This is a genomic window from Pseudoalteromonas haloplanktis ATCC 14393 (genome assembly GCF_000238355.1).
Classification (GTDB): Bacteria; Pseudomonadota; Gammaproteobacteria; order Enterobacterales; family Alteromonadaceae; genus Pseudoalteromonas; species Pseudoalteromonas haloplanktis.
In genome coordinates this window covers 1-57,671 of the sequence record NZ_AHCA01000014.1, presented here as the reverse complement: position 1 = coordinate 57,671, position 57,671 = coordinate 1, and the positions used below count along the sequence as shown (strand labels likewise).

Sequence of the window (57,671 nt, the reverse complement as noted above, 5' to 3'; positions counted from 1 at the left end):
TGGTACTTGAGCCGTTAATTTTACCGGTGGTTTTATCGGCCTGCGCACTGGCGTCCCCTGCCAGTCGGTTGATTGGTGGACGCGACATCACTTTAGCCGCCGCAAAACGTAATTGCGTGTTATCCGTTAGCTGAAAGTTTAAATTAAGGGATGGCAGATAATCAGTATAAGTTGTGCCAAGTACATTAGGTAAATAGTTTTTATTTACGATACCAATACTGTCGGTAATGTTTTGGGCACCCAGTGCCAAATCACCATTAACGTTTTCTAAAATAGTGGCCGATTGGTCAGTATCAACACGGCGAATACCAATATTACCTAACACTGGCATATTGCCGATCTCAGCATTAATATTAAGCATGGCGTACGCTGAAAGCACTTCCTCATACACTGAGCCACTTTGTAACATGGTCCACGAATAGTTAGTGGTGTAACCTTGTGGGTCGACTACCCCATCTGCATTACCCCAAGTTTTAACTGGCTGTGGCGCCCCTTCTGGAAACCAAGCATTAAGCGCCTTATCTAAATCAATCGCCAAATATGATGGAAAATAACTAAAATCACCTTCCCAATCTACGACGTTTACCATGTCATTGGTTAAACGCAGTGGCGGCTCACTCACTGAAAAATCACCATCATTACCGTATTCAAACACTGAACGATTGTTACTGTATTCGCGATCAGAGTAACGAGCACCAAATTCAACTGAGCTAAACCAGCTGTTATCCAACTCGTATTTAAAATCAAGGCGATAAGCGCTTACTTCATCTTCATTCTGATAAGGGTAAATACCGTACTTACTCACCATTACCCGTTCGATATCGCTAAATGCAGCCGCTTGATTAAAGCCAACATCCGGTAAATTCAAACCATTGAGCTGATAGTTTATTGATACATTTTTATCTAACACTGGTTCTTGCGCTGTAGCATCTTCGGCAACCAACGCCCACAATAAACCATTGCGGAAATTACTTTTAGCCCGTGATAGCGACACATCAACATTAACGTTTAAACGTTCTGTCACTTGCCAATCGGCGTTAATGCCATAGCTGTCTACTTCGTCAAAGTCTTGGTTATCATCATTTACAATTTCAACGTGAGTGTAGCCTTTTGAAGTACGATTAACAGAGGCACCAACCACCGAATTTCCCTCTAGCTGAGCGTTTGTATAAGTGGCCGTTGGGCCGCCTAATTTCACTCGTAAGCCACGGGCAAATGATTCTGTATCAAAGCGTGATAAAAACACGTCCCCTTTTAATTTAAAATTATCCACCGGCACCCACTCAATTGCTGCCATATAACCGTTACGGGTTTCTTCACCGCCTAAATGCTGAAGCTCAAAGCCTTCGCTGATGTATTCGTTTTCTGGTTTTACCTCAGGGCCATTAGTATCATTAGCAACACCGTCGACATCTTTATGATCGTTATACGCAAGACCAATGAATTGCGTTGCTACACTAGGTTGAAATAAGCGAGCATAACCAAGTGCAACACCTAAAGTATCGTCAAGGTACTTGCCTTGGTAAGAAAAACTAATGCGGTCGCCAAATTCAGTGGCATCGTTCACCTCTGACGCGCGATCGTTGTACATACCTCTGGCGTTAACCACAAACTTATGCTGCTGATCATTATCTAGCGGACTGGCTGTTTGCAGTTCTACAGTCCCTGCCACACCGCCTTCAATAAGCGAGGCTTTCGGGGATTTATACACGGCTGCAGAGCTAATTAATTCTGATGGATACTGATCAAACTCAATACTACGACTGCCGCTGGTTGATACTTGTTCGCGACCATTTAAGGTGGAAAATACAAACCCACCAGACATACCACGAATGTTGATTTCCGCGGCTTGTCCGCCAGTTCGTACCGCTGATATCCCCGGTAATCGAGTCAATGCATCAGCCATAGAGACATCAGGCAATGCCCCTAAGTCATCTGCCGATAACTGCTCTGATACTGTATCAGTAAAACGTTTTTGATTAAGTGATTGAATTAAACTGCGACTAAACCCAGTCACTTCAATAACTTCAAGTTCCTCACCTAATTGCGGTTTTTCAGCATTATTTTGTGCATCATTTTCAACCGCGCCTAACGCACTACTCGCTGCAAACATTGCGAGCATTAGTGCACTCAGTTTGAATTTCCCCATGAGCTTCCTACCCTATTAACTTTATAGTTGTGTGTTGTATTTTTTAAAAAGGTGTGCCGTTTATTTTTAAATTGTGGATAAAATAAAACCAATAAAGTGTAACTAAAAAGTAAATTAAGTGTGATGAATACGTATGCATTAGCAAAGACAATAGCTTGCGGGGAAAGGAACTTAGTTACGAAGTGCTGCGATCGTGTAGATAACGTGAAATAAATCGATATGCGAGCAGAAAGCTCGCTTTATGCCACGATCTCGCGGGGAAATTACAAATTACTAGAAACAACTTTTAAGGTAAGCGGTAAAGATTAATAAAATTTAATAACCTACATCATAAGCACAGCTCTTATTGCTAGTCCTATAAAAACCACAGCCAACCTTAGCCCAGGTGACATCGCACCCACCATCCAAATGGCGACTAAACTTAGCGATAACGTCATTTACAATTCCGTATTTTCGATAAGTAACGCATAACCATTCGCTTCGCCGAAAAAACCTGTAATCGAACTTACCGTTATCACTTTCCAACCATCTTGGTTTAATTGATAAATTTTTTCGTTTAGTGCCTCGATGTTTACGCCACCGAAAAAGCGTGTTTTTTTAAATTCTATTATTTTTTGCATAGCTTTAGCCTTTACAGTTGATATTCAAAGTCATAAAAGTGAATGCCTTGTTCAATGCGGATTGCCATATCACCAGTTAATCCTTCTAGCTCACCGCTTGCTGAATCAGGCACAACTTGTAAGATTAGACTGTCTTTGCCTTTATTCATTTGCCCATAGTGCTGAAGCACAAAACTGCCTTTTTTGCCTGATAAACTCCCCGTTACTTGCTCAATGGCGACATAACCGGCACTACCTTGCGTGGCTGTCATTGCACTGAGCATTTCGCCCGTGCTGGTTGCATCAAGCTCACCGGTAAAGGTTTTATCAATTGACATACGCCCCAAATTTACGCCATCAACGCCTTTCGCATAACCTTCAATGGGGTTGAGTTTAACGTTAAATTCGCCCGTTACTTTTTGAGTCGCCATAGCTAGTCCCTTCGTTGTTATAGAGTTAGTTATTGAAATTATGATTTATGTAACCATATCTATACCTTATCCACCAAAAAGAATCCAGCATGAGCACCAGCAAACCCGAGCCAAAAGAAAAAGCTGCTTTTAGTAGTTTAATTCCAATTTTTCAGTTTATTAAACCTTACAAATGGGTGGTTTTTTCTGCACTTGCAGCGCTACTAGTAACCGCGGGAGTTAACTTATCACTCGGTCAAGGGGTTAAATTTGTCATCGATCACGGCTTTATTGCAGGCTCTCAAGAGCAGCTAAAACAAGCCGTGTTAGTGCTCATTGGGTTGATCAGCTTACTAGCCATTGGCACCTTTAGCCGTTTTTATTTAATGTCGTGGATTGGTGAACGTGTTAGTAATGATATTCGTAAAGCGGTGTTTGACCGCATTGTTACCCTTCATCCGAGTTATTTTGAAGAAAACCGCAGTGGCGAATTAATGTCACGACTCACCACTGATACCACCTTACTGCAATCTATTATTGGCTCGTCATTTTCTATGGCGCTGCGAAGCGCACTAATGTTGGTGGGTGGTTTAGCTATGCTATTAATCACTAACTTAAAACTCACTTTGGTGGTGGTTGCTTGTGTACCGTTGGTTTTAGTGCCGATGATGGTATTTGGCAAAAAAGTACGTAAGCTTGCCAGCTCCAGCCAAGATGCGATTGCCGATATAAGCACGTATGCTGGCGAAATTATTCAAAACATCAAAGTGGTACAAAGCTATAGTCATGAACAGCGTGAGCAGCACGCCTTTGCACTCGAGACCGAAAAAGCCTTTAAGGTTGCCAAAAGCCGCATTAAGCAACGCTCGTTTTTAATTGCCGCAGTGATATTTTTAACCTTTAGTGCCATAAGCGTGATGCTTTGGGTTGGCGGCAGCGATGTACTCGCAGGCACCATGACCGGTGGTGAGCTAGGCGCGTTTGTGTTTTACGCCATTATGGTGGCTATGTCAGTGGCAACCGTGGCCGAAGTATATGGTGAATTACAGCGTGCGGCTGGTGCCGCAGCACGACTGCTTGAGCTGTTAGCGGTAAAAAGTGAAATTGTAAACCCTGAAGCACCACTTGATGAACAGTTGCAGTTAAACAATAAATCAGCGGCCATTGAGCTCAATAACATTACTTTTAATTACCCATCACGTCCTGATGTAAGTGCACTGAGAAATGTAACGCTTAATATAAAACAAGGCCAAACAGTGGCGATTGTCGGCCCATCTGGTGCAGGTAAAACCACTCTTTTTGAACTATTACAACGCTTTTACGACCCCGCCCATGGCGACATTAAATTTCATGGCATAAATATTAAAGATCTGTCACTCAATACGCTGCGCAATAGCATGGGTATGGTGGCACAAAACCCAATTTTATTTAGCTCGGATGTCATGCACAACATTCGCTATGGCAACCCCGATGCCACTGACGAGCAAGTATATGCTGCCACTAAGCATGCTCATGCCGATGAGTTTATAGCGCAATTACCAAATGGCTATGAAAGCTTTTTAGGTGAGCAAGGTGTGCGTTTATCCGGCGGGCAAAAACAGCGCATTGTATTAGCAAGAGCCATACTAAAAGACCCTGAAATACTGCTATTAGATGAAGCAACTAGCGCCTTAGATGCACAAAGTGAACACCACGTACAAGCCGCGCTTGAACATTTAATGCTAGACAGAACAACCTTGATCATTGCTCACCGCTTAGCAACCGTAAAACATGCCGATGTAATTGTAGTGATGGAGCAAGGTGAAATTATTGCAACGGGGACTCACCAACAATTAATAGAGTCTAATCCGCTGTATAAACAATTATGTGAGCTGCAGTTTAATAGAGATTGAGGGGGCGGTCAGCGGTAAATAATCTCAATCACCAGCTAATAAACAAGTGATTGAGATAAATAAATGCAAATAACTAACCTTCGGTGTTTGGTACGATTTGAATTTCTACACGGCGGTTTTGTGCGCGGCCGTTAGCGCTGTCGTTACTGGCAATTGGCCGAGTTTCCCCGTAGCCGCGTGTACTAATACGCCCAGCTAGGATCTGTTGGTTCACTAAGTAGCTTTTTACGCTTTGTGCGCGCTGCTCAGATAACGTCATGTTGTAGCTGTCTTTACCTGTGCTATCAGTATGGCCTTCAATACTTAAAAATGTTTTTTCGTATTTATTCATAACTTTAGCAATAGCATCTAAGGTGTTATGAAAACCCGATGAAATATACGATTGATCAGTGGCAAAAGTAATATTAGATGGCATAACTAAGCGTAAGTTATCACCTTCACGCACAACCTCGACGCCAGAACCCGCAAGTTCATCACGAAAAGCCGCTTCTTGTTTGTCCATGTAGTCACCGACAGCGGCGCCAGCTAGTGCACCAATAGCAGCACCAATAAAGATACGTTTATCATCGTGGTCACCGGTTGCTTTACCTAGCACAGCGCCGGTTGCGGCACCAATACCCGCTCCCACACCTGTGTTGGTGGTTTCACACCCAGTCAGTAGTATACCTACGATTGCTGCTGTTAGTAATGGTTTAGTTAACGTCATGGTAACTCCTTACCTATAAATTCTCATTTGCCAGCAAGTATGCAAAGTTATCCATGAACAAACGATGAAGACTCAGTTAAAAGCCCATCGCCTTGTGAGCAACTGTTGAATTTTCGGTTAAGAACCGAGGTATTTCGTTATCTAAGCTAAATAGGTACATCAATTAAAAACCATAAAACTGTCACTAAAATTTGTCATAATGAAATATAAAAGTGGTAAAGGAAAATACATTCATTATGTTACTCGCTATATTTAAACAGTTTTTTTTACTCGGTTGTATGAGCTTTGGCGGGCCAGCGGCACACTTGGGCTACTTTAAACGCCATTTTGTTGATAACCTTAAGTGGTTAACTACCCAACGTTATGCGCAATTAATTAGTTTAAGCCAAGCACTACCGGGGCCAGGCTCAAGCCAAGTGGGATTTGCCATAGGAGTTGAACGCGGTGGATTACTCGGTGGTATTGCGGCATTTATTGGCTTTACACTGCCATCCTTGTTGATCATGATATTACTTGCGATTAGTACCCATCAGTTTGATGCCATTTACTTTGCGATTATTGCAGGATTAAAGCTGTTCGCTGTGGTTATTGTCGCCGATGCCACTCTCAGTATGGCGAAAAGCTTTTGCACTAATTGGATATTAAAAATATTGGCCGTAGCAAGTACCATATTGCTTATATTAATACCAAATCTAACCAGTCAAATAGCTGTTTTAGTAATAGCTGCCAGTGTTGGTGCTATTTGGCCAATGCTCAACTTAAATAATGATGAGAGTAAAACCACAACTAAAGCGGGAATTAACTGGTTTGCTTTACTGCTATTTGCCTTACTACTGGCTTTAAGCTTTATTCCCCTAAATGAAAGTATCGCGTTATTTGCGCCTTTTTATCAAGCGGGTGCAATGGTGTTTGGTGGTGGGCATGTCGTGTTACCCATTCTGCAAGCAGGTTTGCCTACCCTTAGTACGGAACAATTTCTAACAGCTTATGCCAGCGCTCAAGCAGTACCTGGGCCTATGTTCACTATTGCGAGTTATTTAGGTGCGCAATTTGAGGGGATTCAGCCTGTTGTAGGTGCATTAATTGCTACCATTTTAATTTTTTTACCTGGGTTGTTACTAATGTTTGCTTTGCAAAACAGTTGGCTACAATTAGCCAAACGCCCTCGTTTTGCAAGTAGTATTGCTGCTCTCAACGCTGCCGTGGTGGGATTTTTAGCAGCGGCGTTGTATTCACCAATCTGGACATCTGCGGTCCACTCTATTTGGCATAGTGTGATTGTTGCCGTTGCATTTGCATGGTTAAGACTTGCTAAGCCACCTATTTGGTGGCTGTTGATAGCCTTTATTAGTATGGGTCTTCTTCAGTATTATTTGCCACTTTAATTGTGGGCTTAATACCTGTTGGGTTAATGGAAGCAGGACTAAATTGTCCTGTAACACTTTGGTAAGGACGCAAATCAAAAATAGGCAATACAGCAAGCAGATGGTCCATGATCTCTGCTTGCAGATGCTCATAAGATATCCAACGTTTGTCTTCACTAAAACAGTAAAATTCAATAGGTAAGCCGTGATTAAGCGGCTGTAGCTCACGCACCATTAATGTCAGTGAGGTATTGATCTTACTGTGCTGTTTTAAATAACCTTCAGCATAACGACGGAACAAGCCGAGATTCGATACCGGATCTGGTAGCGTATTCATCTTGATATATTCTTTTAAAGCGATAGTTTGACCTATCGTTTTGGTCAATTCATCATCGGCTAAACGTATACTATTCATATCAATATTAAGGGAGCGCTTGATACGACGTCCGCCAGACTCTTGCATACCGCGCCAATTTTTAAATGATCCCGCTACCAACATATAAGTAGGGATCGTGGTGATTGTATTATCCCAGTTTCGTACTTTTACCGTATTTAAACCCAGATCAATCACTTCACCATCTGCGCCATAGTTATCTACCTGGATCCAATCTCCGTAGGTTACCAAGCGATTTGCGGCTATTTGAATGCTGGCAACAAATCCTAAAATAGTGTCTTTAAATACTAATAAAGTCACGGCGGCAATCGCGCCAAAGCCCGAAAGAATATAGGTGGGTGATTTTTCCAGTACGATACTCACAATTAGGATCGCACAAATCATAAAGGTGATCAGCTTTACGACTTGGATCAACCCTTGAATAGGCACTTCTCGGGCAAATTCAAGCTGGTTATAAATACCACCCGCAATACTTACAATACTACTGATAATAAAACCGACATGAATAATCAACAACGTTTGGCCGATCGTTTTAAACACTTCGGCTACAAACTCACTTACAGGGTAGACACTATCAAACGTGGCTAAAAATAAAACGCAACACAACATCCCTGCAAAACGACGGTTTAACTTTGTTAGCATGGGGGCTAACACACCAATGCGCTCTGGTGAAAGTTTTGTCACCACTTTTTGAATACCAGGCAGCATTAACCTACGAGTAAATAAATACACGACCAAGAGTGAGAAAACTCCAATTGCGGTAGCAGTAAGAGAGCTAAACAATGCCGTATCTGGCATACCTTCAAACCAAGGTGTCACCAATTGTTGTAGACGCGTCTGTGTAGTCACGGTAGTTTAATCTCCTTATTGTTGATTAGGACAGCTTCAGCGTTGCGCTGTGCATATGCCATAGCCAATTCGCTATCTTTAGCTAACCATAATTGGTTAATCGACGCTTGGAAGCGAGCTCTAAACTGACTATCTTGCTGGTAGTTACCAAGTAACTCAGAACTGACTGGCACTAAAGTAATATTTATTGTAACTTCACTTAAGCGCCCTCGCAGAAAGCTCGCACAAATATGATTGCTTTGTGCTTGGTACATCAAGGTTGTATTAAGAATGGCATCAAACTGCTCACCCAGCACCTCTAATGCAAATGCAACACCACCCGCTTTCGGCTTTAATAAATGTTTAAATGGGCTTTGCTGAGCTTGATGTTTTGCAGCAGTAAAACGCGTCCCTTCAACAAAATTAATGATGGTGGTTGGGTGGCTACGAAAGTTTCGGCAACTGTGCTTAGTGCGCTCAACATCAAGACCTTTGAGCTTTGGGTTTTTCGCCACTTGCGCCTTACTGATGCGCTTCATGAATGGCATACCCATCGCCCACGCACCAGAGCCAATCAGCGGCACATATTTTAGCTCATCTTTTAGAAAAAATTTCGGCGCTGGTAATACGTCAATTGCACTTAGCACCACAATATCGAGCCAGCTAAAATGATTCGATATCAATAAATACCAACCCAGCTTATTAACATCACCATTAATCACTGTTGTCACTTTGGCATTACTGAATTTTAAGCCAAGCCGATTCCCACTACACCAGCCTTGATAAGCGCTATGTAGTAAGTTACTTACCCAAGCCATGGGTAATACTAACTTTATTAGACCGAGTATTAACACAATGCAGCCCCACAGCAAGGTATTACTAAAAAGCAGTGTACCTACTGCTAGGCCATTTAGCCATTTAGGGATGATATTTTTTAGCATACATACTCGCTTGTACAGATCACTTAGCTTGTTGCTCAAGCTTAACTAACTGTTGCTCTTTTTCTTGCCATAGGCGGTTTAATTCAGACTGAAAGCCAACCCTAAATTCAGAGTCTCCCGTGTAATCACCTATTAACTCGGGGCTTACAGGCCGCACTTCTATGTGTACATTTATGTTCTTAACGCGACCACTTGCAAAGTCGACAAAGCTAGGAATGCCATCTGGGTAATGGATAGTCACATTAACTACCTTAGAGATCTGCTCGCCCATCGCTTGCATTACAAATGCTACTCCACCCGCTTTTGGTTTCAATAAATGTGGGAAAGGGCTGTTCTGACGAGCGTGTTTTTGTGCTGTAAAACGTGTACCTTCAACAAAGTTAACAATACTTACCGGCATTTCTTTAAATTTTTCACAAGCCTTACGTGTTGTTTCTAAGTCTTTGCCTCGCAGTTTAGGGTTCTTTTTTAATTGGCTTTTGCTTGTGCGCGTCATAAATGGGAAATCCAGTGCCCACCATGCCAAGCCTAAAAATGGCACATAAATAAGCTCTTTCTTTAAAAAGAAGTTTAAAAATGGAATGCGGCGATTAAGTACACGCTGCATCACTAAAATATCCACCCAACTTTGGTGGTTGGCAATAACTAAATACCAGTCTTTTAGCTTTATTTCTTCAAGCCCAGTGACATTTAGCTGATGAGGAGTAAAAATATTTTGATTAATCGAATTGCAAGACACCCAAATACTGGCACACTTTTTAGCCGACCAACTCATGGCTTTTTGCAATGGTTTAATCGGCAGTAATTTAATTAAGCCACAAATAAAAATAGGCACAAACCAAATTATCGTATTTAGGGTGTAGAAAAAGATGCTAAAAATACAACGGATCAAAGACATTACTACTTAATTCCTTTCATTAAAACTGTTAGGCAATTGATTAAGCCATACCCAATATTGCAATTAATCTTCAAAATAGGTATACCCTTCAAGACCTGCATTGAGCTCTGCTAAATATTGTTGCTTAATTGGCTCACTGATATCTAACTGCTGCACTGTGCTAGTAAAGTTGTCCGAAAAAATATCGCTATCATAATCAACAAACTTTAATACATCCTTAACACTATCACCCTTAATTGCATTCGTAAGCTGGTAACCTTGCTCGGTAAGCTCTACGTGTACAGAATCAGTATCACCAAACAAATTATGCAGATCACCTAATATCTCTTGGTACGCCCCGACCATAAACATAGCAATGTGATACTGCTGTCCAGGAACATATTGTGGGATAGGTAGGCTAGTTTCAATTCCCGCACCTTCCACATACTCACGAATTTGCCCATCAGAATCACAGGTAATATCTTGAATAATAGCGCGTTGTGTTAGTGGTTTGTCGAGATTTTCAATCGGCATCACCGGAAATAACTGCTGAATCCCCCAGACATCTGGCAGCGACTGAAATAAAGAAAAGTTCACAAACAGTTTATCAGCTAATTTTTCGTTTAGGTCATCAAGCACTTCACGGTGAGCACGGGCATTGCTTAAAGAAGCACGAACGCGATGCAAAATAGTAAAATAAAGCTGTTCTATCTTAGCCCATTCCAACATGCTTACTAGGCCGTGTACATATTGATCGTGTGCCTCGCTGAATAAGTGCATGGCATCATGGTAAATTTCCAGTGCCATACGTGGATTTAAACGCTGTAAACATTGCCACATATCATCAAGTACTAAGGCACTATTCGGCTCCGGGGCACTTGGGTTGCTGTGATTTGGTGCTTGTTCAACATCAATAACATCGGTGATCAATACCGCATGATGCGCAGTGAGTGCGCGGCCTGATTCAGTAATAATGGCAGGGTGTGGTAAATCATGCTGCTCACATACTTCAGCAAACGCATTAACCACATTACGCGCGTATTCTTCAACTGTATAATTCATTGAACAAGCACTGCGTGAACCCGAACCTTCGTAATCAACCCCTAAACCACCTCCCACATCCACGGTATTCAGTGGTACACCTAACTGGCTTAATTCAGCAAAGTGACGGGAACATTCACGTAAAGCGCGGTGAATATCACGAATATTGGCAATTTGTGAACCAATATGAAAATGCACCATTTGCATTAAATGCAGTTTGTCATGTTTTTTAAGGACTTCAACAGCCGCTAATACTTGCCCTGCTGTTAAACCAAACTTACCTTTTTCACCACCGGTATTTTGCCATTTACCTTTGCCCACTGAATTTAAACGGATACGAATACCAATGGCAGGCTCAATGCCTAAATCTTCAATTTCTGCGAGTAAGGTTGTTAATTCGGAGAGTTTTTCAACCACGATTTTAACTTTGTGCCCCATTGCTTGGCCAATACACGCTAAACGTAAAAACTCGCTATCTTTATAGCCATTACAAACGATAGTTATTGGCTGTTTAGCTACACCTAAAATAGCCATTAACTCAGGTTTTGAGCCTGCCTCTAAACCGACTAAACCACTAGGGTGGGCTAATAACTTACTGACCACTGAGCGCTGTTGGTTTACTTTTATTGGGTATACACAAGTATATTGCCCCTGATAGGTACGAGCATTACGTGCACTGCGAAAAGCACTGGTCAAAGTATCAACGCGGTTTTGTAAAATATCAGTAAAACGTACTAGTACAGGTAGCGTTAACCCTTGTTTTTTGAATTGCTCAGTCAACTCAGTTAATGAAATAGCGGCTTTAGTTTGATCGCCATCTGGGTAAGCGACTAACTCACCTTGGCTATTAATGTCAAAGTAACCATCGCTCCAATGTGCGACGTTATATGTAGAGCGTGCTGTGTCTAAACCCCAAGTCATGGCAAATTCTTCTCTAGTTAACAAGTTTCGCGGAATCGGTTATTTTAATACGTCATAACGCCCTAAGCTAACAAAAAATAACCTTTAAACCAAAGCTAAGATAAAATATTCGCTATACTGGTTAAAATTTCATTGAGCAAAACGCCAAGCACTGGCAAAATTGCCCCTTTTTCATACTCAACTCAAAAGTGTAACTAGCGACATGGCAAATTTAGAGCAAAGCAAATGGTTTACCGAAATCAGTGAACGTGACGGCAGTGCGTTCTCTCTACGCATCAATAAAAAGTTAGATGAGCAGCAATCACCTTTCCAAAAAGTCGAAATGTATGAAACTACCGACTTTGGTAACCTAATGATTATTGATGGTTGTACTATGGTAAGTAGTCGCGAGAACTTTTTTTACCATGAAATGATCAGCCACCCAGCATTGCTTGCTCACCCAAACCCGAAAAATGTAGTCATTATCGGCGGTGGTGATTGCGGCACCTTACGTGAAGTGCTCAAACACCCTAGCGTTGAATCTGTTACACAGATTGATATTGACGAAGTTGTGACACAAATGTCATTAAAATACTTCCCTGAATTATGTGAAGCGAACCAAGATCCACGTGCCACTGTCATGTTTGACGATGGTATCAAGTACATGCGTGAACTTGCTGCTGAGTCAATTGATGTGGTTATTGTTGATGGTACTGATCCGGTAGGCCCTGGTGAAGGCTTGTTCAACCATGCTTTTTACACGAGCTGTTTAAACGCGCTTCGCCCTGGCGGTATTATGGTGCAACAAAGTGAATCACCCCTTATGCATATGCCATTATTAGTAGAAATGCGTGATGCAATGACAGATGTTGGCTTTAACGATTTGCAAACACTGCCATTCCCACAGCCAATTTACCCAAGTGGTTTATGGTCAGTGACGCTTGCTCGTAAAGATGAAGCATTTGCAGGATTTAGAGAAGATGCTGCTGCAGACATCGCACAAGGTACAGAATACTACAACAGTGGTATTCACCACGGCGCGCTAGCAACACCTAATTATATGAAACGCGCTTTTGAGAAAAAGTAAACGTTGTAGTAAAAATTGATATGTAAAAGGGTTCGTACGAACCCTTTTTATTGCCTGTATTTAAGATTAACTAAACCTTAAAACGTTGCACTAAACGACTCAGCTCATCGGTTAACTGGTTCATCCTTACAGCCACCTCTTCAGTAGAATGTGCAAGCTCACCACCTTGCACGGTTTGATCATTTAATGACGATAAATTATGGCTAATTTCTTCAGCAACGGCGGTTTGCTCATCGGTTGCTTGCGCTGTTTGCATCGCCATATCATTCACTTTTATCGATGATTGCTGCATAGCATTAAGCACATCATTAGTTTGCGCAAATGAAGCAACAGCTTCATCAGCAAAGCGCTTGCCACCATTAATTGCCGCTAATGATTGCTCTACACTATTAGCAAATTGCTCCACCATAGTTTGTATATCATTAGTGCTTTCTTGAGTGCGAGTTGCCAAAGTGCGCACTTCATCAGCCACCACCGCAAAACCTCGACCTTGCTCACCGGCGCGCGCAGCTTCTATCGCCGCATTCAACGCCAGTAGATTAGTTTGTTCTGCAATTGCACGGATCACATCTAGCACTTTCGCTATATTCTCGGAGTTTTCCTGTAGCTCGGTTGATTTATTACTCGCGTGTTCCATATTATCAGATAACGCAACTATTTTATCACTGGAATTAGCCACCGCCGCTAACCCCTGCTTAGCAAATTGTTGTGAGTTATCTGCTTCTTTAGATGACTGCTGCGCAACATTGGCCACTTCACGACTAGCAACACTCATCTCATGCACAGCACTGACAATTGACTCGGATGCTTGGCTGAGTTTTTGGTTGACCTGATTATTTTGCTTGGCGAACTGATTAAGATCGATACCTAAGTGATTTAACTCTTTTGCTTGTTCTAAAATATCACGGATCAATTGCTGTAAATTATCCAAAAAACGATTAAATGCTGTCGCTAACTCAGAAAATTCATCTTGGCTTTTGACGGCGATCCTGCCCGTTAAATCACCGTCACCGGAGGCAATATCATTGATCCGTGCAGTCACATAATGCATCTGTTTAGTTAACTGACGCGGAATGATATAACTGAACCAACCAGAAATGGCTAACAGTACTACCACCATAACCAATAAGAATCCTTTTGTAGTGCTAATTTTTTCAAGCAGCTTTTGTTTTTCATCTTTCGATGTCAGCTCCGCTTGCTCACCTGCCTTATCTAAAATGCCACGCAGTGCAGCAAACTCTCTATCAGCTTGAAGATTTTTTTGTCGGTTTTGTGGGTCATCAATATAGGCATTTGATGCCGATAGCCATTTATCAAATGCGTTGTTAAAGCCACTAAATTGTGCAGTAACTTGTGGATAGACAGATAAGTACTGCAAATACTGCTTAAATCGCTCAGCCACTTGTTGGGCGTTTTCTTGATGCTCTTGCAACTCTTCAGCATTGCCGATTTTATTCGTGACTAAATGCAACTCTGCAACTTTGGCTTGGTAGAGATCACGATCGCCATTAACAACCACTGAAATAGCATTAAGGAATCGCTCAGACTGTGTATCTAAAGCAACTTTTTGTAAATTAATCAAATGGCTGTAACCTGTGATCAATACAATTATTGCAATCCCAAGTAACATGATTGGAATGGAGCTTTTCACACGAATACTCTGTAATTTCATGTTTTACCTTTACAAAAAATGCTGTATCAATAGTTACTTAAAGATAGTTCAAATGAATAAAATTACCATTAATAGCGCCACTGCACATTTAAGCTCAGCTGCTGTTGCGATAATTTTCTGGCAATGCCCATCGCTTCACGGTTGTCAGCTTGACTATGCAAAGCTGACCCCTCGATCCCTAACTGCCATTGTGGTGAAAGCTGGTAGCGCAAAGTAGCTGTGATCCCTTCGCCATGACTGGCATTTGGGTCAAACGTCCAATCATCTTTGTCAGTAACTTCAAAGTAGTCATAGCGAATAGACAACCTATGCGCTGCCTTTTTGTGGCTTAATAGGATAAAGTGACTATAAAAGTCATTATCAACACCACGGCTCTCGCCCATCGCCGTGTTGCCAGACATAGCTTGTACTATCAGGCGAGTTTGAGCTGTAAATTTATACAACCATGCAACACTTGAAAACCGCGTATCCCACGCATATTGCCCTGTGCTGTAATTTAATGCCGCTGGATCGCCATTATTATCATAATAATAAAAACGAAACTGTGACTTTTTAAGATAGTCCCAATGAATGCCACCATAATAACCAAAGCGACCATCAACTTCTTCAAAAGGCAAAACCTGATTTGCTTGATGTTGCAGCTGAGATGTATTAAGTGATGCAACGGGTGCAAATGCAACCGCTTCATTAAAGGTTGTTTGTCGGTCATGCATTGCAAATCCACGCCACGCTAAAAGCGTACCTGCGGGATCATTCCCTTTAAATGTTGCACCAACAAACGCAAAGCTATGTTTACTGTTAAAGCTGCGCCCAGGGCGCTTGATAGTTGCTTCAACCCCCACAGTACGAACCTCCTCACCAATCCAAGAATTAATAGCAGAGTTGGTGTAATTATAAGGAGAGATCCAACCCATATCCGGGTTTTCCAGTGATAATAACGGGTAAAATCCCCCCGCTCTAACATGCCATTTATACTTGCTACTCGTTAGTGGCTGATATTGAAAATAGGCTTGGCTAAAACCTAACGAGGCTTGCGGATCTTGATAAGCATTAACAACCCCATGCGCCGACCAATTAGTACTTAAATCAACCCTAAAATCGATAAGACCCTGCGAAAGTACAATACCATCGTTGTCACTATCGTAACGGTAAAGTCCAACGCCACCTTCTTGCCAACTAAGTTGCGGGTCACCATTTACAGCTGTCAATTGCAGTAATCCCTTAACCTGTGCCAGTGCATTAAAGCTAAATGCTAGCCCTAGTAGGATAAAAGCTAAACTAACCTTATTCATAGTCATCAAATTCATCTACACCAATCGTAATGCGAGGAACAATAACCTGCTTTATTTGATAAACAACCGCTGCGCTACCAAGCGCGATAGTTTTACTTTCGGTTTGACTAATATCGCTAAATCCTTCATGCCATACATTAAGCTCATACTCACCGTGTTGTGGAGTCAGCGCTATTTGTCCTTGAGTATTTGTGATGCCATAAAATGGACTATCAACCACTACTATATAACCCAACATCCAATCATGAATATTACAACCAAGCTCAACAACTCCCGTTTGCTCAAAGCGGATCGGAGCTTGCGGTTGCTCACGGTAAAGCTTTAGTTCAAATGATTTAGCGTTTGAAAACGAATAAACATGATGCATGATTGAATCAGCATTGGGGAATTCAACCTGCGCATTTTGCGGTACCACTAAAACATGAGGAGTAAATTGCCGGTCTTTTTGCGTCATCGTAAAGAGTGAACTCACAGGCAGTGTTTGTAGGGTATGATCAGTTGCAGTTAGCCATACTACCGCATTTGCGAGCGGTTGCTGGTTTTGATCATGAATAGTGATGGTTGCAGCATAGCTTTTACAGCCCATAAAAATGAATAAAGCAGTAATAAATAGTTTGAACATCTGAATGTCTTATTATTTTATTTTTATTCATTATAGACCGATTCAATTGATACTTTGTTAATTTTATTACCAAGATTTAGTTTCAGCTTAGCTGACAATAAATTGAATACGTATGCAACCATCTCGTAATAAAAGCACTGGCGTTTTATGCTAAATGATTCAATTAGGTTACACCTCAAGGAACAGCTATGCGATTACCTTTGCTACTTCTATTAGGATTTTCAAGCGCTTGCTTTGCTAAAGACGCGACAATTCAATCTCCGAATGGAAATATAAAAATAACCATTTCAGATCAGCAAATAATGCCAAGCTATAAAATCAGCTTTAACGGCAAAGATATCATCGAAAACTCAGTGCTTGGTTTTGAATTTAAACAGCAAGCCGCCTTTGCTGAAGGGTTTAAAATCATCGACGTACAAAACACCCAACATGATAGCCAATGGCAACAACCTTGGGGAGAACGCGAAACCGTTATTGATCAGCATAATGAAGTGGCCGTTACTTTTAGCAAATCGGCCCCACACGCAGCTACTTACACCGTACGCTTTAGAGCATTTGATGATGGCGTAGGTTTTCGCTACGAAGTACCTAAACAAGTAGGTTTTGAAAACATAGAAATCACCAAAGAGCTTACTGAGTTTGCAATTGCCGGTGCTGATAAAACCACTGCATGGTGGATCCCGGCGCGTGGCTGGAATCGCTATGAATACGCATATAACACCACGCCATTACACGATGCCGCGTTGGTACACACACCATTTACTTTTAAAAATGCCGATGGAGTGCATGTCAGTATTCACGAAGCAGCGCTAGTTGATTACGCCAGTATGGTGTTAAATCAACGTCGCCCAGGTACTTTACAAGCCGATTTAACTCCTTGGTCTGATGGCATCGCTGTAAAAAAACACGGCGCGTTTAATACACCGTGGCGTACCATTCAAATTGGTGCAAAAGCCGTTGATTTGATCAACTCAGATATTATTTTAAACCTCAATGAACCCAATAAACTCGGTGATGTGTCATGGGTTAAACCAGGGAAGTATGTCGGTATTTGGTGGGGCATGCACATCAATGAAAATACTTGGGGGAGCGGTGAAAAACACGGCGCCACTACCAGCGAGACAAAGCGTTACATGGATTTTGCCGCTAAATACGGTTTTGATGGTGTGTTAGTGGAAGGCTGGAATATTGGCTGGGATGGCGACTGGTTCTTTAATGGCGATGTATTTAGCTTTACCAAACCTTACGATGATTTTGATATTGCTGAACTTACTCGTTACGGTAAACAAAAAGGTGTACAACTGATTGGCCACCACGAAACATCTGGTAACGTTACAAACTACCGCAAGCAAATGGAAGATGCCTACGCACTCTATGAAAAATCCAACGTTAGCCAAGTGAAGACAGGATACGTTGCTGATGGCGGTAATATCAAACGCATTGACGACAATGGTATTGTTCGAAAAGAATGGCATGACGGCCAATTTATGGTTAACGAGTACCTTCACAGTATCAAACTAGCCGCTAAACATAAGCTCAGCATTAATACCCATGAGCCAATTAAAGACACCGGCCTGCGCCGTACGTATCCAAATTGGATCGCTCGTGAAGGTGCTCGCGGCCAAGAATTTAATGCTTGGGGCACACCACCTAATCCACCTGAACATATTCCAATGCTTGCCTTCACTCGTATGCTGGCAGGGCCGATGGATTTTACTCCGGGTATTTTTGATATGAGTTTTAATGGTTTAGGCGCTGATACTAATCGCCCACAAACCACTTTAGCGAAGCAACTGGCTTTATATGTTGTAATGTATAGCCCAATTCAAATGGCCGCTGACTTACCGCGTAACTATTTGGCCAAGCCTGATGCCTTCCAGTTTATTCAAGACGTACCCACTGATTGGCAACAAAGTATCGCTATCGCAGGGGAAGTTGGCGACTACGTAGTATTTGCTCGTAAAGAGCGCAAACGTGATCACTATTCAGGTAACGATTGGTACTTAGGCGCAGTCACCGATGAGCAAGCCCGTAGCATAGAAGTTGAACTCGACTTTTTAGAGCAAGGTAAAAAGTTTGAAGCACACATTTACCGTGATGGTGACAAAGCCGAGTGGAAGAACAACCCTTACGATTTAAAAATCGAAAAACGCATTGTTACAGCAACAGATAAGCTAACGCTGAAACTTGCCACCAGCGGCGGCACAGCAATTAGATTTAAAGCGCTTTAAAGGTAGCCATAAGTTTTAAGCCGTAAGCTTTAAGTTGCTTACGGCTAAAGGCTACTTAGGTAAATAAATTTGTGCACTTAAACCGCCTTCAGGGCGGTTTACTAATTTTACCTTACCACCGTGCATATCAATTATGCGTTTGATAATTGCCAAACCTAAGCCGCTACCTTCACTGCCTCTGGCTGCATCACCTTGTTTAAAGGGTTCAAATACAGTTTCTAGTTCACTCTCAGGAATACCGGGGCCATGATCATTTACCATCACCACAGCGTATTTTTTATCACTGCTGATCGCCGTTTCAACCTCAATATCGCCATCCGAATAACGTATCGCATTTTCAATCATGTTGGTAACAACGCGTTTAATTGCCACCATACTTAAAGGGATATTACTAATACTAGGGTTTTCGCGAAAGGTGATAGTACGTTGATGTTTTTGCTCTGAGTGCACCACTTCTGAAACAATCGCATTAAGATCTTCAAGCGCGAGCTCTTCACGTTTGTGGTGGCGCAAATACTCAATAAATTGATCGATAATGGCATTCATATCTTCAATGTCGTAGATAATCCCTTCTCGCAGGTAGTCTTCTTCATCCGACATCATTTCGGTGGCTAAGCGAATGCGTGTCAGTGGCGTACGTAAATCATGAGACACACCCGCCATCAATAATCGACGGTCATTTTCAAGTGCAGCAATCCCTCGTGACATTTGATTAAATGCCCGTGTTACCTCAATCACTTCAGTTGAACCATGTTCTTCAAGTTTAGTGGAAAAGTCACCAACACCTACTTTAACAGCCGCTTGCTGCAATGCTTTTAATGGTCGATTTAAGTGACGAGCAAAAAGCCAGCCACCAAGCACACTTAAAAAACCGATACTGGATAAATAGAAGGTCAAAAATTCGAGGTTGTTTTCTTTAAAACCAGTCAGAGGAACTTTAACCCAGTAACCAGGGGCTTGCGGTGCTTCAACCCAATATACTAACGGATCTGTTTGGCTTATACGCACTCGGGCAGAGCCATTTAATTGCTCAGACATACTGCGTGATAGCATTGAATACTCACGAGTTTGGCCAAGTCCCTCGCTCATCGCTTGGCGCTGAGTCATGACTTCGATACCCGTTATTTCAAAAAACTTATTCGATACTTCATCGCTGATCTCAACGCCATCTTCCCAATCTATAAACACGGTTTTGATCTGCTTGGCTAAAATCAGATTAACTTGTTCAATGGTCGGTTTAACTACGTATAGACTCACAGTGATGTAAGATACTACTTGGTTGATCAACAATAATGCTGCTACCAAAAACACTGTTTGTCCAAATGCACTCTTGGGAAACATACTCATAGCAGACTATTTTTCACCATCAGGTACAAATACGTAGCCTAAGCCCCACACGGTTTGAATATAGCGAGGATTAGCCGCATCGACTTCAATCATCCGACGCAAACGCGATACTTGTACATCGATACTACGCTCTAGCGCACTGTAATCACGCCCTCTAGCTAAATTCATTAACTTATCACGGCTTAGCGGCTCTCGCGGGTGAGTCACCAACGCTTTTAATACCGCAAACTCGCCACTGGTTAACGACATGGTCTTGTCACCTTGGCTCATTTCTCGCGTGGCTAAATTAAGTGAGAATTCCCCGAACGTAATTTCATTTTCTTCTGCAGCAGGCGCCCCAGGTACTTCTTTTGCGCGACGGCGCAAAATGGCTTTAATACGAGCTAATAATTCGCGTGGATTAAATGGCTTTGGAATGTAGTCATCTGCGCCAAGTTCTAAACCAATAATTCGGTCAACTTCATCACCTTTAGCGGTCAGCATTACAATGGGGATTTCATTTTCTTTTTGACGTAAGCGCTGGCAAATAGATAAGCCATCTTCGCCCGGAAGCATTAAATCGAGCACCATTAAGTGAAAGTTTTCACGTTCTAGTAAGCGATCCATTTGTTCTGAGTTGCCCGCTGTACGTACAATAAATCCTTGTTCTACCAAGTAGCGCTCTAACAAGCCGCGTAAGCGCATATCATCATCAACGACTAATACTTTTGTAGTTTCATGTCCCATTAATTTCATTCTTATTGTTTTTACTGTTACTGATTAATATAAATGAAAAACTTGATAATAAAAAACTAATTAGCTCACTAGATTGTTACTGAACATTTCAAGGCACCATAAATATAAAAGATCGTAAAAATCAGCTCGACAAGGCAACGAGATTTTTATACCTTGCGTACGTGTCTCCCAAAGTAAAAATTGCAACGTGAAAACCAATTTAATTACCCGAGAGGGCTATTTACAACTACAACAAGAACATGATCACTTATGGAATGTTAAGCGTCCTGAAGTCACTAAAATAGTGAGCTGGGCAGCAAGTTTGGGGGATCGCTCTGAAAATGCAGACTATCAATACAATAAGCGTTTACTACGACAAATAGACCGCCGTGTTCGGTATTTGCGTAAACGTATGCCAGATCTAAAAATAATTGATTACTCACCACAACAAGCTGGTAAAGTGTTTTTTGGTGCTTGGGTGGAAATTGAAAATGAGCAAGGTGAAGTGCTTAAATTTAGAATTGTCGGCCCTGATGAGATTTATGACCGCAAAGATTATATTTCCATTGATTCTCCAATGGCACGTGCACTATTAAACAAGCAAGTTGATGATGAATTTTATGTCACAACCCCACAAGGAAAGAAAGAGTGGTACGTTAACAGTATTTACTACCCAGGCTCTTAAAACGTGTAAGACAGAGCAAGCAACACATTCGATTTATTATTCAGATAAGATTAATTATTGGTTGTCTAAAGTGAATTTGTAGACTATAACTAAAGATACTCAAGTCAAGCATTTCGCACTTGAGTTCAGAATTGGAAGGTCGTTGTCATGTCAAACGCAATACATCGCATAATTAGTAATGCCATGTTATTCACACTTTTAGTAAGTGTGAGTTTGACTTCATTTGCGCATGACGTTACCAATTCTAAAGAATTAGCTTCTCCAACCCCACACTACTTTGTTTGTGACACAGCAGAGCAAACTACCCCTGACGTTGACCTAGATACACACGTTGACGGACTCTCTATCAGGGTGCTTCAACCACTCCCTGAAAATGCTTTATCACTTTATGTGAGCACTACTTTAACACAACCTTTTAGCCAAGCTTACCAGCGTGGTCCACCAAGTTATTTGATTTAATTTACTGCTTAAAACTTTATTAAATTTAATAACATAATTGGTGATTACTATGACTAACTTTAAAGAGCTTCGTACTCAAAATATTTCTGAAGGCGTTTTATCTCACACTTACCGTGAAACTCAGCCGTTAATTGATTTAACTTCTCCGGCTTTAACTATGGTTAATAATTTCACTCAAAAAGATCCGCTTCGCGCGCATTATGAAACCACCATTGTTGATGCACTAAAACAAATAACCAGTCAACATACCGGTTTTATTTTAGTAATTGATGACCAAGAGAAATTACTAGGGATCGCATCTAGTGCTGATCTACAAAGCTCAAAAGTAATGATTTTAGCACAGCGTTTGAATATTTCTCGTGCTGAAATCAGCTTGCGTCACGTGATGACGCCACTTAGCCACTTAACAGGTGTCAGTATGCAAAGCTTAAGCTATGCATGTGTTGGTGATGCATTACAAACAATGGAGCAAGCCGGTGTTATGTTTTTATTAGTTACTAGTGTACATAATGAAATTTGTGGCTTGATCTCTGCTCGTGAGATTGCAAAAACATTGCAAATCCCTGTTCATATTAGCCCTATCGCCCACTCTTTTAGTGAAGTAATGGAGCATATTGAGCACCCACATTAATTTTTAACTATTTACGTATTTCGTAAGTAGTCATTATCTTTACAGCAAAGGCCTTAAAGCATACTTTAAGGCCTTTTTATTGTGCGTTGCTGTGATATTATTCAGGCAATTCATTACGCCAAAACTCTCGTTCTGGTCTTCAAATTGTTTAATAAGGTTTTTGCATGAGCAATATCTCTGCACGTTTAGCCACTGAGCTGAACGCCCAAGAGCAACAAATTATAGCTGCTACAAAATTACTCGATGAAGGTTCAACCGTGCCTTTTATCGCTCGCTACCGCAAAGAAGTAACGGGCGGATTAGACGATACTCAATTACGTTTACTCGAACAGCGTTTATCATATTTACGTGAACTAGAAGAGCGTAGAGCTTTTATTTTAACAACCATTGAATCTCAAGATAAGCTCACGGCAAGTTTAGCGGCAGATATTAATAATGCAGATAGTAAAACCGAGTTAGAGGATCTGTACTTACCTTATAAGGCAAAACGCCGTACTAAAGGGCAAATCGCGATCGAAGCAGGTATACAGCCGTTAGCTGATGCCCTGTTTAATGACGCCTCATTAGATCCAGAACAACAGGCCGCAGGTTATTTAAACCCTGAAGCGGGTTTTGCCGATGAAAAAGCAGTGCTAGATGGCGCTAAGTTTATTCTTATGGAGCGCTTTGCTGAAGATGCGAAACTGCTTGCTAAGTTTCGCAGTCACATTAGCCAACATGGCCAAATTGAAGCAAGCCTTATTGCAGGTCAAGAACAAGCAGGCACTAAATACCGTGATTACTTTGAGCATCAAGAAGCTCTTAAGAAAGTGCCTTCGCACCGTGCATTAGCTATGCTTCGTGCTCGAAATGAAGGAGTTTTACAGCTGAGTATTAACCCTGAGCCAAGTTCAGAAAACCCAGCTCAAATGTGTGCTGTAATGATTGCAGATCACTATCGCCTTGATATTAATAACCAAGCAGCAAGTGCATGGTTGCTTAGCGTTGTACAATGGGCATGGAAAATTAAACTTGGTCTGCATTTAGAAAATGAATTTTTAGCAGCCATGCGCGAAAAAGCCGAAACCGGTGCAATTGATGTATTTGCGAAAAATTTAAAAGACTTATTAATGGCAGCACCTGCTGGCGCACGCACTACACTTGGCCTTGATCCTGGCCTACGTACAGGCTGTAAAATCGCAGTCGTCGATAGCACTGGTAAATTATTGGCGACACAAACAATATTCCCACATGCGCCACAAAATCATTGGGATAAATCAATACGTACGCTAGAACAATTATGTCGCCAGCACAAAGTTGAGCTGATTGCTATTGGTAACGGCACGGCCTCTCGTGAGTCAGACAAACTCGTTGCTGAACTCATCAAAGCGAATAGCGAGCTTAAACTAAATAAGATTATGGTCAGCGAAGCTGGGGCGTCTGTATACTCGGCGTCAGAATTTGCAGCCAATGAATTCCCCGATTTAGATGTATCGTTACGTGGCGCTGTGTCTATTGCACGTCGCTTGCAAGACCCACTCGCAGAGCTTGTTAAAGTAGAGCCAAAATCAATTGGTGTAGGCCAATATCAACATGACGTATCGCAAAGTCAGCTAGGTCAAACGCTCACATCGGTTGTTGAAGATTGTGTTAACTTAGTCGGTGTAGATTTAAACATGGCCTCAGTGCCATTACTTGCTCGCGTATCCGGTTTGAACAAAACTTTAGCGCAAAACATTGTTAATTATCGCGATGCTAACGGTTCATTCGCTAAACGCTCAGAGCTTAAGAAAGTAGAACGTTTAGGGCCAAAAGCATTTGAGCAAGCCGCGGGCTTCTTAAAAATCAGCAATGGCAGCGATCCACTTGATAAGTCATCGGTTCACCCTGAAGCTTATCCTGTTGTTAAACGTATCTGTGAGAAAAATAACCTTGATGTTACTCAACTTATAGGTAATTCTGAGCTCCTTAATAAGTTAGTCGCTAACGACTACACTGATGAGAAATTTGGCTTACCGACTGTCACCGATATCATCAGTGAGCTTGATAAGCCCGGCCGCGATCCTCGTCCTGATTTTAAAACCGCCGAATTTAAAGCCGGCGTAGAAACCATCAATGACTTAAAACCAGGCATGATTTTAGAAGGGGTAGTGTCTAACGTTGCTAACTTTGGTGCGTTCGTTGATGTGGGTGTACACCAAGATGGCCTAGTGCATATTTCAGCAATTACTAATAAGTTTATTTCTGATCCGCGCGAAGTGGTTAAAGCTGGCGATATTGTGAAAGTTAAAGTGGTGGAAGTAGATGCCGCTCGTAAACGTATTAGTTTTACCATGCGTTTAGATGATGATATTGATACCAGCAATAAATCAACGCCATCAGTTAACCAAAAGTCGCAAAATAATCGTGGTAATGCTCAGCAACCTCGCGCCGCTAAACCAAAACGCGATACCGGTAATGCGATGATGGGCAATGCCTTTGCCGATGCTTTCGCCAATGCCAAAGTGAAAAAATAGCTCGTAAACAAAAACGCCACAAACTTAGTTTGTGGCGTTTTCAATTTAAATCAGATTTAAAAGTAATAACGTAAAGTCGCTGCTGCGATGTCAGCGTATTCACCTGTGTAACTGTAGGAAGCAGCAAACGTTATTTTTTCAGTAACTGCGTAACTTAAACCTACTTTTAACAGGAGGTTATTTTCACTTTCTTCATCATGTAAGCGTACATAACCAGCACCTACACCATGCAAACGCTCATAACCAAAGCCTGCATTTACTTCAAATTGTTCGGTCAATAAATGTCTAATTTGTGCAGTTATTTCAAAGGAGTCAGCTGTTTCTGAATCTTCATAGTATTTTTTTGAAACATCAAAAACATTACCATCAGATTCAAGTCTATGTATAAGTGTTTCCTCAGTCTTAATCTTACTTTTCCCATATTTCAAGGCATAGTCAACAGAAGTTTCTCTTGAAAAATGCTGAATATACCCAAAGCCAAGGCTATAACGTGTTAGCTCCATATCGATGACACTGCTATATGTATCGATAACATCGCTTGAATAAGTCCCATCAGGCAAAGGTGAAGACAAGTTTTTAGCAACGTATGAATAGTCAGCGCTACTTTGAGAGTACGAGCCTGTAAAATACCAATTTTCAGAAAATTGTTTACTGAGGTTTATAATATACCCACCATAACTAGGCGCACCTGAGCGGTCTACATCCGTTTTATCATAGCTCTTGATGTCCGTTTTTGCATAGCCTACTTCAACATAATCGTAGCTTAAAAGTGATGTTTGGTTTGCCGCAGCGGTGATTGAAAAAAGAGATAAAGCACCTGCGATTACTGCATATTTCATTTAATTGTCTTCCATACTAAAATCGCCACAAAATCTATTTGCAGCGATTGTAATTTTTTATTTCAAGATTAAAAGTAATAACGTAAAGTCGCTGCGATATCTGCATATTCATCAACATAACGGTATGAAGCACCCAAAGTTGCTTTTTCAGTTAAGGTGTAATTAACACCCGCTTTTAACACTAGATTATTATCACTTTCTTCATCATGTAAACGCTCATAGCCAACCCCTGCATTTACTTCAAATTTGTCCGTTAATAAATGTCTAATTTGTATATTGGCTGAAAGAATATCTGCACTATCTGAATCTGAATAACCTTCTTCAGAAGATGAAAACACTTGACCATTAAATCTTTCTTCAACGGTGAAATCAAAATCGGTACTATATTTAAGTTTACCTAAATTAATACTGTAATCTATATTAGTAACTGCCGATAAGCGTTGAATATAACCTGCGCCGAGTTCGATCCGAGTAAATTCAGCGTCGAGTGTCCCTTGTGTATTAAGGGTTGATGTTCCTACATATTCACCATTTTGATAAATATCACGATAATCCTCAGAGACACTATTTGACATCTCATCTGATGTACTCGCATACATACCGGTCAAGTACCAATTATCACTAAGCTGTTTACTGATCTTAACGGCATAACCGTCAAAACTGAGATCATCTAAATCATCTACGTCCATTTTTGCATAGCCAACTTCGACATAGTCGTAACTTAAGCCTGATGTTTGGTTTGCCGCAGCGGTGATTGAAAAAAGCGATAAAGCTCCTGCGATTACTGCATATTTCATTTAATTGTCTTCCATAGTAAAAATCGCAGCAAAAGTAACAGCTTCTTTTTGTTTCTACAACAGAAAAAGCCGCGAATTCACACTCGCGGCTTTTTATCTGATATATGATCAGCTTTCACTGACCGAGCTATTCAATAATCATTATTTACGACGACGCACATTAAGCAGTGGTAGTAGTAACAACATCAAATAACCAAACGAACCACTGTCTTCTTCATCCTCGACTTCAGGATAAATACAGCTACCATCATCGCTATTAGCGTCAGGATCAAAGTTAGTCGCTTCTGGATACGTACAACCCAACTCAATACCATCAGAAATAACCGATAAGGTGAACTCTGTAGTCAACGATTTTGCACCGCTGGTTAATGTCACCATTACTGGAATATTACCGAAGAAATGAGCGGTAGGCTCAATACTAAATGACATACCATCGACAACTACTGCTGCATTTTGCGCCGTAACAGACAGAGTAAACTCTTCGTCAGTCTCACGCGATAATGCAACGTTAATGTCTTCTAGCTTGCCATTTTCGATCACTGTCATATCTGCAAGTTCCACAATCGCAAGATCGCTTGGCGTTACTGTAACCATAAACTCAGTGGTTAACACGTTCTCAGTACCAGTAAGCGTCACAACAACGGGTATTTCACCATAGAAACCAGCATCTGGTTTAAGGCTAAACTCCATACCATTTATTGTCGTTGTTGCATTATCGGCCGCTACAGAAAGAGTAAACTCTTCATCGGTTTCACGCGATAGTGCAACTGTGATTGCTTCAAGTACGCCATCTTCCATAACTGTTTTGTCAGCAATCTCAACAATTGTTGCAGGCGCATCGATACCATCTGAAACAACCGTTAGCATAAACTCAGTGCTTACTTTATCAGTTGGGTCAGCTTTATCTTGCACGGTTACAGTGACATACGTTTCACCAAAGAAATGTGGATCAGGGATCAGGTTAAATGACATGCCATTTACTTCTGCTGAAATACCTTCACCTGTGATTACAAGCTCATTAGGTGATTGATCAGCATCCAGTACCATCACTTCAATACCGTCAATACGACCATTTTCAGCCACTGTCATATCGTCAAGTGCTGATACTTTCAGGTTGCTTTGTACTGAAACTGAGTGTGTAATTGTTTCAGTGACACCATTGGCTAATTGATAATCTAGCGTAATATCTTGTAATGTACCTTTCGCTTCAGGCTGTACTGCAACTTTAAAGCTAAGGCTAACTTCACTTTGTTCAGGACCGACATAGTCAAAACACACCACAAGATCATCATGAAGTAATTTATCAAGGTCGTTATAGCCTAGCATTTCAAATAAATTGCCATTTTTAAAACCGGCATTTTTAGAGTACTTACCTTCACCACCTTCAACAAAAATTGCTCCTTCGGCAACACCTGCACCCAAGTTATCGTATGCAAAAATCATTTCATGCATACCTGGATGGTCATCAATGCCACTACGCAAAATTACTTCATAGTCAAATGTTTCAGAAGTATTACTATCTGTAACATTGTCGAACTCAAGGAACACAAGGTCACCTAAATCAGGACGTTCACTTGCATATTGAGAAGCAAGCGTTAAACCTTTTGGATCTGTTGGATGACGTAAATATTCAACTTCAAACGAACCACGCCAGAACGGTGCTAAGGCTTCTAATAAGAACCCAGGGCCACGATGTTGATCCATTATCCAAGAGTAAGGCGTTAATTATAAGACACCAACTGCATGCATACGGATTTCATTCATATTAGCTTGGTTGTACAAGTTGAACTTAGCATTATCAAGCCAGAATAACCAATCAGTTGGGACATCAAAGTAATCCTTTGAGCTACCCAAATACCAATCAGCATTAGGCTGCATACCAAACTCTCCATGTAAGTCTATATAACCACCTGTAGAATACTCATCAATCAGTGGAGTGTGACACATTGAATCCGTTACATTCGTTGTAACTTTATATTCTCGCTCCACATTACGAGTATTTAACTGCTCCCCTTTAATCGTAAGTTTATTACCATCAACCGAGATTAATTCAGCAACTTCTGGATTGTTACTTTTTAATGTATCACTCGCAAGGCGCAGACCTTCAGGTATATTAACAGTTAAGTCGTAAGCCCTTGGGTGTGATTCTGCATTTGCTTTGAGCTTAACATTTACATCAATAACATCCATGCTACGCGCTTTATCAGCGCTAACATCTAATGTGATCGCATCTTCATCACGGTGTAAATCTAAAGATGTAAACCCTAAGGTTCCTTCAGCTCCTGGCATATCTCCAAGGTCAAAACCACCGTAGTAAATATCACCTTGCTGTGCATCAGCAATATCCCAATTAATGTCTAAGCTATAATTACCATTACCGTCATGAGATGCAGGACCTGACACTGATAAATTGCCAGTATCTGAATCATCCATTACTAACGCATAATGCATTGTGGCTTTGTAGTTTTCACCACGTAAGCCGCCTAGATTAGTCGTTACAACCCAGTATTTACCTGGTACAGGATCAATAATGTTACAATAATTAGCTTCTGAATTACTTGATGAGTAACAAACCATCTCATCATAGAGCGCATTTTTTATTGCACCTGGGTTAGAATCAATTTCCTCTTGTGAAGGGATAAAGCCACCACTATTATTGCGATCAGCACCTATCATTAAGTGCGCATAGCTGCGTTGAAAACGTGGGTCTTGAATATCACCTAATGAAGTCAATTGCTCTGTATCAGTAACCTTTGCAACCAGTCGCTTTGTGCCTTCTGGTACATCAATAAATTGAATATTCCAACCTGTTTCAATGCGATCTAAAGTTACAAAAGGTGCAACCGCTTCGATTTCAAATGAAGATTCTGTTGGCTGTACTAAACCATAATAACGTGGGGTAAATTGACTGTAACTATCAGTATTTACAATTATTGTCTCACTGGCTTTATTTCTCGCCATATGAATTTCTGCTGATAATGGCAGCTCATCTAAGTTATTACTTGCCACAATTGGTAAATGTGCATCTGGTGCAGCGCCATTTATTTCCTTTAACACTACCTTACCATTAAAGGAAGCACCTAAATTTTGAACTATATCCCACGGCTCACCAGCATCAACGGGATCAAGCTTATGTTCAACTACATTAGGCAATGTCATCGTCACCAAAATATCTTGTGACTCGCCCGCTTTAAGATCAAATTGGCTTGGTGTAACAGTTGCAAATACGCCGGCTTCTTCGCGACGACCATCGGCAGTCCATGCTAAGGCTTCTGCATTCCAGCTACCATCTTGGGTTGCTGTCACAGTACGCATCCAACTACACGTTAACTCACAATCCATTTCTACCATTGAAGGTAAGTTCAACCAGTTTGCTATACCGCCATTATTAGGATTAGCAGCTTCATAATCCTCAAGCGGCACATCCATGATCAAGCCTGATTTAGCCGCGTCAGCTACATTAATCGCACCGGCACCCGCCATAAAGTTATAGTAAGGGTCAATCAAACCTGAGTTAGTCATAATCTTTACATTATGTGCAGTCATCATCAGTGCTGATTGCACTTCTGCAGGCGTCCAATCTGGATGAAGTTGCATTAACAATGTCATAGCACCTGTAACATGTGGCGCAGCCATTGAGGTACCACTCATAAATGTCCAATCAGACGCCCGTGGATTTGCTGTAAATGGTTGTTCATCCGCATTTGCAGCGTAAATATCAACACCGGGAGCGGTTAAATCAGGTACTAAGGTATTATTCGTTCTGCTAGGCCCCATTGAGCTAAAGATTGCCAGTTCATTCCCAGCCTCAGGATCAAATGTATATGTATTTACAGCATCAGAAATTGTTGCAATTGCTTCCCCTGTCAGATTAGCCTTTACCCAATTTCTTAATTGTGAACGAACGTTCGCAGCCAAGTGAATACCAGGTATTACATAATTATCAGTCGCAATATCATTCGCTGAATAACTAATATTCTGTAAAATGAAGCCACCAGCACCACCGGCGGCAACATTTTTCGCTTTTTCAACACGTGGTGCATCACCTCGTTCACAAATAACAATTTGATCCGCTGTAAATGTTCCAGCTGGAAATGGTACGTTACATGATGCGGCTGTATAGCTATCTGTCTCATCAGGATCTGCGTAGCTTTCCGCAAGTACTACGGGACCGGTTAAGCCACCTGAAAAACTTTTACCTTCCATGACAGCAGTGCTAGGCGCTTTCTCGCCTTGAAAACCACTTAATGACTTGTCACCAAATGATGAAACACGGTCATGTGTTGATGCACCGACAGTCGTTACCCAAGGTGAAGCATGATCAGCTGTATAGTATGAAGGACCTGAGTTACCAGCAGCGGCAGCAACTGAAATTCCAGCTTTACGTGCATTTAAAAAAGCCAATTCCATAGGATCTTCCCATGGGAATCCCTCAGCACCACCAATTGAGAAGTTAATCGCATCTACGCCATCAGCAATGGCATCCTCAAAAGCAGAAAGAATCGCGGATTCAGGGCAACCAGAATAGGGATCACCCGCATTACCCGCCCAACAGACTTGATAAGCGATAATATGAGCACGCGGAGCCACACCGCTTGTTTGCTCAAAAGAAAATGGCATATTTTCACCATCGCTTACTTTATCACCTGTTGCAGCTTGCAGGGGTGTATCCACTAAAGTGTTACCTGCAGCGGTACTAGCGGTATGTGAGCCATGACCATTATAATCTTCACCATTTTCTGGACGGCGATCATTTCGATCAAAAATATAGTCACTGTTTGCAGCTGTAATTTCAGGGTATGAACGTACGCCTATCAACTTATCGTTACATAGAGTTTCATCCACTTCGCAATCACCGACAAAGTTACCTGCACCAAACGGATTCATCTTGGCGTACTCTGCGTCGCTAGCAAAGGCTGGATGGTCAGTATTGATACCGGTATCTATAATACCCACAACCATGCCTTCACCCTTTGCTGCAACGCCGCCGATATCATTATTGCCTTGCCAAATTTGCTCAGCACCAATGAATTCAGGTCCGCGATCTGTGCGCAGTTCAAAAATGCGGTTAGGGGTAATACGTTTCACACCACTTTGCTGCGCAAGTAACATTGCGTCTTGCTGTGTCATTTCAACAACTGCGGCATTATTTGCCAATGTAAATTGTTTCTTAACTTCTATACTTGCACCCTGACCTCGAGCGTTACTTAAGATAGAGGTTTGGCGTTGTTTCAAATAATTTTGATAAGAGCGAACATCTTTTGAAGCAAGATTTACTCGTTCTTTCACCATAACTGAACGTGTTTGTTTAACGGCGGTCGCAGCATAACCTTGTAATTCACCGTTATAACTTGTAACGGGTGCGTCATCTAATTGCACAATATAAGTCTGCAATCCTGTAACACCGTCTTGTGGCTGAAAAACATTTTCTGGCTGCTGGCTTTGATATTGTTGGTTTAATCGACCAACACTGCCTCGTAATAGACCTGTGTTTGGGTTTGCTTCTTTTTGCGCTTTATAATTTGCGATATCTTCAGCTGTAAATGTAGGTTCATATAAACTTGTATTCGGCACTTTCTTAAAACCTGGCTCTGCTGCCGCATAACCAGTGGCTCCCACATAAATTGCAGTCAAAATTGCGAGAGAGCTTTTCTTTAAGTGCATTTTCTTATTATTGCACGGTTGCATATTCATCCTATTAAATTCGTTTGTTAGGCAGATATCCTGCTTTGAATTATTCCTGTTAATGCTAAATACATTTAGCAAGGATCAGATATACAGAGGGTTGTTTTAACGGTCAATTTTACAAAGCACCGAAAAACACACAAAATTAACAAACCAACAACAACAAAGTCACACCAGGCGCAGTTTTCGTGCAAATAGATAACAAATGTATCTTTTTGTATCTATATAACCTAGTTATTTAAAAAAGTAATTTAGTATTAAAAAGAGTTATATAAAGAAGGATTCGCAGATTAAGTTTGCTCGCAAACCCTTTTAAAATAACTAAAACTTAATGTTGCGGATACTATTGAGAAACACTGGAGGTTACTGGTTTATTTTAATTTCACTTTTTAAGATTCAAAGGCAGGTATTACAAGAAAGTTTATATAGTCGCAGAAAAGCCTGATTGTCCATAAGGTGAGATCGCCGCTTGATAAAACTGTGCAATGCGTACCGCACGCTGATCAACCTCACTATCACGTTTAGTGATTTCTGATGTCGTAGACTCTACGGGCTCATCTATTTCCAATGCGTCTTCGGTCTTGAGTGACGCAGCTTGAGTATTATTTTCCCCTTCTGTATTTGTTAACTCAGCCTGCGCTGCAGCAAGCTTTTGCGTTGCATCAGCAGCAATTGCGCGATCAGCGCCAGAAGGTTCTGCTGGTGCGAGTGCCGCGGCACGAACCGTTTGCATTTTTTCTATCGTGGCTTGTGGATCACCTTCAATTTCAGCAACGTCTATTTGTACTTCACCACCAACAGCGTAATTAGTACCATCGGGGCCACGCTGATATTCATAGCTAGGAGAGCCGGCGTATTGACCCCCAACAGAGGCATGCGCTTGTTCATGAATCCGCACTTCTGTATCACGCGCTTTAAGCTCTTTTATTTGCTCAGCATCTTGCTGTTCTTGTTGTGCCGTTTGCTCTTGTTGTTGCGCTTCTTTTTTAGCGTCTTGCTGCTCTTCACTTTGCTCAGGATCTTGCTGTGCATCACTTTGCTGACGCTCTTGAATTACCTTTTCGTCAGCAAGTTTCCCTTTAGCATCATATGTGGCGCTTTCGTTAGTGCCAGGCTGCTTTGCTTTTTCATTATCGCCAAGGGCTTTATTTTCAGCATTACTTGGTTTTGTAGCGGCTGGAGGCGGAATAACTTCACGCAGCTGATTGTCACGCCTAGCCGTTTCTGTATAAACATTTGCGGTGTTTATATTAATACTTGGAAATGGCGTGACAATATTCATGGTTAGTTAAACTCGCACATCAATTAAAGTGCCCAACACTTCATCGGCGGTTTGAATTGATTGCGTATTGGCTTTGGCATTAAACTCTTCAACTTTTAAGTTTACCAAAGCCTCGTCTATACGGGCAGGCTGCGATACAGGCGCAGTTACGGCCTCTTCTGGGCGAGCGGCTTGTAGTTGACGCTGCTGAGCCAGCTGAGCATCATCTTGTTGTTCAATGCTGGCGCGATTTATTTCTGCGCTGGCTTTTTCAATACCCTGACTGGCACGATTAAAGCCTTCAACACCGTTATTAAATACAGATCCGATTGGCATGCTACACCTCCACCAATTGTAGATTGATTAATTATCGCTCATAAAACAGCCAAAATAAAGCTTTCCTACGGAGTTTTTCGAGCCTTTCTAGAGTTAATTTTTAAAGCATTGATTTGATGGCGGATAAAAATTCTCTTTTATGAGAGATAAAAGGTGCGTGGGATGCTTTATCTATCACTTCGTACTCAAAGTCACTGTTTAATGCCTGCATTTTAGCTACAGCGCGGTATGGAACCAACGCATCTAAGCGACCAAACACAGCGCGAATTGGCACCGGGCAATTGGCAAAAGCCTCACGTAAATCATCACGCTGCAAAATATCTAAACCACCACTTAAGGCACTTCCTTGCGGGGCTGGGTATTCATTTAACAGCTTTTTCAGTTGTTTTATATCATCACGAGCACTGTCACTGCCCATAGCTTGGATCGCCAAAAACCGTTCTATGGTTTTTTCACGATGCATGACTAACTGCTCTTTAAAAGCAGCTAATACATTAGTTTTGATGCCAGGCCAATCATCACTCTCTGCAAAAAATGGGGTTGACGCAATTAAGAGTACTTTGGCTACTTTTTCAGGCCAATGTTTCGCAATATACATTGCAAATAAGCCCCCCAGTGACCAACCCATTAGCGTCGAATTGGCCTGCAACTGCTCACTTAACTGCTTTGCGGCATCATGTAAATTGTAAGGGAGCGGACATTGGTGGTTATTCCCATACCCAGGTAAATCTAAACACCGTACAGTCCCGCTGTGTAAAAACTCTAACTCAGGTAAAATCACTTGCCACACACCTTGGTTCATTCCCCAACCATGTAATAGCACTAACTCATTTTGCATTTTAGCAAACCCTCATCCAAACTTAGGGCCCATAATAGCGTTTAAAGGAATGAATGCAATGACTGCTTGTAAGCAATATATTCGACAGTTAGGTGATTGGTTTTTCCCTTCCTTTTGCGTGCAATGCCAGCACGTTGTTAACAGTAATTCTAGCCTATGTGAGCAATGCTTAGCAGACTTGCCACTACTCGATTTACGTAAACATCCGAATTTATTGTATCGCCCTGATATAGTCGAGCTGTTCCCAGATTGCCAGTTCGATCATCTATTTGCTTGTGCTTGGTATCGTTCTCCATTTGATAGCTGGCTTACACAACTAAAATTCAGTAATCAAATCCATTATAAAAAAGCATTATCGTTAATTATTAGCCTACAACTAGCCATTAGTAAGCAGCATTGTGAGGTGTGGCCTGAGCTTTTTATTATTTTACCTTTGCATCAGCAACGCTTTTTAAAGCGAGGTTTTAACCAAGTTGCACAATGTTGGCTGCCATGTTTAGTTGATGAAAACATTGATAGCCATAGTTTACAGCGCACGAAAAAAACACAAGCACAGTCATCTCTCAGTAAGACCAAGCGGATTAAAAACTTACAGGGGGCATTTATGTGTAATACCGATATGACAGGAAAAACCGTTGCTATTATTGATGATGTGATGACGACAGGAGCCACACTTAATGCCGCTACTGTCGCACTTAAAAATGCTGGAGCTAAGCAAGTTTGGGCTTTTGTAACCTGCTTAACACCATTAGGATCTAGTACTTAATCAGCATTCGCTCTAAATGTATGACCAAAGAACAATGCATTGCTCAATAATCGGCTAGTACCATACCAATACCCTCTAAATACGGGATTATCTGTCATACCTATTACATTGCCGCGCCCATAAGAGTGAGCGACCAAACCTGCTGCACCAGCAACTTGCTCCACATTTACGTCATCGGTGAAACCAGCAAGTAACGGATTCTGTGTGTACTGCAATACATTTACAAACGGTGCAGATGACATTTCCAATAACCAGGTACTATTTTTAAATACTGGTAAAGTGTCACGCTGTAATGAAAAAGTGAGTGGGTGAGTTAAATCAACTTTTGTATTAAAGATTGCCCCAGCGATACGCTGGCGCCCTGCTAGGTGATCTTTATCGCCATAATGCAAGCCATCCGTTTTGAAGGCGCTGGCAACATCCCGGCGTGATAAATAAGAGGTTTTTAAAAGTTGTTGATCGACTAAGAACTTCGCTCCGCCTTTATGTCCCCAGATAACGCCACCTTTACGCACCCAAGTTTTAAGTGCCACTTTGTCAGCATCTGACAACTGATTATAGTTACCATGCGCCAAAACAATATGACTGTAGTCACTAAGCTCTAAATTACCCAAGCGCTCCATTTCAACTATGGTAGGCGCTACACCTACAAAGCGGTCTAAGTAATACCATACTTCACCGACTTCATATTGGCTCGTTCCTTGTCCGCCGACCAATAACACTTTAGGTGCTTTAACTACCGCAAGTGTTCGTGATCCTAAATCGGCTCCTTGTGAGGTCAAGCCTGAAGTAATTGGCGTAATAGCAATACCAAACTCAGTTTGAGCACTGTTTAATAACGACACCCATTGTGGATTTGTTTGGATCCCTGCAGGAACAATAATACTGCCCGCAGCAAACTCTTCTGTGCTTGTAAGCGACTTAGCCGATAATGGACTTAATGCAACACGTGCTTGTACACCTTGCTGCAATAACTTATTAAGCATTTTTGGTGCTAAGTAATTATCCCACTTAAAGCCAAACGCATACTGCGCATTCAAGACTGGAAATTGCGGTTGTTGTGGTTGCTGCCATGCATCATTGCTAACATCCAAGCCCCAACCACTTTTTATCGCCGCAAACTCTAAGTTAAAAGCATGAGCCAAGGTCCAACCTGAAACGTCATAAAATGTATTATCAACAAAGCGTTTTTGTTCACTAAAAATGGCTTTTACTAAACGAAATTGTGGCTGTGCAAGTGGGACAAAATAGCTTGATGCTGAAAAACTCTTACCATCTGCTTTTACTGCTTTATTAAGAGGGTATGCCTGAATTTGATGCTGTTTTAGTAAGTCTAAAAACAACGCCATGCGCGCAGTATCAGCACCACCTTGAACTACGTACCCTTTATAATCTTCATCATTGGCAAGCTCGATAGCATGATTATAAAAACTGGCTTGATAATCAAGTAATGCCTGACGGTTATCTATCGCGGCCTGAAATGTAGATAGACTGGTAAGCAGCTGATTCTTAATTGTGAAAGGGAAAGTTAAAGTACCGTTTTGTGTTTCCTGTACATGACCCCGCGAGCTAGCTTGTTCAAATAAAATGCCCACACCGCCGTTTACATCTGGATAGGTAGAGCCTTTGCCATAGTAAAAGTCATCAAAGCTTTCTTCAGTAAAATATAACGCATTATGTTCATCTAATGTTTTTGCATGGTAGTTACCGATCGCTTTAGTGAGGCTCACATTTTCATCCGGCGTAATTGGGTGTTTGCGCGATGGGATGCCTGGCTGAAAGAAAAAAGTGCTGTTTGGCCCCATTTCATGAAAATCAGTTAAAATATTAGGCTTCCAATGATGAAATTTGGCAATTCGTGCCCGTGATTCAGGGTGTTGTAATAACAACCAGTCACGATTTAAATCAAACCAATAGTGGTTAGTACGGCTACTAGGCCAACTTTCAATATGCTCTCTAGTTTGTGGATCAGACGATAAGTTCATGCCTCGGTTACTATTCGCCCAATTCGCAAAGCGTGCTAAACCATCGGGGTTTAATGAAGGATCGAGTAAAATAACCGTATTATTTAATAATGTATCAATTTCTTTACCTTGTGCAGCAGCTAAATAATACGCCACCAACAAGGCTGAATTACTACCTGATGATTCATTACCATGGACGCTATACCCCATCCATACTACCGCAGGTTGATCGGTCTCTTTGGCTTTTTCTGAGTCAACTAAACGCGCTAAATGCGCCTGACGTAGTTGCTCTACATTTGCTAACTTATTAGCAGCAGTGATAGTAAGCATCACCAATGGACGCTGTTCATGAGTACGGCCAATCACTTCAAAGTTAATTCGGTCACTCTTGTCTGCCAATATCTCCATATAACGTACAAGTTGATCATGACGTACGTGCCACTGCCCGACTTCATAACCTAAAACCTGCTCAGGAGTCGGAATTGTTGGATCAAATTTCACATCATTATTAAAATAATAGGAAAGCGGTTGCGCTAAACAAGAAAAGCTCAGCAATAGTGTAAAGATTGTTATTATCAAACGCATAGAAAACACTCAGTTAATGATCAATGTTTGCACGCTACCATTGCTTAAAATAGATGCCAAATTTTTACGCTCAACACTGGCGACAACGCGATGAGCGGAGTATGATACTCAGTATCTAGTCAAGAATAGTCTGAATTCCGTTTTATGATATCTATTTCCGAAACCGCACAATCGCATTTTGCAAAATTATTAGCTGACCAAGCTGAGCAAACAAATATTCGTGTATTTGTTGTAAACCCTGGCACATCACAAGCGGAATGTGGTGTATCTTACTGCCCTGAAGATGCTGTAGAAGACACTGACATTCGCCTTCCTTTTAATGGCTTTGATGCAGTGGTTGATGCAGAAAGCGCACCATTTTTAGAAGAAGCTGAAATTGACTTCGTTACCGATAAAATGGGCACGCAGTTAACACTTAAAGCCCCAAATGCCAAAGCCCGTAAAATAGGTGATGACGCAAGCCTGAACGAGCGTATTCAACACATGCTCGAAACTGAAGTGAATCCTCAGCTTGCTAATCATGGTGGTCAAGTAAGTCTTGTTGAAGTAACGGCTGAAGGTATTGCTGTTCTACAATTTGGCGGTGGCTGTAATGGTTGTTCAATGATCGACGTTACGCTAAAAGAAGGCATTGAAAAAGAGATGGTAGCAAAGTTTGATGAAATCACAGGTGTTGCTGATATCACAGACCACAAAGCTGGTGACCATTCTTACTATTAATCGCCCATCATAATGTTAAAGCAGCTGATATATCGCTTAGGCTCTGAACCTAAGCTCAGCTTAAAGCGCTTTTTACGCGGCCTAGCACTGTTTGTGCTGGCCGTGTTATTTATTGCCCTCGGCTATTATAGCCACTACAGCTTACAAATCATCGGCTTAGTAATTTTAACCATCGCACTGTTCTTCGCAGCCTGGGGTTACCTTGGTATTTTTGCTAATCGATTCTCGCAGGTTCTAGATAGGCAAAACTCACGCCCAGAAGAAGATCCTGATCTTTGGAAGTAACTAGAGTACTTTTCATCAGCTAAAAGTAAGTAATGTGTTTTCAATCATTTTACTTTTATACTTGTTGCTAGTGTATCAAGCTTATTTACATCAAACCCCACGATAGTGACATCATTAAATGTGATCACCGGAATTGAATCGATATTATTTTCCTTTAATAATTTACTACCTGTAGGGCTAAGTTCAATATCTATATTTGTGTAGTTAATATTTCTTCTATTAAAATATTCTTTTGTCGCTTGACAAGCTTTGCACCACTGAGCCGAATAAAGTGTAATTTCATTTTTTGGGTTCTTATGCCAATTATTTTGTAAGGATTCAATAGTATCTATAGGGGCAGCCCCCTGTTCTTTAATAAAGAAATGGGTCAATGTAATAGCTATCAAAGTTACCGTTAAATAAAATAATAAATCTCTTATTTTCATACTAATCCTTTATTGTATACACTTCGTTTATGATGGTAATTCGATGAATTGATAGCTTATCTTTTGGAAACTTAGCATCTAATAAAGCTATTTTTTCTTCTTGCTGGCGACATGGTTCACATGGACCAATACCTTCATCAATTGAGGTGTAAAACAAGGTGTAATCATGTGCACTAAAATCAATCTTTTTATTTAAAAGAGTGAACAGATCACTTTTTGATTGCTCGCTGTTTGGTAGTACTTCTCTTTTTCTAAAGATTGATAAGATATTTTGCAGGTAACGGTCTGAATAATGTATAAGCTGGCCTTGGTTGTTAAATAAAAAGAGCTGAGGCGCGGTGTTATCTATGGGGCTTGCAACGATTTCCCGATGCGTGAACTCGTAATTTTCAGCTAAGCAATTACTGGTAAAAACTAAACTAGCTAACATTATCAAACTTCTATATTTCATGATTTTCCTTAACTCAGATTTTGCCAAGATTTATTTAATATATTTTTAATTTCTAAAAAGAACACAACGATCAAAATAGAAAAGGCTGCAAAGTGAAGTAGTGTAATTACTGGAATGTCGATTAAATCAACTTTGAAAAGAAAAGGCTGTAGTTTACTCATATTAAAATAAACGCAGGCTAAAATAATAAAATGTACAATGCCCTGTATGATGAAATAAAACTTGCCAAAAGACCACCCAATATTTTTAGTACGTGCGCCAAGCGCCCGCTTTAACGAAATCTCTGTCGCAGACTTCATTGCCAACTGCTTTATACTATTAAAGCAATACAATAAGGCGCTGACCAAAAGAACTACTGAACAAGTTATAGTTATCACTAAAATTGCTTTTCTTGGTTGCGCTTCTTTTTTTACTAACTCAGACAATTCAACTATTGATAAATTTTTCAAATAAGGGCTAATATTTTTGGTAATACTCATCATTTCTTGAGTTAAATTAGTCGGTAGACCCCCTTTAGATTTAAAGACGATACTTTCAAAACCCGTTATAACACTGATAAGAGTATAAACCGTAGGCTGCACAGGCGTATCACTACCTTTGATATGAATATTATCAACTACCCCAACAACCTTATATTTTACTTTTTCATTGCCAAAGTCGGTAAGTAAGTAGGCTTGACCTAAACCTGTATCCGCAAAATATTGTTCCCAAAGAGCTTGATTCACAACTATATTCCTATATTGCCCCCAAGACAAACTATTACCCACTATTAGCCGTGTGCCAATAGTATCGAAATAATTGGGACTGACTCTGTGATTTGAAGTTTGCGCATTTTTACTTGAGGAGACTGGTTTACCTGATAATGTATACCAACGACTAAATGCGCTACGGTCAGTTAAAGGGGGGACGTTAGTTAATGCGGCTGACTCAATATAATCTAAAGAATTTAGCTGTAACAGTAATTGCTGTGCTGAATTATCCGCTATAAAGCTATGCTCTGGTGAAGATGGAAAGTCAAAACTGGCAATATATAAGTTTTTATGTTCAAAACCTATCTTATGCTTGTTTAAATTAGTTTGGCTTATAATTACTAAATAACTTACATAAAGACTTAATATTGCGAGACTAATTAAAAGTGATAATAAGGTAAACACTTGTACCTTTTCACTCAAAGAAGCGCTACTACCACGCCCTATATGAGTTATTGTCGTTTTTTCTTGTAAGAAATTTAATACCATCAGATATAAGATAAAACCCACTAAAAGAGTAATTAAAGTAACAATATTAGTCATAACATTAAAAACACCGATTATTGGCATAGTTAAATATGCTAACTTACTAGTTAAAGGTGTAAAAATAACCAGCATAAAAACAAGGTAACAAGCTAACAGACCCACCTCAATATAACGTTGCAAAATTATATGCTTTTCATTCGCACCACATAACTTACGTAACTCAACTTCTTTCTTTTTATTGATGCATTGTGCAGCATAAAATGCCGAAAAAGATATCAAGCTAAATACAAATAAAATACCGAATAATATAGCTAATAAATCAACTCTTTTTGACACTGTTTGAAACTGTTCAGGATCTACTCCCACAGACTTACTAACCATCAACTTTGTATTATCAAAAATGAATAATTCTTTTTTTAAATATGCATCTAAACTAATAACAAAGCTTTCTACGTCAGTGATATTACCAAGCACATAAGTGAAAGTATCAGGTGTTAACTCCTGCTCATTAGGCAGTAATTCAGAAAGTTGATGGTAAGGTAATAATAAATCAGTAGAACTATCTCGCCTTAGAGATTTGAAACCTGCATTTAACACCGCGACTATTTTAGTACTTTTACCATTAATAATAATTTGTTTATCTATTACAGTCGGATCACTGTTTAGATTGTTTTTCCAATAGGTAAAACTAACAGCAGTTATTAAACTACTACCCGTAGATGCCATGCTGAATGCCCTAAGTGACCCTAAATGAGTATCGATATCTAATTTACCAATAGTATTAGATACAAAACTGACTTTGGCCGCTTGCTCTTCTTCTGCCATCGCTTTTTTTGTACTTAATTGCAGTGTTCTTTCGAACATACCCACTAAATATGGAAATTGATTATGTAGTTCATCAAATATAAATTTATCAACCGGCAAATTACTTGTTTTATCATTTATAAATATCTGGTGGATAATTTCTGTATTTTTAATGGAAGTAAATTCGGTTGATAAAAACGTACTTTCAATTGCTTTTAAATTTAAAATGAAGCATAAGGGAATAATTAGCAAGATATTACTTAGTAATAACTTCCAAGATATAAATTGATATTTAAACCAATTTAACGTGATGTCGGTAATTAATTTCTGCATTTAATCTATCAACTTACCATCATGCATACGGAATCTGCATTTCGCATTCTTAGCATAATTTTCATCATGGGTTATTAAGCAAATCGTATTGCCTTGCTCATTTAATTGTTCTAAAAGCTCATAAACAAGCTGACTATTGTCAGAATCTAAATTTCCCGTAGGTTCATCCGCAAGTATTATTGACGGTTGATTTATTAATGCCCTAGCAATTGCTACACGCTGTTGTTGACCACCTGAAAGCTGATTCGGTTTTTTATTTAAAAAGTCCTCCATCGCAACTCGCTTAAGCGCTTCTTTTACTTTAGTTTTATACTCACTTCGTTTAACTGTATTATTATAAGTTAATGGCAACGCCACGTTATCAAATACTGTTAAGTGACTGAGCAAATTGAAATTTTGAAACACAAAACCTACCTCTCTATTTTTTACCGTTGCGATAGAGTCATTTGTTAATTCTTGAGTATTTATCCCTGATATTAAGTAATTGCCATTAGAAGGTTTATTCATTAGCCCCAATATTGAAAGTAGAGTACTTTTACCGCTCCCAGACGTACCAGTAATAGCAATGTAATCACCTTTATTAACGATGAAGTTGACGTCTTCTAATGTGTTTTTTGTATTGCCAGAATACTTAAATGAAACATTTTCTAATACTATTAAAGATTTACTCATGATATGAACCTAGATTAAAGTCTATTGTGTGTTCCTTTGTATATTTATCAGGTATCAGCAGCACATAATTACCACTTAATTTTTCTGCAAAGCTCAATTGGCTACCATCAACTTCATGATAATTAATACGAGTAAGTACAGCTTGGTTATTAGCGTTAACTTCAAAAATATTCCAATGTTTGAAATCGTTGAAATCATCTGGTTTTTGTATATTGTAAGTTGCTTGCTGCTGTGCGGTATAGATATTCGCTTCAATTGCTTGGTCGCTTCGAAGCCAATTAGGCGTTACTGAATTAAGCGTAAGAAAAACATTGATCGAGCCATTTCTAATGACTGTATCTATATAATCCACTTTTGCTTGAATGCGACCCGAAGGTGTTATGATTTCAGCAGCTTGGCCTCTTTCTAATTGATCGGAAGAATACTGTGGAACTTGTACCTTCGCTAATAAGTTATTGGTTTCTATCAACTCAAATAAAGACTGGCCTTGTTTAACAACCTGTCCCAGTTTACTGCTATTTTGACTTATTACGCCATCAAATTGAGCAGTTAAAATCAATTTTGATTGTTTTTTGTTTAGATATTCAAGCTGATTTTGAGCAAGTTTGATTTTATTATCGTATGCGAGCAATTGCTGCTCGTAGGCATCTTTAAAAAGAGCTAACTCTGCTTTTTTAGCCTCAACTTCTAATTCATTTTGTTCAAATTGCATACGGCTTTGTTTAAAACGAATAGATGAAATAATACCTTTTTCTGCAAGCGCTTCGTTTGCGTTTAGTTCAAGCTTTTGCTGTTTAAGCTGCATGACCGAATTTGCTAATTCAGACTGAACTTGTGATAGTCGTATTGCTAAATTACTTTTATCGATAGATACTTGAGAAGAAATATTTAGTAATTCTAATTGTGCAGTGTGTATTTTCTGTTCTAAGTCATAGTTATTCAGTTCTGCGAGTATATCTCCACGTTTAATGGTTTGCCCTTCGCGAATATTTAACAACTTTATGGTGCCATCTGAGGGAGCAGAAACAAGTTCTCTTTGCGTAGGCTGTATTGTACCTATGCCTTTTAAAATTTGGTTCTCAATTGTAGAGCCTACCTTAATAGGTCTAAGATATTGCGTAGGGATAGTGTCGTTTTTTAACCAGTGAAAAAAAATGACAATCACAAGAAAGATTGCTATCGGTATTAAATAAATTTTTAATGTCTTTCTTTTTTTTATAGTCAAATGTTGTTTCATAACTACCTGCATTGAAGCTTATATAATTATTATAGTGTTACAACGGGTATTGAAATTCAGGGGTTGTGAACATGTTGTTATAGTGACACACCGTTTACCAGAGCATGGTGTATGGGTCGTTCAATTTTTAGGCATAATCGACAGAAGCTGTACATGCTCAAGTGTTTCTATAATGATTTCCTCAATGAATTTTTCATATGTTTATCCTTTTAATATTATTTTAATTAGCTCTTAATACAGTCAGCACAAACAACGTACCCAAAAAGAAATTAAATGTAAATAGAAAACATAAACTAATGATGTGTTTTAATAATACTCAATTGCGACACCATAATAAAAAATACAGATCCAAGGAATATAAAAATAAACTATTGACGACATTCTGACTCAGAATTAACGAAGTATTAAATTCGCAAAAAACCTCAGCTATAGCAACCGAAACTCTCACATAACGCGTTAGAAAATTCTGAATTAATTTATTTAGTTGCGAGAGCTTGAACTTACGAAGGGGAGTAGTCCATGCCGTTAGCGGCGAGCCTTTTTAGTTTGATTCACTGAATTTCAGACATAAAAAAACACGCTTTAGGCGTGTCTGTTTAATATTACTATTTTTATTTCAGTGGTTGCGGGAGCCAGATTTAAATAGATGACCTTTGCTGGCTAATGTAGAGCTGAGACCGACGAGCTATTTATTTCACTGAATTTCAGACATAAAAAACACGCTTTAGGCGTGTCTGTTTAATATTACTATTTTTATTTCAGTGGTTGCGGGAGCCGGATTTGAACCGACGACCTTCGGGTTATGAGCCCGACGAGCTACCAGGCTGCTCCATCCCGCGCCTGAAATATTAAGTGTTATTTTACTTCTTACTTAATTAAAGAAGTCAGCCAACTCTCTAAGGAAATTGGTTGCGGGAGCCGGATTTAAAACGACTACCTTTGCTGGCTAATGAAGAGCTGAGACCGACAAGCTTTTCCTTAACTTACATTCTACAGTAACCTCAAGCCTCTAAAGGAAATTGGTTGCGGGAGCCGGATTTGAACCGACGACCTTCGGGTTATGAGCCCGACGAGCTACCAGGCTGCTCCATCCCGCGCCTGTATATTTTAAGTCTATCGACTACTTAATTTAATCTCTTAAGTTAGAGTTTTACAGCACCAATCTTAAATAAAAGAATTGGTTGCGGGAGCCGGATTTGAACCGACGACCTTCGGGTTATGAGCCCGACGAGCTACCAGGCTGCTCCATCCCGCGCCTGTATGTTTAGAGTCCCAGAGCCGGATTTGAACCGACGACCTTCGACTTCAGGTTTAAGCAGTCCGGCGAATGATTTATCATTCTGCTCCATCCCGCGCCTGTAATTTCTTCTTAACAGTTTCGTGTTATTTGCGAGCCTGTTTCGAAGAGAGCGCTATAATATAGTAATCAAATTAGAATGCAACTGTTAAACCACTTAAAGCAGTTTAACCGCACAAAAAGCAAACAAACAGAGCGATTAAACAGCTCTTTGATGTGGATTTATCATTTTTTGCCATTCCCAATCAGGGTGACCCATTACTATAAAATCAGGGTTCTCTGTACTCTCACGCTGATTGTAGGTTAGCGGGTTAAACTCAGCATCAGTAATACACCCACCTGCTTCTTCAACGATGATTTGCGATGCGCCCGTATCCCACTCACCCGTTGGTCCTATTCGTAAAAAACAATCAGCTTTACCTTCAGCGACAATGCAAGCCTTTAGGGAGCAAGACCCCACAGCAACCGTGGTAAACTGCATATTCAGGTACTGACTCACTGCTTCAATCTTTTGGCGACGGCTGACCGCTAAGGTTAGGTTATCAGGAGTAGCAACATTAATTTGTTGATCTTTACCATCAATACGCTTAAAGGCACCATTTTGATAACTGGCAAAATAAGTGGTTTCTTTCGCAGGCCAATAGATCACCCCAAGTACAGGGCGATTGTTTTCAATCAGAGCGATATTAACAGCAAAATCACCGCTTTCTAAAATAAACTCTCCTGTGCCATCCATTGGATCGAGCAACCAGTAACGCTGCCAGTTTTGTCTGTCAGCTAAAGCTGGGATCGGTGTTTCTTCCGACATGATAGGAATATCAGGCGCCAATGCTTTTAACCCGGCAACCAATACATCATTAGCAGCTAAGTCGGCTTTAGTTACGGGGGTATGGTCTGACTTTTCTTGCTGGCCAATATCATCTTTCTTGTAAATTGCCATAATTGCAGCACCTGCACTTTGTGCAAGTTCAATGCATGGCTCAAGTAATTCAATCATTCGCAGCTCCTACTTCTAAATACTTAGTTAATAATAGCAAAGCTGCAACGCTTCGTGCTTCTGTGAAATCGGATTGCTGTAATAATGACTGCCAATCAGTTAATGGCCACTTAACAACCACTAAAGCTTCAGGCTCATCGCCTACTAAAGCCTCAGGATACAGTTGTTGAGCAAACAGTATGTGCATAGTGGCATTAAAATAACTGGGCGCCATAGACACTGTTTTCAGTGTTTGTAATTGCTCAGCACCGAAGCCCACTTCTTCTTTTAACTCTCGATTAGCGGCTTGCTCAGGAGTTTCACCTGGGTCAATTAGTCCTTTCGGGAAACCAAGTTGATAGTCATTAGTGCCTGCGCAGTATTCACGTACCAACAATAATTCATTGTCAGTGGTTAATGGCACAATCATTACTGCGCCTCGGCCACCGCCGCGGATCCGCTCATATTGACGCTGTTCGTCATTTGAAAACTTAAGCTCAAGTGATTCCACCGTAAATAGGCGGCTTTTAGCAACCACTTCGCAGCTAAGAATTTGTGGTGGTGTTGGGTGCTTTTTCTGTGTCATTGGCATTAATTTGCTATCATGGCAGTTAGTTTAATAATAAACCCTATGAGATGAAATTCCTATGCTAAATTGGTCGAAAATCGATACAGTACTGTTAGATATGGATGGTACTTTACTCGATCTCCATTTTGATAATCACTTTTGGCTAACGGTGATCCCCGAGCAACTCGCCATTGCTAAAAATATCAGTTTAGCAATGGCCCAAGCAGATATTCTCAAACGCTATCAAGCAGTCAGCGGGCAAATTCAGTGGTATTGCTTGGAGTACTGGGAACAACAACTTAACCTGCCAATCATGGAACTAAAACGCCAACACCAGCATTTGATCAAAGTACGTGACGATGTGCCTGAGTTTTTAACGGCACTACGCAAAGCTGGTAAAGAATTAATATTATTAACCAACGCGCACCCAGAAAGTGTGATGCTCAAATTTGAGCAAACCGACATAGATAATTATCTCGATGGGGTGATCTCAACGCATCAATATGGTGTAAGTAAAGAACACCAACCATTATGGCAACAAGTACAGGCAGAATTAGGTTTTGAGAAACAACGAACGTTATTTGTCGATGATAGTTTAGCAGTGCTAAATGCCGCTAAAGAGTATGGTATAGGTCATTTATTGGCGGTTGCTAACCCTGATAGCAAACAACCGCACAATGAACTCAGAGATTATTTAAACGTGACTGATTTTCGCACGCTGCTTCCCTAGCTTTTCGGGTAGCGAGCCTCTAAGCCTTGGTAAACAAGCTTTGCGAAATCAGCATGCTCAGTATCAAGGCTCTTTACCACCTCGACTAAATGCTCGTTATCTTCTTGACCATGCCAAACTTTAATATAGCTACCATCCTTATAACCATGATCTTGGCGGAAGAAATTAAGTGTATTTTTACCAACATAGCCACGATATAAGTCATCAATATCCATGCCTATTTGCGCCATACAACCTGCAAAAGCAGCCGCATTAAAGGTTTTATCAGCAACCGCTGATGCTGCTAAAATTTCTAGCGTCTGTTTAAAATCATTGGCTTGTTGCGGTGCGCTTAACTGTTGCTCAAGCTGCTTAGCCAGCTCGGTGTAACTGGTTACTCCGTCGATTCGTAGTGATAAACCAAAGTGAAAAATATCGACAAGCTCTAGAATCACTTGCTCTGTATCTGGTGTTTGCTTTTTCCACCACTTCCAACCGTAGTGATCAAGCATTTCAGCACATTCAACCCAGATCGCGCGATACCACTCAAACCCTTGGCTAAACCACTGTTCATGAACTTTGGTATTCATGGCATTTTGCATTTCTAGCATCACCACTAGTTTATTTAAATTGGCAGACATTTCGATCCCAGTTACTCTATTTAATTACGGTTAATAGTACAGGTATACACAAATCAGCTCAAGGAGCGTATTGGAGGAAAAGCTTTGTACTGTTACTCTGTAAACTTCACTATTAAAATAACTGAAATAAGGTGGTCTATGTTTAAATCTATTGTACTTGCATGCACATTCTTTGTGGCAAGCTTTGCTAATGCTGCGACTGCAACCAATATTGCCTCTGCTGCTGAAAAAGTTAGCCCTTTAATGCCCGGCTTAACAATTCCAGCTTTAACGCTAAAAGATAAAGACGGTAACAATGTTGTTTTAGCTGAACGCTTCGCAGAAAAAACCACTGTTTTAATCGTATACCGTGGTGATTGGTGCCCATACTGCTCTAAGCAACTGGCTAATGTACAAAAAATTGAAGCTGAGCTAGCGGAATTAGGCGCACAAATTATCGCGGTTTCACCTGATAGCCCTGAAAAGCTGGCTGAAAGTAAAATTGATTCACCAAACTATCAGTTACTATCTGACGATAGTCTGATTTTAAGCCAAGCACTTGGCTTAGCTTTTTATCTCGATGATAAAACAGCAACCATTTACCGCAATAAATTAGGGGTTAATTTTGTGTCTCTTGATGGCAAAGCAAAGGTCGCCTTACCGGTTCCAGCCGTTTTTGTAATTGATAAAAAAGGCTTGGTGCATTTTCAGTATGCAAACCCAAATTACAAGGTTCGCTTAACCGAAAACTTATTATTAGCAGCCGTGAAATCGGTATCTGAACAGTAAATAATTACTTAGCAGAGAGCCTCAGCTCTCTGTTTACTTTCCAGATGCGAACTCTTGCCACGAATTAATTAAATCAACAAAATCTTCAAAACCGCAGCCACTGCTCAAGCCGCTTTCTTCTAGCATTAGCTCATCATCTTGATAGGCTAACAAATCTTCTGAATCTTGGTGTAGTGCATGTGCTTCAAAAATCGCTTCGTCTTTATTTAAAATCAAATCAATTTCTTGCCCCTGTAAAGTTAAAGGCTCAAAACTTGTGGCAACAGCACTGATCAAAGCCTGTACCCATAGCTATTTTTTCTTTGCCGATTTCTTCATTCAGCCAACGGCCAATTACTGCATGTTCACTGCTAATTTTAATACGTAAGCCACTTATTGGATCACGTATAAATTGATATTCCATAACTTTACCTAAATACATCTCATGCCTAGGATTATACCCTAGTCAGCTGTGAATTAAGAAAGCCAGATACAAAAATAGCGCTATAAAGCGCTATTTTCTTAATTAGAATTGCTACCGATAGGTTTTAAAGCGTGCGGCATCAATAATCGCCCAAATGTAAACGATAGGAAGTAAAATAAAGCCAATCGCAACATAAATAAGCGCACCGCTAATAACCCAAGCGAGGAAAAAACCAATCGCTGCCATGATCCTGCCTTGGACTAATTGCCCAAGACCTGGAAAAAAGATATTACAAATTGCCGCGATTACATTACCGCCTGAACCTTGCTCTGCCATGTTAACCTCAATTTATTAATTTGATTTTCTTATTAGATACTTACACACATCGTGCCAATTCTTTAACTCATTAACTATCAAAAAGTTACAACAAACCTAGCTAATAAAGTTTCTCCTTTAATAGTGGTTTTTACTAAATATCAGTCAAATTGGCTACAGCAAATATTGCTTACAACAATAGCTTAGCTAAAAAGCACTGCGAATAGAACAAAGAACTTTTTGAAATTAACTGTTTATAAAAACAGTATTTTATTTAGCCTAACAAAAACACCTGTTATACTGCTCACAATATTGATTGAAAAGGCGTGATGATGGACGTTTCAGAATTACTCGACGGTTTAAATGATAAACAACGGGATGCCGTAGCTGCTCCACTGCAAAATATGTTGGTGTTGGCAGGCGCAGGCTCAGGAAAAACTCGAGTACTGGTTCATCGTATCGCTTGGCTTATGCAAGTAGAGCAAGCCTCTGCTTACAGTATTTTTGCAGTAACCTTTACCAATAAAGCCGCCAAAGAAATGCGCACGCGTGTAGAGCAAGCCCTTCAAGCGCCCGTAGGTGGTATGTGGATCGGTACTTTCCATGGTTTATCACACCGTATTTTACGCGCCCATCACCGTGAAGCTAATCTGCCTGAAGCATTTCAAATTTTAGATTCAGACGATCAGCTACGAATGATCAAACGCTTATTAAAAGCCATGAATATCGATGATAAAAAATGGCCCGCAAAGCAATTCGGTTGGTATATCAGCGCAAAGAAAGACGAAGGCCTACGTCCAAAAGACATTCAAGCCTATGATATTAACGAGCAAATGATGCTCAAAGTTTATACTGCTTATCAAGAAGCGTGTGACCGTGCAGGCTTAGTTGACTTTGCCGAAATTCTGCTACGTAGTTTTGAAGTACTAAAAAACAACCCAACCTTGTTGCGCCATTATCAGCAACGCTTTGCGCACATGCTTGTAGACGAGTTCCAAGATACCAATACCATTCAATATGCCTGGCTAAAATTACTCGCTGGCGACACCAATAGCATTATGATTGTTGGTGATGATGATCAAAGTATTTATGGTTGGCGTGGTGCAAAAATTGAAAACATTAAACGCTTTTTAACTGACTTTGAAGCCGAAACAATTCGTCTTGAGCAAAACTACCGTTCAACAGCTACCATTCTAAAAGCATCCAATGCGCTTATTCAAAACAATTCCGAGCGCATGGGTAAAAGCCTCTGGACCGATGGTAATGATGGCGAGCCAATCTCAGTGTATGCTGCCTTTAATGAACTCGATGAAGCACGCTTTGTTAGTAGCAAATTACGTAGCTGGCTCAATGCCGGCAATGCACTGCAAGATGCCGCAATTTTATACCGTAGTAATGCGCAGTCGCGGGTACTTGAAGAAGCCATGTTGCAAGAAGGCTTAAAATACCGTATTTACGGCGGTATGCGCTTCTTCGAACGTCAAGAGATCAAAGACGCCCTTGCTTATTTACGCCTTGTAGGGAACCGCCAAGATGACGCAGCCTTTGAACGGGTTATTAATACCCCAGCGCGCGGTATTGGTGATAAAACACTCAGCCATATACGTGATTGCGCTCGCGCTGAATCATTGCCACTTTGGTATGCGGCTAAAGCCATTATTGAACAACAGCACTTATCAGGGCGTGCCGCCAGTGTTGTTACTAAGTTTGTTGAGTTGGTTGAACATATTGAAGATAAAATTAGCGATCTAACATTAGAAGAGCAAGCCAAATACGCAATTCAAACATCCGGCTTAATGGCGATGTACCAAGCTGAAAAAGGCGAAAAAGGCCGTGCGCGAGTAGAAAACTTAGAAGAGCTTATTAGCGCGTGTGGTCAGTACGAACTACCTGAAGATGAAGAGTTTAGTTCACCACTACAAGGGTTTTTAGCGTATACCTCGCTTGAATCCGGTGATGGACAAGCAGAAGAACATGAAGATGCTGTGCAAATGATGACCTTGCACTCTGCGAAGGGCTTAGAGTTTCCGCTGGTATTTATGGTCGGTGTTGAAGAAGGCATGTTCCCCTCTCAGCAAAGTAATGAAGAATCTGGTCGCTTAGAAGAAGAACGTCGCCTGTGTTATGTCGGCATGACTCGCGCAATGGAAAAACTCTACATAAGTCACGCTGAAAGTCGCCGCCTCTATGGGCAAGAAAAATACCACAGTCCATCACGTTTTTTACGTGAGATGCCGGAAGATTGTATTGAAGAAATTCGTATCAAAACCCAAGTATCTCGCCCGCCAGCAGCAGGACGCTTCAGCTCATCAGTAAGCCATGCTGTTTTTGAAGAAAGCGGCTTTAATTTAGGGCAACGCGTGTTACATGCTAAGTTTGGTGTGGGTACTGTGATCAATTATGAAGGCAGTGGCGCGCAATCACGCGTACAAGTTAACTTTGATGACTTTGGTAGCAAATGGTTAGTAACAGTGTATGCACGACTACAAGCTATTTAGCCCGCAATTTGCAACATTTCTCACGCAACTTGCCTATGCAAAACATAGGCAATTACTGCTAATTACTGGCGAGCAAAATTGGTGTTACCAACAAGCCAACGAATTATACCAGCAATTGAATCCGACCCTGTGCAAAGTATTATCAAACAATGACGATCTGACAAACAGCAGTTGGCCTAAACATACTCATCAAATACTGGGCCAAGAATTCCAACATGTTATTTATGATGGCTTTAGTGGGCTAGTACCAGACAAACTCGCAGCACTGAGCGGAACTGTCCAAGCTGGCAGCTTATTCATTTTACTCTTGCCAGAGCTTGCTGACTTACAACATTGGTGCGATCCTGCTCTAGAGACTTTTCAATCATTTGCTCAACAACGCCAGCACAGCTACTTTAATCAGCGTTTAGCTCGTTTGCTCAGCGATAACTCTCTGCCACATTTTAACCAAACGAATGGCTGGCAGCGGTTACCTAAAGTTAGCCCTAAAGCGGGTGTAATTTCACTGATAGAGCAGCAGTATTGTATTGAGCAAATAATTAAAACGGCAACAGGAAGAGCAAATCGCCCGCTATTGATCAGCGCTGATCGGGGCCGAGGAAAATCCGCTGCATTGGGATTTGCAGCTGCAAAGCTAAGCGGTAAAGATATAATTATCTGTTCACAGCAATTTTCAGCGCTGCATAGCAGCTTTAAACACTTTGCTGACGAACAAGGAATCAATTATCAAGCCCCACAAAAACAACTCGCTAACTTACGTTACATTGCTCCCGATCAATTATTAAGTGAGTTGCCTCAGTGCGATGTGCTGTTGGTTGATGAAGCTGCAGCAATCCCTGTGCCCATGCTTATCAAAATGCTCGATCATTACCCACGAGTAGTATTTGCCAGCACTATGATTGGCTATGAAGGAAATGGTCGTGGTTATACTTTACGCTTTAAGCGCTACTTAGAAACACACTTTAAAAATATGCGTAGTGTTAATCTAGAGCAACCAATTCGTTTTGCTGCAGCTGATCCGCTCGAACAACATATTTGCAAATTACTGGCCCTAGATGCCGACTACAAAAATACTGAGCTTGATAGCGCTACACTACAGTTTACTGAACTAAAAGCGGCTGAATTAGCCTGTGATGAAACATTACTTCGCCAAGTCATAGGGCTGTTATCATTAGCGCACTATCAAACCAGCGTGAATGATTTGCGCCACCTATTGGATGCCACAGCCCAGCGTATTTTTGCCTGCCAACAACGCAATACACTTATTGGAGTATGTTTAATTGCTATTGAAGGTGGTTTAAATACCGTAATAAGTAAACAGATCGCCAGTGGCCAACGCCGGCCACAAGGACATTTAATGGCGCAAACCTTAGCACAGCTAACCGTTGAGCCAAGTATTCTCACTTTAAACTGTGCCCGTGTGGTGCGCATTGCTATTGCACCATCCCAGCATAACAACAAGATTGGCTCAAAATTACTGGCGCATTGCGAGCAACAATTAGCCACCGCTTGTCACTGGTTTGGTGCTAGTTTTGGCGCAAATGCTAGCTTACTAAGGTTTTGGCAAACTGCGGGGTTTAATTTAATTAAACTCGGGTTCAAACAAGATAAAGCAACTGCAGAGCATGCCGCGCTGGTGCTCAAAAGTTTAAGTCATGACAACACCTTAAATGATCAACTCAAAAATGAATTTCAGGCCGACTTTGCATTACAACTACTCGATCATTTTAATCAGCTAGACACACAATTAGTTGAGCAAATACTTACAGCTTTTATACCACAACATATAGATTGCCATTTAGATAGACGATTAAAATCTTTATTAACAACAGACTACCATTTGCATGCCATTAAACCTTTACTGTGGCGCACACTTTGGTGCACACCTAGCAGCTTGTTCAATTGTGATGAAAATACCAAATGTCTTTTTATTAGGCTAATATTACAAAATTGGTCTCCACAAAAGGCACAAGCAGCCTTGCAGATCAATGGTAATAAATCACTCAACAAACAATTCAAACAGGTTGTAGCTAAATGGTATGAGCAATATTTACTTAAGAAATTACCTTAGTGCTGTTTTATTTCTTTTCTTTTTAAGCAGCCATTACGCCCATGCTGAAAAAAAACCTGTTATCAAGCTAGGAATGTCGACCGCATTAACAGGGCCTGCGAAACAAATTGGTGAACAACTGTATCAAGGTAGTAATGTTTATTTTAGCAAGATCAATAAAAATGGAGGCATCAATGGCGCTAAAGTATTACTCAAAGTTGCCGATGATGGTTACGAACCAAAACGAGCAGTAAGTAACACTCGCCAGTTTATTTATGAAGACAAAGTCGATACTCTATTTGGGGCAATGGGCACGCCAACAAGCTTCGCTGTTTCTGCTTTACTTGAAAAATTACAAACACCTTATCTGATGCCTTACAGCGGTGCCGAATTTTTGCATTTCCAACCAAAAATAAATGTGTTTAACCTGCGTGCCAGCTATGAAGATGAAGCCGACGAACAAATAAAGTACCTTGTCAAAGAGAAGAATCACAGCCGTATTGGCTTGTTGATTCAAGCTGATGAGTTTGGCTTCGTCGTGGAGTCAGGGCTAAGAAAGTCACTCGCTAAATTTAACCTAAAACCAGTCAAGGTTGCGCGCTATCAACGAAATAGTCTTGATATCGCAAACGCCCTAAAAACACTTAAAGCCAGTGGCGTAACAGCCATTAGTTTAGTAGGTACTTATAAGCCATTATCAGAGTTTATAAATAATGCCTATGAGCAAAAATTTAACCCAGACTATACCAGCGTCTCGTTTGCTTCAAGTTCAGACCTATTTGCGCGACTGAAATACCCTAGTGAAGTAATGGTGACCGAAGTAGTGCCAAACCCACATAAATGCAACGTCTATTGGTGTCGTGAGTTTCTAAAAGATATGGCAGTGGCCAATATTAATAAACCAAATCGCATACACTTTGAAGGCTATCTGAATGCAGTAATATTTACCGCCGCCGCACAACGTTGCCCTCTACCATTACAAGAAAATTGCTTAATGCATCACTTGAATATAATTTTCAGTGAAGACCAGAAAATACATGCACTATTCATCAATAAAACAGATAAAAATAAACATATTGTCTATCGTTCTACGTTTTAACAAAATTACAGCGCTTTCTAAATAATGTTCTATTCTTAAGCTATCAATCTAGGAGATGAGGGCGGTATGGATTTAATTAATTTTAAAGTAGGTCAAAAGACGATTTCATTAAAAATTCTCGACATACTTTTAACTGAGCGCTTTGAAGATAATTTAACCTCATTACCAAACGATAATAAAAGTTTTATCGGTGTTAAAGACTACATGGAAATACCCACCCCTATTTTTGATTTGGGTATTATTCTCAATAAGAAATCCACTCAAGAGGCCAACCAATCGTTACTCGAAGTATTTAGTAAGTGGCAGCGTAAGCAACAAGACTGGTTTTCTTCATTAGAAAGTAGTATTAACCAACAAACAGTATTTAATGACAATATAGATTGTCAGCAATCGAGTTTTGCCAAATGGTATAAGAGCTTTAAAACAGATAATGAAGATCTACAAGCCATTATAGGACGATTTAGAATTCCACATGAGCACTTATATCAACGTGCGAGCGAACTTATTGAACTAACAAAATCAGGCCAAACTGAAAGAGCTAAAAAAGAGCTAAACTCTGAACGAAATAGCAGCTTTACTCAACTGATAAGGCTTTTTGAATCCGCAAAAGAGCAGTTAAGCCTAGATTACAAACCGATTATAATATTCACGACCAAAGACGGTATTAATCCACATATCGGGCTACTCGTCGATAAAGTAGAAGACAGTATCAACTACAAAAAAGAAGATGTAAAACCGCTCGATAAACTGACAGACGTTGGATTCGAGATCGACTCACAAACTAAAAATATGATGAGAGGACTTATCAAGCTTGAACAAAAACACAGCGTACTGATAGATCCCAGCGCTATCTTCAGACCTGCACACCTAATGAATCAACAATCAGAAGAAACCGAAGCATACGGGCTGTTTTAGTATCCCTGAGGACTGTGGATAGTATTTTCGTTTCGAGTTTCGAGTTTCGAGTTTTTCAAGATTAAAGTATAGGGGAGTTAAAGAGGCACCGTTTTAAAGGTGTATGTTGCGCTCTGAGGAGTTCGTGGCGTTCTTTAATCCGTGGGGAGACTCAACCCACGCTACGGTGTCCAGGTTGACACTGTGCGGCTGATAGCTGACGGCTTAACGCTGAAAGCTATACTTTATTCCAGACAACAAAAAACCCGTCACATTGCTGTAACGGGTTTCTCTTATTTGGAGCCTGGGATGACGTAGTGCCTACAGCGGTAGAGAGCCACATAGCAAATGCTACGCCCTCATTGTCTGTGGCTTTATTTATCCATGAGTATCAGATATTCAACTCACGCTACGGTGTCCAGGTTGACACTGTGCGGCTGATAGCTGACGGCTTAACGCTGACAGCTATACTTTATTCCAGGCAACAAAAAACCCGTCACGTTGCTGTCACGGGTTTCTCTTATTTGGAGCCTGGCGATGACCTACTTTCACATAGCAAATGCTACACTATCATCGGCGCTGTTTCGTTTCACTACTGAGTTCGGCATGGGGTCAGGTGGGTCCAAAACGCTATTGTCACCAAGCAAATTTGGTATTAATCCGCTCTTGCGAGCCAATTAATTAAAATCTGGAAAATCTGATAATTGTTTTCTTACAACTTAAAGCTTATTGCTTACAGCTGCTAGTAAATCTACTTTAGTTGTCGCGATAAATCACGACCTACAATCTTAACTTCTGCGCTTAAACTGTCGCATAAAACGCGTTTGGCGTTGTATGGTTAAGCCTCACGGGTAATTAGTACAAGTTAGCTTAACATATCACTA

The 57,671-nt window shown here is 40.6% G+C and carries 47 protein-coding genes, 3 tRNA genes, 1 rRNA gene and 1 pseudogene (1 of these 52 running past the window's edge); 17 read left to right on the top strand and 35 right to left on the bottom strand.

Going from position 1 to position 57,671, the window contains the following annotated elements; genetic code table 11:
• The 3 genes from PHAL_RS0119770 to PHAL_RS0119755 all read right to left on the bottom strand — a co-directional run.
• On the bottom strand, positions 1 to 2,149 hold the 5' portion of the coding sequence (locus tag PHAL_RS0119770) for a TonB-dependent receptor (protein ID WP_016710169.1). 734 nt of this gene lie to the left of the window's left edge; the window shows 2,149 of its 2,883 coding nt (coding positions 1-2,149); its start codon is at positions 2,147 to 2,149; its stop codon lies beyond the left edge, outside the window.
• Between the two features lie 437 nt (positions 2,150 to 2,586).
• Positions 2,587 to 2,769 carry a hypothetical protein gene (locus PHAL_RS0119760; protein WP_016710167.1) on the bottom strand — a complete coding sequence of 61 codons (183 nt, stop codon included), beginning with the start codon at positions 2,767 to 2,769 and terminating at the stop codon, positions 2,587 to 2,589.
• Between the two features lie 11 nt (positions 2,770 to 2,780).
• On the bottom strand, positions 2,781 to 3,179 hold the full coding sequence (locus PHAL_RS0119755) for a DUF3224 domain-containing protein (RefSeq protein WP_016710165.1): 399 nt from the start codon (positions 3,177 to 3,179) through the stop codon (positions 2,781 to 2,783).
• An 89-nt stretch (positions 3,180 to 3,268) separates the two neighbouring features.
• Here PHAL_RS0119755 and PHAL_RS0119750 point away from each other — a divergent pair, with 89 nt between their 5' ends.
• The gene (locus tag PHAL_RS0119750) at positions 3,269 to 5,050 is read left to right on the top strand and encodes an ABC transporter transmembrane domain-containing protein (RefSeq protein ID WP_016710164.1); all 1,782 of its coding nucleotides are present in this window, start codon (positions 3,269 to 3,271) and stop codon (positions 5,048 to 5,050) included.
• Between the two features lie 73 nt (positions 5,051 to 5,123).
• Here the strand turns inward: PHAL_RS0119750 and PHAL_RS0119745 are convergent, their stop codons facing one another.
• On the bottom strand, positions 5,124 to 5,756 hold the full coding sequence (locus tag PHAL_RS0119745; protein WP_016710163.1) for an OmpA family protein: 633 nt from the start codon (positions 5,754 to 5,756) through the stop codon (positions 5,124 to 5,126).
• Positions 5,757 to 5,992: 236 nt separating this feature from the next.
• Between PHAL_RS0119745 and chrA the strand changes: the two genes are divergently transcribed.
• Complete coding sequence (gene chrA, locus PHAL_RS0119740; RefSeq protein WP_016710162.1) at positions 5,993 to 7,141, top strand: chromate efflux transporter; 1,149 nt, start codon at positions 5,993 to 5,995, stop codon at positions 7,139 to 7,141.
• On the opposite strand, the gene PHAL_RS0119735 is transcribed toward chrA, so the two are convergent.
• From PHAL_RS0119735 to speA, 4 genes are all read right to left on the bottom strand, one after another.
• The gene (locus tag PHAL_RS0119735) at positions 7,104 to 8,312 is read right to left on the bottom strand and encodes a mechanosensitive ion channel family protein (RefSeq protein WP_050901605.1); all 1,209 of its coding nucleotides are present in this window, start codon (positions 8,310 to 8,312) and stop codon (positions 7,104 to 7,106) included. The genes chrA and PHAL_RS0119735 overlap by 38 nt on opposite strands.
• Positions 8,313 to 8,359: 47 nt before the next feature.
• Positions 8,360 to 9,283, bottom strand: a complete 924-nt coding sequence (locus PHAL_RS0119730) for an acetyltransferase (RefSeq protein ID WP_016710160.1) — start codon at positions 9,281 to 9,283, stop codon at positions 8,360 to 8,362.
• A gap of 19 nt (positions 9,284 to 9,302) precedes the next feature.
• Entirely contained in the window at positions 9,303 to 10,181 is an 879-nt protein-coding gene (locus PHAL_RS0119725; RefSeq protein ID WP_016710159.1) for an acyltransferase, read from the bottom strand.
• A 63-nt stretch (positions 10,182 to 10,244) separates the two neighbouring features.
• Positions 10,245 to 12,122 (bottom strand): biosynthetic arginine decarboxylase, encoded by a 1,878-nt coding sequence (speA, locus tag PHAL_RS0119720; protein WP_016710158.1) that lies wholly within the window; start codon positions 12,120 to 12,122, stop codon positions 10,245 to 10,247.
• Between the two features lie 202 nt (positions 12,123 to 12,324).
• On the opposite strand from speA, the gene speE reads away from it, so the two are divergent.
• The gene (gene speE, locus PHAL_RS0119715) at positions 12,325 to 13,188 is read left to right on the top strand and encodes a polyamine aminopropyltransferase (protein ID WP_016710157.1); all 864 of its coding nucleotides are present in this window, start codon (positions 12,325 to 12,327) and stop codon (positions 13,186 to 13,188) included.
• Between the two features lie 70 nt (positions 13,189 to 13,258).
• On the opposite strand, the gene PHAL_RS0119710 is transcribed toward speE, so the two are convergent.
• The 3 genes from PHAL_RS0119710 to PHAL_RS0119700 all read right to left on the bottom strand — a co-directional run bounded on the left by PHAL_RS0119710 (position 13,259) and on the right by PHAL_RS0119700 (position 16,774).
• A complete protein-coding gene (locus PHAL_RS0119710; protein ID WP_016710156.1) occupies positions 13,259 to 14,860 on the bottom strand; it encodes a methyl-accepting chemotaxis protein in 1,602 nt (533 codons plus the stop codon).
• A gap of 68 nt (positions 14,861 to 14,928) precedes the next feature.
• Entirely contained in the window at positions 14,929 to 16,158 is a 1,230-nt protein-coding gene (locus PHAL_RS0119705) for a hypothetical protein (RefSeq protein WP_029216264.1), read from the bottom strand.
• Positions 16,145 to 16,774, bottom strand: a complete 630-nt coding sequence (locus PHAL_RS0119700; protein ID WP_016710154.1) for a methylamine utilization protein — start codon at positions 16,772 to 16,774, stop codon at positions 16,145 to 16,147. The genes PHAL_RS0119705 and PHAL_RS0119700 overlap by 14 nt, the downstream gene beginning before the upstream one ends.
• A gap of 188 nt (positions 16,775 to 16,962) precedes the next feature.
• On the opposite strand from PHAL_RS0119700, the gene PHAL_RS0119695 reads away from it, so the two are divergent.
• Positions 16,963 to 19,005 carry a glycoside hydrolase family 97 protein gene (locus PHAL_RS0119695; protein WP_016710153.1) on the top strand — a complete coding sequence of 681 codons (2,043 nt, stop codon included), beginning with the start codon at positions 16,963 to 16,965 and terminating at the stop codon, positions 19,003 to 19,005.
• 51 nt (positions 19,006 to 19,056) lie between these two features.
• Here the strand turns inward: PHAL_RS0119695 and envZ are convergent, their stop codons facing one another.
• Both envZ and ompR read right to left on the bottom strand, forming a co-directional pair.
• Positions 19,057 to 20,352 carry a two-component system sensor histidine kinase EnvZ gene (envZ, locus tag PHAL_RS0119690; protein WP_016710152.1) on the bottom strand — a complete coding sequence of 432 codons (1,296 nt, stop codon included), beginning with the start codon at positions 20,350 to 20,352 and terminating at the stop codon, positions 19,057 to 19,059.
• 6 nt (positions 20,353 to 20,358) lie between these two features.
• Positions 20,359 to 21,078, bottom strand: a complete 720-nt coding sequence (ompR, locus tag PHAL_RS0119685; RefSeq protein WP_029216262.1) for an osmolarity response regulator transcription factor OmpR — start codon at positions 21,076 to 21,078, stop codon at positions 20,359 to 20,361.
• Between the two features lie 196 nt (positions 21,079 to 21,274).
• On the opposite strand from ompR, the gene greB reads away from it, so the two are divergent.
• From greB to PHAL_RS0119665, 4 genes are all read left to right on the top strand, one after another.
• Positions 21,275 to 21,751 carry a transcription elongation factor GreB gene (gene greB / locus PHAL_RS0119680; protein ID WP_016710150.1) on the top strand — a complete coding sequence of 159 codons (477 nt, stop codon included), beginning with the start codon at positions 21,275 to 21,277 and terminating at the stop codon, positions 21,749 to 21,751.
• A gap of 147 nt (positions 21,752 to 21,898) precedes the next feature.
• Positions 21,899 to 22,210: a hypothetical protein gene (locus tag PHAL_RS0119675; protein ID WP_016710149.1), complete on the top strand. Its 312-nt coding sequence runs from the start codon at positions 21,899 to 21,901 to the stop codon at positions 22,208 to 22,210.
• A 49-nt stretch (positions 22,211 to 22,259) separates the two neighbouring features.
• Positions 22,260 to 22,841 (top strand): CBS domain-containing protein, encoded by a 582-nt coding sequence (locus tag PHAL_RS0119670; protein WP_016710148.1) that lies wholly within the window; start codon positions 22,260 to 22,262, stop codon positions 22,839 to 22,841.
• 164 nt (positions 22,842 to 23,005) lie between these two features.
• The gene (locus PHAL_RS0119665; protein WP_016710147.1) at positions 23,006 to 25,336 is read left to right on the top strand and encodes a Tex family protein; all 2,331 of its coding nucleotides are present in this window, start codon (positions 23,006 to 23,008) and stop codon (positions 25,334 to 25,336) included.
• Positions 25,337 to 25,392: 56 nt separating this feature from the next.
• Here the strand turns inward: PHAL_RS0119665 and PHAL_RS0119660 are convergent, their stop codons facing one another.
• From PHAL_RS0119660 to bioH, 7 genes are all read right to left on the bottom strand, one after another.
• A complete protein-coding gene (locus PHAL_RS0119660) occupies positions 25,393 to 26,175 on the bottom strand; it encodes an outer membrane beta-barrel protein (protein ID WP_016710146.1) in 783 nt (260 codons plus the stop codon).
• A 68-nt stretch (positions 26,176 to 26,243) separates the two neighbouring features.
• Positions 26,244 to 26,972, bottom strand: a complete 729-nt coding sequence (locus PHAL_RS0119655; RefSeq protein WP_016710145.1) for an outer membrane beta-barrel protein — start codon at positions 26,970 to 26,972, stop codon at positions 26,244 to 26,246.
• A gap of 141 nt (positions 26,973 to 27,113) precedes the next feature.
• The gene (locus tag PHAL_RS23650) at positions 27,114 to 28,676 is read right to left on the bottom strand and encodes a GlyGly-CTERM sorting domain-containing protein (RefSeq protein ID WP_016710144.1); all 1,563 of its coding nucleotides are present in this window, start codon (positions 28,674 to 28,676) and stop codon (positions 27,114 to 27,116) included.
• A 21-nt stretch (positions 28,677 to 28,697) separates the two neighbouring features.
• Positions 28,698 to 32,660 carry a S8 family serine peptidase gene (locus tag PHAL_RS0119645; RefSeq protein ID WP_016710143.1) on the bottom strand — a complete coding sequence of 1,321 codons (3,963 nt, stop codon included), beginning with the start codon at positions 32,658 to 32,660 and terminating at the stop codon, positions 28,698 to 28,700.
• A gap of 418 nt (positions 32,661 to 33,078) precedes the next feature.
• Positions 33,079 to 33,939, bottom strand: a complete 861-nt coding sequence (locus tag PHAL_RS0119640) for a putative metalloprotease CJM1_0395 family protein (RefSeq protein ID WP_016710142.1) — start codon at positions 33,937 to 33,939, stop codon at positions 33,079 to 33,081.
• 6 nt (positions 33,940 to 33,945) lie between these two features.
• Positions 33,946 to 34,254 (bottom strand): hypothetical protein, encoded by a 309-nt coding sequence (locus PHAL_RS0119635; RefSeq protein WP_016710141.1) that lies wholly within the window; start codon positions 34,252 to 34,254, stop codon positions 33,946 to 33,948.
• Positions 34,255 to 34,354: 100 nt separating this feature from the next.
• Positions 34,355 to 35,092, bottom strand: a complete 738-nt coding sequence (gene bioH / locus PHAL_RS0119630) for a pimeloyl-ACP methyl ester esterase BioH (RefSeq protein ID WP_016710140.1) — start codon at positions 35,090 to 35,092, stop codon at positions 34,355 to 34,357.
• Between the two features lie 58 nt (positions 35,093 to 35,150).
• On the opposite strand from bioH, the gene PHAL_RS0119625 reads away from it, so the two are divergent.
• Complete coding sequence (locus PHAL_RS0119625) at positions 35,151 to 35,858, top strand: ComF family protein (RefSeq protein ID WP_016710139.1); 708 nt, start codon at positions 35,151 to 35,153, stop codon at positions 35,856 to 35,858.
• Here PHAL_RS0119625 and PHAL_RS0119620 read toward each other — a convergent pair.
• Positions 35,855 to 38,407: a M14 metallopeptidase family protein gene (locus tag PHAL_RS0119620; protein WP_016710138.1), complete on the bottom strand. Its 2,553-nt coding sequence runs from the start codon at positions 38,405 to 38,407 to the stop codon at positions 35,855 to 35,857. The two genes, PHAL_RS0119625 and PHAL_RS0119620, sit on opposite strands and share 4 nt — an antisense overlap.
• Before the next feature lie 144 nt (positions 38,408 to 38,551).
• Here PHAL_RS0119620 and nfuA point away from each other — a divergent pair, with 144 nt between their 5' ends.
• Together nfuA and PHAL_RS0119610 are read left to right on the top strand one after the other, a co-directional pair.
• Complete coding sequence (nfuA, locus tag PHAL_RS0119615) at positions 38,552 to 39,127, top strand: Fe-S biogenesis protein NfuA (protein ID WP_016710137.1); 576 nt, start codon at positions 38,552 to 38,554, stop codon at positions 39,125 to 39,127.
• 12 nt (positions 39,128 to 39,139) lie between these two features.
• Positions 39,140 to 39,412 carry a hypothetical protein gene (locus PHAL_RS0119610; protein WP_016710136.1) on the top strand — a complete coding sequence of 91 codons (273 nt, stop codon included), beginning with the start codon at positions 39,140 to 39,142 and terminating at the stop codon, positions 39,410 to 39,412.
• 44 nt (positions 39,413 to 39,456) lie between these two features.
• Here PHAL_RS0119610 and PHAL_RS23240 read toward each other — a convergent pair whose 3' ends face one another.
• From PHAL_RS23240 to nudE, 10 genes are all read right to left on the bottom strand, one after another.
• Positions 39,457 to 39,837, bottom strand: coding sequence for a glutaredoxin family protein (locus PHAL_RS23240; protein WP_016710135.1), 381 nt, complete (start codon positions 39,835 to 39,837; stop codon positions 39,457 to 39,459).
• Position 39,838: 1 nt separating this feature from the next.
• Positions 39,839 to 40,288, bottom strand: a complete 450-nt coding sequence (locus PHAL_RS0119600; protein WP_138973977.1) for a hypothetical protein — start codon at positions 40,286 to 40,288, stop codon at positions 39,839 to 39,841.
• Positions 40,289 to 40,296: 8 nt separating this feature from the next.
• Positions 40,297 to 42,660, bottom strand: coding sequence for an ABC transporter permease (locus tag PHAL_RS0119595; RefSeq protein ID WP_016710133.1), 2,364 nt, complete (start codon positions 42,658 to 42,660; stop codon positions 40,297 to 40,299).
• Positions 42,661 to 43,332, bottom strand: a complete 672-nt coding sequence (locus PHAL_RS0119590) for an ABC transporter ATP-binding protein (protein ID WP_016710132.1) — start codon at positions 43,330 to 43,332, stop codon at positions 42,661 to 42,663.
• The gene (locus PHAL_RS0119585) at positions 43,325 to 44,569 is read right to left on the bottom strand and encodes an HlyD family secretion protein (protein WP_016710131.1); all 1,245 of its coding nucleotides are present in this window, start codon (positions 44,567 to 44,569) and stop codon (positions 43,325 to 43,327) included. Before PHAL_RS0119585 ends, PHAL_RS0119590 begins: the two co-directional genes overlap by 8 nt.
• Before the next feature lie 762 nt (positions 44,570 to 45,331).
• Positions 45,332 to 45,408 (bottom strand) — tRNA-Met (locus PHAL_RS0119580).
• A gap of 181 nt (positions 45,409 to 45,589) precedes the next feature.
• Positions 45,590 to 45,666, bottom strand: a tRNA-Met gene (locus PHAL_RS0119575).
• A gap of 81 nt (positions 45,667 to 45,747) precedes the next feature.
• A tRNA-Met gene (locus PHAL_RS0119570) sits at positions 45,748 to 45,824 on the bottom strand.
• Positions 45,825 to 46,065: 241 nt separating this feature from the next.
• Complete coding sequence (gene cysQ, locus PHAL_RS0119560) at positions 46,066 to 46,863, bottom strand: 3'(2'),5'-bisphosphate nucleotidase CysQ (RefSeq protein WP_016710130.1); 798 nt, start codon at positions 46,861 to 46,863, stop codon at positions 46,066 to 46,068.
• Positions 46,856 to 47,428, bottom strand: coding sequence for an ADP compounds hydrolase NudE (nudE, locus tag PHAL_RS0119555; protein ID WP_029216259.1), 573 nt, complete (start codon positions 47,426 to 47,428; stop codon positions 46,856 to 46,858). The genes cysQ and nudE overlap by 8 nt, the downstream gene beginning before the upstream one ends.
• 61 nt (positions 47,429 to 47,489) lie before the next feature.
• Here nudE and yrfG point away from each other — a divergent pair, with 61 nt between their 5' ends.
• On the top strand, positions 47,490 to 48,140 hold the full coding sequence (yrfG, locus tag PHAL_RS0119550; protein ID WP_016710128.1) for a GMP/IMP nucleotidase: 651 nt from the start codon (positions 47,490 to 47,492) through the stop codon (positions 48,138 to 48,140).
• Here yrfG and PHAL_RS0119545 read toward each other — a convergent pair.
• Positions 48,137 to 48,760 (bottom strand): dUTP diphosphatase, encoded by a 624-nt coding sequence (locus tag PHAL_RS0119545; RefSeq protein ID WP_016710127.1) that lies wholly within the window; start codon positions 48,758 to 48,760, stop codon positions 48,137 to 48,139. The genes yrfG and PHAL_RS0119545 overlap by 4 nt on opposite strands.
• Before the next feature lie 138 nt (positions 48,761 to 48,898).
• Here PHAL_RS0119545 and PHAL_RS0119540 point away from each other — a divergent pair, with 138 nt between their 5' ends.
• Positions 48,899 to 49,528 carry a peroxiredoxin-like family protein gene (locus PHAL_RS0119540; protein WP_016710126.1) on the top strand — a complete coding sequence of 210 codons (630 nt, stop codon included), beginning with the start codon at positions 48,899 to 48,901 and terminating at the stop codon, positions 49,526 to 49,528.
• Between the two features lie 33 nt (positions 49,529 to 49,561).
• Here PHAL_RS0119540 and PHAL_RS23235 read toward each other — a convergent pair.
• A pseudogene (locus PHAL_RS23235) lies at positions 49,562 to 49,931 on the bottom strand (YacL family protein).
• 111 nt (positions 49,932 to 50,042) lie between these two features.
• On the bottom strand, positions 50,043 to 50,267 hold the full coding sequence (locus tag PHAL_RS0119530; protein WP_016710125.1) for a hypothetical protein: 225 nt from the start codon (positions 50,265 to 50,267) through the stop codon (positions 50,043 to 50,045).
• Between the two features lie 311 nt (positions 50,268 to 50,578).
• On the opposite strand from PHAL_RS0119530, the gene uvrD reads away from it, so the two are divergent.
• The 4 genes from uvrD to PHAL_RS0119510 all read left to right on the top strand — a co-directional run bounded on the left by uvrD (position 50,579) and on the right by PHAL_RS0119510 (position 56,808).
• The gene (uvrD, locus tag PHAL_RS0119525) at positions 50,579 to 52,744 is read left to right on the top strand and encodes a DNA helicase II (protein WP_016710124.1); all 2,166 of its coding nucleotides are present in this window, start codon (positions 50,579 to 50,581) and stop codon (positions 52,742 to 52,744) included.
• Positions 52,722 to 54,815 (top strand): GNAT family N-acetyltransferase, encoded by a 2,094-nt coding sequence (locus PHAL_RS0119520; protein WP_016710123.1) that lies wholly within the window; start codon positions 52,722 to 52,724, stop codon positions 54,813 to 54,815. Before uvrD ends, PHAL_RS0119520 begins: the two co-directional genes overlap by 23 nt.
• Before the next feature lie 73 nt (positions 54,816 to 54,888).
• A complete protein-coding gene (locus tag PHAL_RS0119515; protein WP_237405632.1) occupies positions 54,889 to 55,893 on the top strand; it encodes an ABC transporter substrate-binding protein in 1,005 nt (334 codons plus the stop codon).
• A gap of 66 nt (positions 55,894 to 55,959) precedes the next feature.
• Positions 55,960 to 56,808 (top strand): hypothetical protein, encoded by an 849-nt coding sequence (locus PHAL_RS0119510; RefSeq protein ID WP_016710121.1) that lies wholly within the window; start codon positions 55,960 to 55,962, stop codon positions 56,806 to 56,808.
• A gap of 508 nt (positions 56,809 to 57,316) precedes the next feature.
• Here PHAL_RS0119510 and rrf read toward each other — a convergent pair.
• Positions 57,317 to 57,431, bottom strand: a 5S ribosomal RNA gene (gene rrf, locus PHAL_RS0119505).
• Positions 57,432 to 57,671: the final 240 nt, after the last annotated feature.

Bases quoted from the DNA above. Each gene is read 5' to 3' on its own strand.
- PHAL_RS0119760 (WP_016710167.1), bottom strand. From the start codon at position 2,769: ATGCAAAAAATAATAGAATTTAAAAAAACACGCTTTTTCGGTGGCGTA.
- PHAL_RS0119755 (WP_016710165.1), bottom strand. From the start codon at position 3,179: ATGGCGACTCAAAAAGTAACGGGCGAATTTAACGTTAAACTCAACCCC.
- PHAL_RS0119750 (WP_016710164.1), top strand. From the start codon at position 3,269: ATGAGCACCAGCAAACCCGAGCCAAAAGAAAAAGCTGCTTTTAGTAGT.
- PHAL_RS0119745 (WP_016710163.1), bottom strand. From the start codon at position 5,756: ATGACGTTAACTAAACCATTACTAACAGCAGCAATCGTAGGTATACTA.
- chrA (WP_016710162.1), top strand. From the start codon at position 5,993: ATGTTACTCGCTATATTTAAACAGTTTTTTTTACTCGGTTGTATGAGC.
- PHAL_RS0119735 (WP_050901605.1), bottom strand. From the start codon at position 8,312: ATGCCAGATACGGCATTGTTTAGCTCTCTTACTGCTACCGCAATTGGA.
- PHAL_RS0119730 (WP_016710160.1), bottom strand. From the start codon at position 9,283: ATGCTAAAAAATATCATCCCTAAATGGCTAAATGGCCTAGCAGTAGGT.
- PHAL_RS0119725 (WP_016710159.1), bottom strand. From the start codon at position 10,181: ATGTCTTTGATCCGTTGTATTTTTAGCATCTTTTTCTACACCCTAAAT.
- speA (WP_016710158.1), bottom strand. From the start codon at position 12,122: ATGACTTGGGGTTTAGACACAGCACGCTCTACATATAACGTCGCACAT.
- speE (WP_016710157.1), top strand. From the start codon at position 12,325: ATGGCAAATTTAGAGCAAAGCAAATGGTTTACCGAAATCAGTGAACGT.
- PHAL_RS0119710 (WP_016710156.1), bottom strand. From the start codon at position 14,860: ATGAAATTACAGAGTATTCGTGTGAAAAGCTCCATTCCAATCATGTTA.
- PHAL_RS0119705 (WP_029216264.1), bottom strand. From the start codon at position 16,158: ATGACTATGAATAAGGTTAGTTTAGCTTTTATCCTACTAGGGCTAGCA.
- PHAL_RS0119700 (WP_016710154.1), bottom strand. From the start codon at position 16,774: ATGTTCAAACTATTTATTACTGCTTTATTCATTTTTATGGGCTGTAAA.
- PHAL_RS0119695 (WP_016710153.1), top strand. From the start codon at position 16,963: ATGCGATTACCTTTGCTACTTCTATTAGGATTTTCAAGCGCTTGCTTT.
- envZ (WP_016710152.1), bottom strand. From the start codon at position 20,352: ATGAGTATGTTTCCCAAGAGTGCATTTGGACAAACAGTGTTTTTGGTA.
- ompR (WP_029216262.1), bottom strand. From the start codon at position 21,078: ATGGGACATGAAACTACAAAAGTATTAGTCGTTGATGATGATATGCGC.
- PHAL_RS0119675 (WP_016710149.1), top strand. From the start codon at position 21,899: ATGTCAAACGCAATACATCGCATAATTAGTAATGCCATGTTATTCACA.
- PHAL_RS0119670 (WP_016710148.1), top strand. From the start codon at position 22,260: ATGACTAACTTTAAAGAGCTTCGTACTCAAAATATTTCTGAAGGCGTT.
- PHAL_RS0119665 (WP_016710147.1), top strand. From the start codon at position 23,006: ATGAGCAATATCTCTGCACGTTTAGCCACTGAGCTGAACGCCCAAGAG.
- PHAL_RS0119660 (WP_016710146.1), bottom strand. From the start codon at position 26,175: ATGAAATATGCAGTAATCGCAGGTGCTTTATCTCTTTTTTCAATCACC.
- PHAL_RS0119655 (WP_016710145.1), bottom strand. From the start codon at position 26,972: ATGAAATATGCAGTAATCGCAGGAGCTTTATCGCTTTTTTCAATCACC.
- PHAL_RS23650 (WP_016710144.1), bottom strand. From the start codon at position 28,676: ATGGATCAACATCGTGGCCCTGGGTTCTTATTAGAAGCCTTAGCACCG.
- PHAL_RS0119645 (WP_016710143.1), bottom strand. From the start codon at position 32,660: ATGCAACCGTGCAATAATAAGAAAATGCACTTAAAGAAAAGCTCTCTC.
- PHAL_RS0119640 (WP_016710142.1), bottom strand. From the start codon at position 33,939: ATGAATATTGTCACGCCATTTCCAAGTATTAATATAAACACCGCAAAT.
- PHAL_RS0119635 (WP_016710141.1), bottom strand. From the start codon at position 34,254: ATGCCAATCGGATCTGTATTTAATAACGGTGTTGAAGGCTTTAATCGT.
- bioH (WP_016710140.1), bottom strand. From the start codon at position 35,092: ATGCAAAATGAGTTAGTGCTATTACATGGTTGGGGAATGAACCAAGGT.
- PHAL_RS0119625 (WP_016710139.1), top strand. From the start codon at position 35,151: ATGACTGCTTGTAAGCAATATATTCGACAGTTAGGTGATTGGTTTTTC.
- PHAL_RS0119620 (WP_016710138.1), bottom strand. From the start codon at position 38,407: ATGCGTTTGATAATAACAATCTTTACACTATTGCTGAGCTTTTCTTGT.
- nfuA (WP_016710137.1), top strand. From the start codon at position 38,552: ATGATATCTATTTCCGAAACCGCACAATCGCATTTTGCAAAATTATTA.
- PHAL_RS0119610 (WP_016710136.1), top strand. From the start codon at position 39,140: ATGTTAAAGCAGCTGATATATCGCTTAGGCTCTGAACCTAAGCTCAGC.
- PHAL_RS23240 (WP_016710135.1), bottom strand. From the start codon at position 39,837: ATGAAAATAAGAGATTTATTATTTTATTTAACGGTAACTTTGATAGCT.
- PHAL_RS0119600 (WP_138973977.1), bottom strand. From the start codon at position 40,288: ATGAAATATAGAAGTTTGATAATGTTAGCTAGTTTAGTTTTTACCAGT.
- PHAL_RS0119595 (WP_016710133.1), bottom strand. From the start codon at position 42,660: ATGCAGAAATTAATTACCGACATCACGTTAAATTGGTTTAAATATCAA.
- PHAL_RS0119590 (WP_016710132.1), bottom strand. From the start codon at position 43,332: ATGAGTAAATCTTTAATAGTATTAGAAAATGTTTCATTTAAGTATTCT.
- PHAL_RS0119585 (WP_016710131.1), bottom strand. From the start codon at position 44,569: ATGAAACAACATTTGACTATAAAAAAAAGAAAGACATTAAAAATTTAT.
- cysQ (WP_016710130.1), bottom strand. From the start codon at position 46,863: ATGATTGAATTACTTGAGCCATGCATTGAACTTGCACAAAGTGCAGGT.
- nudE (WP_029216259.1), bottom strand. From the start codon at position 47,428: ATGACACAGAAAAAGCACCCAACACCACCACAAATTCTTAGCTGCGAA.
- yrfG (WP_016710128.1), top strand. From the start codon at position 47,490: ATGCTAAATTGGTCGAAAATCGATACAGTACTGTTAGATATGGATGGT.
- PHAL_RS0119545 (WP_016710127.1), bottom strand. From the start codon at position 48,760: ATGTCTGCCAATTTAAATAAACTAGTGGTGATGCTAGAAATGCAAAAT.
- PHAL_RS0119540 (WP_016710126.1), top strand. From the start codon at position 48,899: ATGTTTAAATCTATTGTACTTGCATGCACATTCTTTGTGGCAAGCTTT.
- PHAL_RS0119530 (WP_016710125.1), bottom strand. From the start codon at position 50,267: ATGGCAGAGCAAGGTTCAGGCGGTAATGTAATCGCGGCAATTTGTAAT.
- uvrD (WP_016710124.1), top strand. From the start codon at position 50,579: ATGGACGTTTCAGAATTACTCGACGGTTTAAATGATAAACAACGGGAT.
- PHAL_RS0119520 (WP_016710123.1), top strand. From the start codon at position 52,722: ATGCACGACTACAAGCTATTTAGCCCGCAATTTGCAACATTTCTCACG.
- PHAL_RS0119515 (WP_237405632.1), top strand. From the start codon at position 54,889: ATGTCGACCGCATTAACAGGGCCTGCGAAACAAATTGGTGAACAACTG.
- PHAL_RS0119510 (WP_016710121.1), top strand. From the start codon at position 55,960: ATGGATTTAATTAATTTTAAAGTAGGTCAAAAGACGATTTCATTAAAA.